Genomic DNA, 57671 nt, shown 5'->3' with positions numbered 1-57671 from the left:
AATCCTGCGCTGCTCGAGCTGCTGGGGCTCGATGCGGTACGTGGCGCAATGGAGTGGTGGGAGCGTATTCATCCCGCCGACAAGCAGGGCACCGAGGACATGTGGCGCCATACTCTGGCGACCGGCAGCGACTTCGTGCGTCAACTGCGCTTCCTCCACCAGGATGGGGTGACGCTCTGGGTCGAAATGCATGCCAGTCAGGTACTGGGCAATGGAGAGTCGCTGGGCTTCGTGGGCATGGTCAAGGACATTACCGAGCGGCGGCAGCAGGAAGCGCTGCAACGCTGGGAGGCCGAGCACGACCCCTTGACCGGGCTGCTCAACCGGCGAGGCTTCGAGCGACGCCTGGAGGAGGCGCTGGCTGAATATGCCAAGACCGGCACTCCCTCGGTGCTGGTCCTGTTCGATCTCGATCATTTCAAACCGATCAACGATGAAGGTGGTCACGCCCTGGGTGACGAGATGCTGCGGCGAGTCGCTCAGGTGGTCGCCTGGGAAGTGCGACGCAGCGATCACGTTGCCCGCCAGGGCGGGGATGAGTTCGCCGTCCTGTTGCCCAGCTGTACGCTCAAGCAGGCAGGTGAGATCGCTGAATCCCTGCGTCGCGCGGTGTCCGAGGTCACTGTGACCAATGAGGGCAGGGTCTACAACATCACGCTCAGCATGGGGGTCACGGCGCTGCAGGAGGGCGACGAATTGGCCGAAACCGTGCTGGCTCGTGCCGATGAGGCAAGCTACAAGGCCAAGGCCAATGGGCGCAATAACGTGGTGATCACCACCTTCGATGACGACCTGATCGACAGCCTGTGGTAGCGGGTAGGCGAGGTTGGGCTTGAGCAGGTTGGAATGGGCTTGAAGCGGGTGAGGTCTGCTGAGGTTACGCAGGGATTATTGTCGCTGTACCGGCCTTTGGACACGCAGCGCGACCGCTGGCTGGCCGCGATAGACTGAATCGTTGGTTGGTCTTGCGAGAGCATGGTGAGGGCTCTCGCGAGAGTTGGAAAAAGGGGATTTTGCGAGAAGTAGTGCGGTATGGCTTGAGGTCGCCAGTAACGTCAGACCGAGGCGTTGATGCGCCCCGATTGAGCGGCAACTCGTCCGCTGGAGCGATAGACGGTCTTCTCCGCGGCCTGGTGAATGAATGTCAGCAGCCGTGTGTTCTGCTCCATGCGCAGTTCAACCAGCTTGCCGTTCAGTGCATTGAGGCGCTGGGCTTCGCGGGTCAGTTCCAAGGTGTGGCTCCAGGCAGGTTCGCAGCCGGCGTCGGCCGCTGCCTGGCGTGCACCATCCGCCCCGCTGGCATAGCCCAGACGTTGCTGTACGCCTTGGCGCAGTGTTTCGCTGGCTTCCAGTTTCGCGAGTAGCGCCTGCTTGCGTGAGGCGAGCTCGCTGAGCCCATTGCCATCGATCTCCGCATCGGCCAGCAGGGTGCGTTCGTGCCGGAGCAGTTCGATGACGCCGTCGAGGCGTTGCTGCTGTTCCTGAAGAAGTTTTGCCAGGCTCATTCCCCGCGGCTCTCCGCTGCCAGCGATTCGATCAGCGCATCGGCAATACGGTCGGCACGGATTTCCAGCCGTCCGTCGCGAATGGCCTCACGAATTTCCTCGACCCGCGCCATGTCGATGTCACGCGAGCTATCGGCAGCCTTCTGGCTGAGGTGGGTGGCCGCTGACGGGCCGGGTTCCTGCCGCCCAGCGGGAGTGGCGCCCTTGACTGGCTGAGTCTCCTCGCGCGGAGTCGTCTGCGTCGGGCGAGTCAGGGGGTTCTGGCTGTTGATCTTCACGATAAAGGCCTCATGACCGGATGCTTTCACCTGCTATCGGCAGCGTGCTGGATAACTTTAGGCCTTTTTTTGCGGCCCAAGTTTCCCAGGTGGACATGCGCGTGTCATTCTCGTGTGCATTCGTCGGCGCGCAGCGGTCAGTGTCAGAAGTCTACGACAAGGACACCCTCTCCGACCACCTCTGCCGTCACGACTTCCCGGCTATCGAAACGAACCCGGATTCGGTCGCCGAGTCCGCCCGGTTCCAGCGCCTGTCCCTCTCGTGAAATGCGAAATGCTGCGCCCCTGGCCTCGACCACGACACGTTGATTTCTCTCCACCAGCGGCAGGCTGCGGAATTGGTGGGCCTGCAAGGGCTGCCCGGGACTGAGCGCGCGCGTCGCCACCTGGCCGACGATCTGGTCGACGTCCAGCAAGGTCCGGTTTGGCAGCTCGGCGAGATTGCCCGAGTGCATGATCAGATGGTCGCGGCGCACAGCCTCTCCCGCGGTGAGCGGAGCGCCGAGTACCGGATACTCACCCATCACACCGACTTCTGCCTGCAGGTAGCGTACCTGTCGTCCATCGCTGCCACAGCGTACACCGACGGAGACACGGCCAAGAGGAGCTTCGCCCGGGCGCGTGAGGAAAGGTTGGGGGGATTCACAGACGGGTAGCCTGGCGGAAGGAGGGCGCAATTCGATGATGAACTCGTCGCCCAGCGCACTGGCTTCTTCGTGCAGGAAGCCGTGTACGGCTTGCAGCAGCTCGATGTCGTCGGCCGAGGCTGCAGGAACCGCCAGCAGGCCGGCCAACGACAGCGGCGACAGCAACAGCGGGGCGAGGTGAGTCAAGCGCATGAGGCAAGGCCGTCCAGCGTGGGGTAATGGCAGGATTCTAGCTGGCCGCACCTGGCTGAAATAGTGGAAATGAACGAGGAAAACCGGCCTGTTCCTGCCATTGAAATGACAGGGGCATCGCTATTCTTCAACCTCAAGAAGTTCCGCATGTCATCCATCTGGTTCGCACGGGGAGTGCCGGCATGATCGACCAGCTCGAGGCCGCCTTTAATTACCACCAGCAGGCGCTGGGCCTGCGCCAGCAGCGCCACCAGGTCCTGGCGAGCAATATTGCCAACGCCGATACGCCGAACTACAAGGCGCGCGACATCGATTTTGCCAGTGAGCTCAAGAAGGCAGTCGAGCACGGGCGTTCCGCCGGTGGCGGGCTGTCGCTTGCCCGTACCTCCGAACGGCACCTGTCGGGCCAGGCCATGGCGACGCCCCGCAACGATCTGCTCTATCGCGTTCCCGACCAGCCGAGTCTGGATGGCAACACCGTGGACATGGATCGCGAGCGTACCCAGTTCGCCGACAACGCCGTGCGCTACCAGGCGGCGCTGACCATCATGAACAGCCGCATCCAGGGGCTGAAGAACGCCATGCAGCCGGAATAACAGACCGGAATAGACGGAGAGAGATCATACCATGTCGATGTTTTCCGTGTTCGATATCGCCGGCTCGGCCATGAGCGCCCAGTCGCAGCGTATGAACGTCACTGCCAGCAACCTGGCCAACGCCGATAGCGTGGCCGGTCCGGATGGCCAACCCTATCGGGCCAAGCAGGTGCTGTTCGAGGCGCGCCTGCAGGGTGGCCACGGCATTGGTGGTGTCGGCGTTCGCGAGGTAGTCGAGGATCCCTCGCCCTTGCGTATGGAGTATCGGCCGGAGCACCCGCTGGCCAATGAGGATGGGTATGTTGCCATGCCCAACGTCGAGCCAGTGCATGAGATGGTCAACATGATCTCGGCATCGCGCTCCTATCAGGCCAACGTCGAGGTCATGAACACCAGCAAACAGATGATGCTCAAGACACTCACGCTGGGCGAGGGTTGATCGCAATGTCCAATACCATCGATACCAACGTCATTTCGCGCATGAACGCGGGCAACTCCCATCGTGATGCCAGCCAGTCCGCCGAGCTGCGCAACAACTTCATGACGCTGTTGATCGCGCAGATGCAGCATCAGGATCCGCTCAATCCCATGGACAACCATGAGATGACCACGCAGCTGGCACAGATCAACACCGTCAGCGGCATCGAGGATCTCAACAAGACCATGAAGGAGATCACCGAGCAGATGAACGCCGGTCAGACCCTGCAGGCGACCGCCCTGATCGGGCAGGGCGTGCTGATACCGGGCGATCGTCTGCTGCTCGAGCACGGTGAGGATGGTGAACTGCATACCACTCCGTTCGGCATCGAGCTGCCCCAGTCGGCCGACAACGTGAGCATCGTGATCACCAACGCCAGCGGTCAGGTGATCAACCGCTACGATATCGGGTCGGTCAAGGCCGGGGTGGAATCCTTCACCTGGGACGGCCGCACCAGCGAGGGTGAAGCCGCCGTCTCGGGCTCCTATCGCGTGCGCATCGAGGCCACCAGCGGTGACAAGACGGTGAATGCCACCACGCTCAACTACGCCGTGGTAGGCGGAGTGACGCCACCCGACAAGAATGGGGGCGTGAGGCTGGACCTGGGCGCCGTCTATGGCCAGGTCACTCTCGACCAGGTCAAGCAGATCCTTTGAATTTCATTCACTGACACTAAAAGAACCGCGCATAGCGGCACATTCAGCCGGTAGGCAGAGGAACGAAAAATGAGTTTTTCACAAGCATTGAGCGGCCTGAACTCCCAGGCGCAGAAGCTGGGGGCGATCGGTAACAACATCGCCAACTCCCAGACCGTGGGCTTCAAGGGCTCCAGCGTCCAATTCTCCGATGTCTTTGCCAACTCGAAAGTGGGCCTGGGCACGCGAGTCTCGTCCGTACTGCAGAACTTCAATGAAGGCAATATCGAATCAACCAACCGCGGCCTGGACTTGGCGGTCGCCGGGAACGGCTTCTTCCGATTCATGGACAGCAGCGGTGAAGTGGTCTATTCGCGCAACGGCCAGTTGACCATGACCTCGGACGGCAACCTGATCAACGCTCAGGGCTTCCGGATCATGGGCTACGGCCTCAATGCCGCCGGCCAGGTGCAGGTGGGTGGCCAGCCGGTACCGCTGAACGTCTCAGCCGAGGAACTGGCTGCCAGTGCTACTACTCGTGTCGGCACCACCATCAACCTGGATGCGCGCAAGGTTTTGGGTGAGGACATGAGCAGCGTCGAAACCAATAACGGCCAGGAAATCGACTACCACTACTCCAATAACTTCACCGTTTACGACTCGCTGGGTAACCCGCGCAATGTCACTGTCTACTACGAAAAAGTCGGTGCCAACCAGTGGACTGCCAAGATGACCCTGGATGGGCAGGCACTGATGGATGGTGCCAACCCTCAAGAGTTCAATCTTGTATTCAATGCCAACGGTCAATTGGTCACGCCTGCGAACGGCACCTTTGGCATCACGTTCGATTCGGCCACTTATCTTGGGGGTGGTACGAACGATCTGGAATTCGACCTCAACCTGGCCGGCTCCACCCAGTTCGGCAATACCTCTACCGTCAGCAGCCTGACCCAGAACGGCTACACCTCCGGTACCCTGGTGGGGATCACCATCAACGAAGACGGCACCATCATGCGCAACTACTCCAACGAGCAGTCGCGCCCCGCCGGTCAGATTGCCCTGGCTACCTTCCGTAATCCCGAGGGTCTGACGCCCGCCGGCGACAACGTCTGGCGTGCTTCCAACGAGTCGGGCCAGGAGCTGATCGGTGCACCGGGTACCGGCCTGCTGGGCGGTATCGTCTCGGGTGCCATCGAAACCTCCAACGTCGACATGGCACGTGAGCTGGTGAGCATGATCGTGGCGCAGCGGGCCTATCAGGCCAACTCGCAGACGATCAAGACCCAGGACGAACTCCTGCAAACCGCCATCAACCTGCGCTAAGCGCCGATACCGAGCGCTTATCCCAAGTGCTAAGGGAGCCGAGTCATGGACCGCATCCTCTATACCGCCATGAGCGGGGCCAAGCAGAGCATGGACCAGCAGTCGGTGGTCAGCCACAACCTGGCCAACGTCTCTACCAGCGGGTTTCGTGCCCAACTGCATGCCATGCGCGCCGTGCCGGTGCAGGGTGACGGGGCGTTGCCGACCCGTGTCTCGGTAGCCGCGACCACTCCGGGCAGCGACTTCAGCCACGGCCCCATTACCCATACCGGCCGTGAACTGGATGTCGCCCTGCAGGGCAATGCCTGGCTCGCCGTGCAGGCCGATGACGGTACCGAGGCCTACACTCGCCGCGGCGACCTCACGGTGGATGGCGATGGCCTGGTGACCGTAATGGGTCGCCCGGTGATCGGTGAAGGCGGCCCCATCATCGTGCCGCTGGGCTCGAGCGTGACCATCGGTGCCGACGGTACCCTCAGTGCCATCGGCGAAGGTGAGGGGCCCGAGGCCCTGGTCGACGTGGGCCGGCTGAAGCTCGTCTCGGCGGATCAGCACCTGCTGCGCGGCGGCGACGGTTTGTTCCGTATGTCGCCAAATGCAGAGGGTGAAGTCGCGGCATTGGAGGCCGACGAGGATGCTCGCGTGTTCAGCGGTGCACTGGAAGGCAGCAACGTGAGCGCGGTGGAGGCCATGGTGGCCATGATCGACGTGGCCCGGCGCTACGAAATGCAGATGAAAGTGATCAGCACTGCCGACGAAAATGCCCAGCGGGCCAACAATCTGCTCTCTCTTCAGGGCTGAGGCCCGTAGGGTCAAGGAAAAAACATCATGATCAAGTCACTGTGGACGGCCAAGACCGGCCTGGAGTCCCAGCAGGTCAAGCTGGACGTCATCTCCAACAACCTGGCCAACGTCAGCACCAACGGCTTCAAGCGCTCGCGGGCCGTGTTCGAAGACCTGCTTTACCAGAACCTGCGCCAGCCCGGTGCCCAGAACGACGTGCAGAACCGCTTGCCGTCGGGCATGCAGGTCGGCTCCGGCGTGCGTCCGGTTGCCACCGAGCGCCTGCACACCCAGGGTAGTCTCGAGCAGACCGAGAACTCTCGTGACCTGGCGATCAACGGCAACGGTTTCTTCCAGGTGCTGATGCCGGATGGCTCCACTGCCTACACTCGCGATGGCAGCTTCCAGCTCAACGAGAACGGCCAGATGGTCACCGCCAATGGCTACCCGCTGGAGCCGGCCATCATCATCCCCGACAACGCCCTGTCGATCTCCATCGGTGAGGACGGCATCGTCTCCGTCACCCAGCCTGGCGTCAACCAGGCGCTGGAAGTGGGCCAGATCACCATTTCCACCTTCGTCAACGCGACGGGCCTCGAGAGCATCGGTGGCAACCTGTATCGGGAAACCACCTCTTCGGGGCCGCGTAACGAGGCCATGCCGGGCATGAACGGTGCCGGGCGCCTGTTCCAGGGCTATGTGGAAACCTCCAACGTCAACGTGGTGGAGGAGATGGTCAGCATGATCCAGACCCAGCGGGCCTATGAGATCAACAGCCGTGCCGTGCAGACCAGCGACGAAATGCTGGCGCGCCTCAGCCAGCTCTGATCGACGAATCAACGAAACATCTTGGCCTGAACGGTTCGGCCGGAAGCGAGTGAGAATGAAAGGTACGGTTTTGTCGGCTGCACGAGTGGCCATGGCGATCTTCGCCATCGCAATGCTGGCCCTGGGCGGTTGCGCCCAGGTGCCACGCGCCTCGGTGGTGGGGGAGCAGGAACAGATCAATATCGCCGAGCCGCCGCCGCGAATGGCCAATGGTTCCATCTACCAGGCACACCGTGGCTCGCAGCCGCTGTTCGAAGATCGCCGTCCGCGCATGGTGGGCGACATTCTCACCATCGTGCTGGACGAGCAGGTCAGTGCCAGCAAGAACGCGCAGTCCAACATGAATCGCAACGGCTCGGCGGGGCTCGATCTTTCCGCACTGCCCGATGTGCTGGAGCGCCTGGCCGCGCAAGGCATCGATCTATCCGGCAGCATGTCCGGGAACAGCGACTTCGCCGGTGGCGGCGGCTCTCAGGCCAGCAACAGCATGACCGGTACCATCACCGTGTCGGTGCTCGAGGTGATGCACAACGGTAATCTCAGGGTGCGTGGCGAGAAGCAGATCGCCATCAACCAGGGGGTGGAGTTCATACGCTTCTCCGGCGTGGTCAATCCGCGCACCATCACCGGTCAGAATACCGTGTCTTCCACGTCCGTGGCCGATGCGCGAATCGAGTACGTGGGCAACGGCTATATCAGCGAAGCGCAGCATATGGGTTGGCTGCAGCGCTTTTTCCTGAACATTTCGCCTTTCTGACAACGAGGCGATCATGACGACTCTCACGATGACCAAGCCAAACCGTTTTCCCGCGATGGCAGCAAGAGTTCTACTCCTGGCATGGTTGTGCCTGCTAGCGCTGCCGGCCCAGGCCGAACGTATTCGCGAGATTGCCAATTTCGCTGGCGTGCGCGACAACGTGCTGGTCGGCTATGGCCTGGTGGTCGGGCTCGATGGAACAGGCGACCAGACCATGCAGGCGCCGTTCACCGGGCAGAGCCTGACCAACATGCTGTCGCAGCTCGGCATTACCGTGCCGCCGGGCACCAACATGCAGCTGCGCAACGTGGCCGCGGTCATGGTCACCGCCGACTTGCCGCCGTTCTCACGTCCCGGGCAACGGCTGGACATCAATGTCTCCTCCATCGGTAATGCCCGTAGCCTGCGCGGTGGCACGCTGCTGATGACTCCACTCAAGGGCGCCGATGGCGATACCTATGCCATTGCCCAAGGCAACCTGCTGGTGGGTGGGGCAGGGGCGGCGGCGGGAGGCGCATCGGTACAGGTCAACCAACTGGCGGGCGGGCGTATTGCCGGCGGGGCCATGGTGGAAAGGGAAGTGCCGCTGGATCTCGGTGCCAATGCGGGTTTGCTCGAGCTGGAGCTCAAACAGGCTGATTTCGGCACGGCGCAGCTCGTGGTCAATGCCATCAACAACGAGTTCGGTCGTCCGGTCGCAGCGGCCCGGGACGGTCGCGTCATCGCACTGGACGGGCCCATGAATCCCAACTCCCGGGTCAACTTCATGGCTCAGGTGGAGAACATCCGTATTACGCCCAGGGAAGCGCCGGCCAAGGTCATCTTCAATGCGCGCACCGGCTCGGTGGTCATGAACAGTGCCGTGACCCTGCGGCGTGCTGCTGTGGCGCACGGCAACCTGTCGATCGTCATCGACACTCGCTTCCTGGTCAGCCAGCCGGCGCCCTTCGGCCAGGGCGAAACCGTGGTCGTGCCCGATACCGAGATCGAAATCCAGGAGCAGGACGCCTACCTGCGCGTGGTCGAAGGCGCCGATCTGGTCGATGTGGTCAATGCGCTCAACGCTCTCGGCGCCACGCCAAGCGATCTCATGTCGATTCTGGAAGCGCTCAAGGCGGCCGGCTCGCTGCGTGCCGACCTGGAGATCATCTGATGAGCATCCAGGACGTGACCAGCCAGTTCGCCCTCGACGTTCAGGGACTCGAGCGGCTCAAGCATACTGCGCGCAACGACGAAGCTGCCGGCCTGCGTGGTGCCGCCCAGCAGTTCGAGGCGCTGTTCCTGCAGATGATGCTGAAGAGCATGCGCGACACCATCCCTTCGGGGGGCTTGCTCGACAGCCAGCAGGGCGAGTTCTACCAGTCGATGCTCGACCAGCAGTGGGCCCAGACCATGGCCGGGCGTGGCATTGGCCTGGCCGATCATCTCGTCGCCCAACTGGAGGGCCAACTGGGTATATCGACCAATCGCTCCGGCGTGGCCGACCGTGAACTGGGTGAGCTGATCGCCGGTATTCCGCGTGGTACGCCCAGGGTGCTCCAGGACGCCCTGCAGCCGGCGAGTGAAGAGGAGGGCGCGCACCTCGACGGGCGTGAAGCGTCAGCGCGTGAGGCAGAAGCGGCAACGATGCCGGCCAGCTTCCTCGAGGAACTCGAGGCGGTGCGTGGTGGCTTCATGGCGGCGCTCGATGCCGAGCTGCCCGGTGCCGTGCCTGCCGCTCAGGCAGCGGCCCCGGCCCCGGGCAACCTGGCGGCTCCTCAGAGGACTCGCACAAATGCAGCGCCAGGCGAGCACGTGCAGCGCTTCATGGAGCGCCTCTCGGCGCCCGCCCAGGCCGCCAGCCGCAAGACCGGCGTGCCGGCCGAGCTGATACTGGCCCAGGCGGCGCTGGAAACCGGCTGGGGGCGCCACGAGATCGCCACCGCCAATGGCAGTAACAGCTACAACCTGTTCGGCATCAAGGCCGGCAGCAGCTGGCAGGGACGTACCACCGACATCGTCACTCATGAGTACATCAACGGCAGGCGTACGCAGGTCGTCGATACTTTCCGCGTCTATGGCTCCTTCGAGGAAGCCTTTACCGACTATGCGCGGTTGATCGGCAATAACCCCCGCTACGCAGCAGTCACCACGGCGGGCAATGCCCAGCAGGCAGCCAGGGCGCTGCAGGCGGGCGGCTATGCCACCGACCCGGCCTATGCCGACAAACTCATAGCGGTGATGAACAGCATGGGGCCGATGCAGCAGCGCGGCGATTCGCTGGTCTTCTTCAGTTACTGATTTAGCTTCTCTGCGCCTAAAGGTTCGGGGTTACAGGCCGATATAAAGGGCATTGGCGAAAGGAAACGACACCATGAGCATCATTTTTTCCGTCGGCCTGAGCGGTTTGAATGCCGCCCAGAACGCGCTGAACACCACCAGCAACAACATCAGCAATGTCTACACGCCCGGCTATAACCGGGAGCTGACCATTCTTGGCCAGAGCCGCGCCGATGCCGGGGTGCAGGTCAATGCCATTCAGCGCCAGTTCAACCAGTATGTCGCCAACCAGCTCAATGCAGCGACCAGCGCCTCCAGTGCGCTCAGGACATACGAGAACCAGATCAGCCAGATCGACAATCTGTTGGCCGATCGGGATGCGGGCCTGGCGCCGCTGATGCAGAAATTCTTCTCTTCTCTTGAGGATCTTGCGGGAGCGCCTTCCGACCCGGCCGCGCGTCAGGGGCTGCTCGGCACTGCCGCTACCCTGACCGCGCAGTTCCGTGCCTTCGATGGCTACCTGCAGGACATGCAGGTTGGCATCAACGGCCAGATCAAGGACGAGGTCAGCCAGATCAACAACATGACCGAGCAACTCGCGACCCTCAACCGCGAGATCGCCCTGGCACGTGCTCGCAGCGGCGAGGCACCCAACAGCCTGCTCAACCAGCGTGATCAGCTGGTAGCCGAGCTCAGCGAACGCATGGACATCCGGTTGGATATCCAGGACGGCAAGAGCTACAACATCAGCTTGCCCAACGGGCAGCCGCTGGTATCCGGCACCAACCATTATCGCCTCGAGGCGATGGATGCCCCCAACGACCCTCAGCGCACCGTGCTGGGCTATCGTGACTCGGGCGGTAACTTGGTGGCGTTGGCGGAGAACACCATCAAGGGCGGCACTCTAGGTGGCCTGATGACCTTCCGTGCCGAAACGCTGGACAAAACCCAGAACCAGATCGGCCAACTGGCCGTATCACTGGCGGTGGGCTTCAACGAACAGCATCGCCTCGGGCAGGACCTCGACGGCAACCAGGGCATCGACTTCTTCGGTATTGGGCAGCCTCAGGCCTACTCCTTCCCGCGCAATACCGGCGGTGCGGAGGTCGTGAGTGCCAGCTTCGATGCAGCGAATATCGACAGGCTGCGCGCCACCGATTACACGGTGCGCTTTGGCGACCCGGGCGATCCTCCTCAGGTGATTCGCAAGGACAATGGCCAGACGGTTCCCGCCGACGAAGTCAACTGGGACGGCAGCGTGCTGAGCTTTGGTGGTATCACGCTGGAGTTCAGCGGTACACCGGCCAACGGCGATCGCTACGAGGTGCAGCCGGTACGCCGTGCCGCGGCAAGTTTCGAGTCGCAGATCAGCGATCTGGACAAGATCGCTGCGGGTAGCTTCGTTGCCACGTCCGGGAACCTCAGCGTTTCCGGTCTGCGAGCCGAAGCGGGTGCTTTCACCAACGCCAACGCCCATACCTTCACCTTGTCCACCACGGCAGGCCTTACAACCGTCTCGGCACCGGCAGATCCCAATGGCTTCACGGTCAACGGTGAAGCGTACGACCCTACCGTTGGAATCGCGGCGGGAGATCGTATCCAGATAGATGGTATCGAATTCGTGGTAGGTGAGGTCCCGGCGGATGGGCAGGAAGCGAGCCTGTCACTCTCGGTCGCCGCTTCCGGCACCGGTGACAACCGCAATGCCCTGGCGCTGCAGAATTTGCAGAGCAAGGCGTTGGTGGGTGGCAGGGCATCGTTCAGCCAGGCCTATGGCGGCATGGTCAGCGACGTAGGCAACCGTACCAACATCGTCAAGGTCAACCTTGATGCGCGCCAGGGGCTTACCGACCAGCTCAAGGCGGTGCAGCAGTCCGAATCCGGCGTCAACCTGGACGAGGAGGCGGCCAACCTGATTCGCTACCAGCAGTTCTACATGGCCAATGCCCGGGTCATCGATACCGCCTCGACGCTGTTCGATACCATCCTCGGCTTGCGTAACTGATCACCAGGGAGTCCAGTACGATGCGTATCAGCACCGTGACCATGTTCGACCAGAGCGTGGCATCCATGAATCGCCAGCAGGGCGACTTCCTCAAGGTGGGGCAGCAGATCGCCAGCGGCCGCCGTGTGGTCAACCCCTCGGACGATCCTCAGGCTGCTTCCCGGGCGGTAGGCGTTTCCCAGGCCAAGGCCGTTACCCAGCAGTACGCCGATGCTCGCGTGTCGGCGCGCAATACCCTGGCCCAGGGGGAAAGCGTGCTCAACAGTGCGGCTGACGCCATCACCCGCGCCAAGACCTTGCTGGTACAGGCGGCAAGCGACACCCTGAGTGACGTCGACCGCCAATCCGTGGCTGCCGAGCTACGCGGCGTCTACGAGACCCTGATCGGCCAGGCCAATGCCACCGATGGCAACGGCCGTTACCTGTTCGGCGGCTATCAGGACAACTCGCCGCCCTTCGCTCGTACCAGTGGCGAGGGCATCTCAGGCGTCAGCTATATTGGCGACGAGAATACCCGTGAACAGCGCATCGACGCCTCGCGGCTGATGCCGGTGGCCGATAACGGCAAGGCGATCTTCCAGAGCGTACCCTCCGGTGCCGGCTACGTGGTGCGGGCGGAAAGGGAGTCGCCGGGCAACACCAGCATCGGTACCCAGCAGGGCTATGTACGCAACGAAGGTTCCGTGGCCTTCACCGGTGGCCCGAACCGCGTCGACGCAGACAATGCGCATTTCGGCAAGCCGTTCGAGCTGGAGTTCTCCACCAATGCGGATGGGGAGCCGGTCTTCTCCGTCAGTGCCATCGAGGCAGATGGCACTCGTACGCCCATTGTCACCGACGAGGCCTACGAATCGGGCAAGACCGTCAGTTTCGGTGGTATCAGTATTACCCTGGAAGGTACGCCTGCAGATGGTGACCAACTGCAACTGCGTCCGGCCAATCACGAGAGTGCCAACCAGGATCTGTTCAAGTCGCTGAAGGATGCCATCGACCTGCTTGAGCTGGATCAGGAAGGTACCGCCGAGAATCGTGCGCACTTTCGCAATACCATCAACACGGTGATGCGCGAACTCGACAACAGTCTCGACAACGTACTCACCGTGCGCGCCTCAATGGGCGCACGTCTCAACGAGCTGGACGTGGTCGATGCCGTGGGCGGCAATCGTATGATGAACTATGAAAAGACGCTCTCCGACTTGGTCGATCTCGATTATGCCAAGGCGATCGCCGAGTACAGCCTGCGCCAAGTGGGCTTGCAGGCGGCCCAGAAGGCCTTCGTCGACGTAAAGAGCCTGTCACTGTTCAATTTCCTGTGAAGTCATCGGCAGGGATGCCGAGGCACGCTGTAATAGTACGCCGCTTCCCTGCAGACCTCACAGGCGTAAGCCCATGGGGTCTCTTTTCACCGCTCCGGTCATGCCGGGGCGGTTTTTTTGCTTCCGTTTTTTGCTCAGGCGAGTGGGGCCAGCGCTTCGATGAGCGAGTAGATGAACTGGATGCCGTTGCTGAACAGGCGCTGCAGGAAGCGCGCCATGTCGGTCATCAATACCATCAGCAGCACGAGGCCAACGGTCAGGGAGGTGGGGAAGCCTATGTTGAAGACCGTCAACTGCGGGGCGGAGCGGTTGAGAATGCCCATGGCCAGGTTGATGATCAGCAGCGAGCCGACCAGCGGCAGGGCCAACGACATTCCGGCTATGAAGATGGTGCCACCGTAGCGCACCAACATCTCGAAGGCGGCGGGGTTGAAGGCGCCGATGCCGATGGGCAGGCCATGAAAACTCGAGACCAATGCCTCCAGCACCATCAGGTGACCGCCCAGGGCGAGGAACAACAGCAGGGTGATCATGAAGAAGATCCGCGAAAGGATCATGGAGTTGGTGCCGCTACCGGCATCGAAGAAGGTGGCGAAGGCCAGGCCCATCTGTAAACCGATGAACTCGCCGGCAGCCTGAACCACGGCGAAGACCACGTGCATGACCAAGCCGATGGCAATGCCGATCAGCATCTGTTCCACCATGATGCCGAATCCCGCCCAGGACATGATCGGCACATCGGGCATGGGCGGCAGCACCGGGGCGACGACCAGTGTGACAAGGAACGCCAGGCCGATCTTGGCCTGATTGGGCACGCTGGAGTGGCCCCACAGCGGGGCGGCGGAGAAGAATGCCAGGATGCGCACGAAGGGCCACAGCAGGATCACCAGCCAGCCATGCAGCTGATCGAAGGTCACCTCGACCATGCGTAGCTCACCTCAAGAGTGTGGCTCACATCAGCATACTGGGTATGCTGGTGAAGAGGTTACGAGTAAAGTCGACGATCAATCCGATCAGCCAGGGGCCGGCAAGCACCAGCACGGTAAACACACCCAGAATCTTGGGAATGAACGAAAGCGTCATCTCGTTGATCTGCGTGGCGGCCTGGAACAGGCTCACGATCAGGCCGGTGAGCAGGGCAGTGATCAGCAGTGGGCCTGCCAGGAACAGCGTAACGCGCATGCCCTGGTAGGCAATGCTCATGACCATTTCCGGTGTCATATCGACTCCTCGCCGAGCATGGCTCGGTCTTGTTACGTCGGCCTAGATATAGAAGCTTTCCGCCAGCGAGCCAATGATCAGCTGCCAGCCATCCACCAGTACGAACAGCATCAGCTTGAACGGCAGCGAGATCGTCGCCGGGGGTACCATCATCATGCCCAGCGACATCAGTGTACTGGCGACCACCAGGTCGATGATCAGAAACGGAATGAAGATGGTGAAGCCGATCTGGAACGCCGTCTTCAGTTCACTGGTAACGAAGGCCGGCACCAGGATGCGCAGCGGTACGTCCTCGGGACCCTGCATGGGGCCAACCTCTGCCAGACGTGCAAAGAGCGCCAGATCGGGCTCGCGTGTCTGGGCCAGCATGAATTCGCGGAAAGGTTCCTGGGCCAGCATCAGGAACTCATCGAAGTTGATCTCGTCCGCGGTCAGCGGTACCCAGGCAGTTTCATAGACCAGGCCGATGACCGGGGACATCACGAAGAAGGTCAGGAACAGCGCCAGACCCAGCAGCACTTGGTTGGGTGGCGTGGCCTGGGTGCCGATGGCAGTACGCAGCAGGCTGAGTACGATGATGATGCGTGTGAAGCTGGTCATCATCAGCAGCGCTGCCGGCAGGAAGGCCAGTGAACTCAGCAGCAGCAGAGTCTGGAGCTGAATCGACCACTGTTGGCCACCGTCGTCCAGCGGCTGGCTGATGATGCCGGGAATCTGCTGGGCATGCGCACCCAGCGGCAACAGGGCGAGAGCCAGTGCGGCAAACAGGACGAGCTGCCTCAACGGGACAGACGGGCGAATCTGGAGAGCGGGGGAAGTCATCAATCTCTCCGCCCGGTACCGCCCAGGCCGGCATTCTGCTTGAGCGCCCGGGCGAAACGAGCGGCGAAGCGCTCACCCTCGGGTACCGAATGAGAGGCATCCCCGGCTGGCCGAGCAGGGGCCGCTAGTTCGTGCAGCTTGTTGACCTGGCCGCCGCCGACGCCGAGCACCAGCCAGGTGCCCTCGACTTCGACGATTACCACCCGCTCGCGGCTGCCGAGGGCGGCACTGCCGATGACCTGCAAATGGCCGCCAGCCGCACGTCTCTGCGGATTCCAGCGGCGCAGCAGGGCCGTACAGACCAGAATGATGGCGATGACCAGCGCCAGGGCGGCGGCTGTCTTGCCGAGGGTGGCCATGCCCATCAGGGCATCGCCACCTACGGCAAGGGACTCGAGCCCTGCGGAAGCTTCGGTAGAAGGGGTATTGCTCATCGGTTCAGTTTCTGCACCCGCTCGGAGGGGGTGATGATCTCGGTGATGCGGATACCGTACTTGTCGTCTACCACGACGACTTCGCCTTGGGCGATCAGGTAGCCATTGATCAGAATGTCCATCGGCTCGCCGGCCAGGCCGTCGAGTTCGACGACGGAGCCCTGGGCCAGTTCCAACAGCTGCTTGATGGTCAATTTGGTACGGCCCAGCTCCACGGTCAGCTTGACCGGGATGTCCATGATCATTTCGAGATCGCGGGCAGTTCCGCCTTCCTTGCCCTTGTCGAGCGGGCGGAATACGCGATCGCCGGCGGACTGAGGAGCGGAGGCCGGCACGCTGGCTGCGGCAGCCATGTTATCGGCCGCGGCTTCGACCGCTTCCTGTTCCGCCAGGGCTTCCGCCCACGGGTCGTCGTCGCTCTTGGCGCTGGTGGTGGACTCGGCCGCTTCCTGCTCGGCCATGGCTTCGGCCCAGGGGTCGTCGTCGGACGCCGGCTCGTTGTCCTGCTGCTCGGACATGGCGGAGGCCCAATCGTCGTCGGAAACGTTCTGATCGGGTTTCTTGGGATCAGTCATGCTTGGATTCCTTGGCTTGAGGCGCTGCGCCCTTGATGAAGGCGTCCTTCGACACCGGGTTCTGTGCACCATGGTCGATGATGCGGATGACACGCAGCGCGCGCTGCTCGTGCTGGCTACCGTAGTCGCACTCCATCACCGGTACGCCGTCGACGCTGGCGGTGACCGTCTCGGGTAGCTCGAGAGGAAGGACGTCCCCCACCTTGAGCGCCATGACATGGGCAATACGAGTGGGTACATCGGCAAAATTGGCGATCAGTTCCACCTCGGAGCGGCGCAACTCTCCTGCCATGCGCTTGCTCCAGGAGCCATCCTGATCGTGATGGCCATCGTTGAGCGGATTGGCCAGCAGGTCGCGCAGGGGCTCGACCATCAGGTACGGGATGCAGATCTGAAAGCTGCTGGAGAGGTTGCCGACCTCGATGTTGAAGTTCGTGTTCACCACGATCTCGTTGGGCGAGTTGGTGATGTTGGCGAACTTCGACTGCATTTCCGAACGCAGGTAGCTGATCTGGAGCGGGTAAACAGACTTCCACGACTCCTCGTAGGCATCTATGGCCAGATTCAGCAGGCGCTGGATGATGCGCTGCTCGGTGTTGGTGAATTCACGGCCTTCCGACTTGGTCAGGAAGCGGCCGTCACCACCGAACAGGTTGTCAACCACCATGAAGACCAGATTGGGCGGAAACACGATCAGTGCAGACCCGCGCAGCGGCTTCATACCAATGATATTGATGTTTGTCGGTACCGGTACGTTACGCGAGAATTCGCTGTAGCTCAGGTAACGCACCGAGTCCACGGTAATGTCGGCGCTGCGGCGCAGCAGGTTGAACAGCCCCATGCGGAAATGCCGCGCGAAGCGTTCGTTGATGATATCCAGCGCCTGCAGGCGCTCGCGGATGACGCGGTGCTGTGTCGCCGGGTCATAAGGACGAACACGAGAGTCGCCGTCGCTACGCGTATCGGGCTCGTCGTCGCCGCTGACGCCCTTGAGCAGGGCGTCGATCTCATCCTGTGACAGCAAATCGTCTTGGGACATGGTGGCCAGGGCACCCGTTTATTGCACGATGAACTCAGTGAACAGCACGTCCTGGATCACCAGGGGCGGCTGCGGCTCGGTCAGTGGTTCCGAGAGCACGGCGACGACTTCGTCGCTCAGGCGGCGCTTGCCGTCCGGTGTGGTCAGCTCGGTTGCCTGCTTGCCGGAGAACAGCATCAGCAGCCGGCTGCGGACTTGTGGCATGTGCTCGGTGAGAATCTCGCGAGTCTCATTGTTTCCCACTTTCAGCGAAATCCCGGTATAAAGCAGGCGCGAGCCGAAATTGTCGTCGGCGAGATTGACCGTGAACGGGTCGATCTTGACGAAGATCGGCGCCTGTCTCTGGATCTGCTGGGTCTGAAGCCTGCCCTCACCGTCGCCGCCGCGATCATTCATGACCATGTAGATGGCTGCTCCGGCAGCTGCCGTGGAGAGCAGTACCAGCAGTATCATCAGCCACAGGAGCTTGGAGGAGCCACCCGTCGATTTCGCCATTACCTTGCCTATTGAGTGTTGACCAGCTGTTGGAGAGCATTATGTCGAAGTCGCGCGGCCCCTGATGACAGGAACAAGCCGCGCGAAAGGGCCTATCTTGGCTTATTGTCTCAGGCGTAGAGATTCACGCGGCCATCCAGCGAGAGCGTGCCGTCGGAGAGGGCGGTGCCAGTGTCACCGGTTCCAGACATGGCCAAGTCGTCTTCGCCCCCCGACTGTGCTCCCTGGCCACGCTGCCCGTCATGGCCCGCGAAGGCTTGGGCGTCCTGCTGCCGCTGCTCTCCCACGGAGGTTTCGCCCAGGCTGATGCCCTGTTCTGCAAGCGCCTCGCGGAGTTGCGGGATGGCCTGCTCGAGTACCTGGCGTACTTGGGCATGGGCAGACAGAAACTGAGCTTGAGCTCCCTGTTCGGTCATCTTCAGGGTCACGGAAAGTGGCCCGAGTTCTGCCGGGTTCAAGCGCATCTCGATCTGCTGTTCACCACCGTGGCGGGCGAACTGCACCAACTGCTGGCCCAACTGGCCGGGCCAGGCCGGGCTCTGAAGCGGAGCGGCAAGGCTGGCCTGGGTGAGCGTAGTGGGCTGAGCCGGCACATTGGCCGGTGCAGCCGCGCTGGCGGGAGACTGTGTCATCGGGGCAGACTCCGGCACGAAGCCACCACGCGACGCGTCGGCTGCCATTGAACGCAACTCCGCAGTGCCGGATTGGGCGGCAGTGACCTTGGCGAAGGCGCTAGTGAAGTCGGCGGGTGTCGCAGTGCCTGAGCTGCTGCGATCGGCTGACGGGGTTGTGGGAGGGCCGACTGTTGCCAGCTGCGCCGCCAGCGGAGTGCCGGTGGTCAGCGAGGCAGTCATTGCCGACTGGTCAGGGCGCGTAGCGCTATCTCCCGAGGGGATGGCATTGAGGCGTGAGGTCTCTACCATGGCAGCCGCCACCAGTGTGGCGGCCTGGGGCTGCTCGGCTAGCTCGGAAACTTTGCCGTCAGCGGCGGCGGAGGATTCCTGGATGGCTAGCGCCGGCAAGTCGGTCTCGCCCGCCAACAGGTGGCTGCCTTCGATCAGGGCGAGCCGTGCCATGATTTCGCTCAGCTGTGCATCGGGCTGGGCAAGAGTCGCCTCGCCATCGGGCAGTTGTGTGGGATGGGTCTCCAGCGCCTGAAGCAGCGCCTGCTGCGCTGCCATGGTCTGCGGGAAGCCTTCGCTCAGTGTGACGTCCAACTGCGCGGGCAGGGCTCCGCTGCCGCCATGGGATGCATTGGCAGCATGGCTGAGGGCCAGGGCGAACTGGCCTTGGTTGGCGCCGGCTTCCGGCTTGCCGGAGAGCTGTGTCGGCAGGGCGGACAGTATCATCTGGATATTCATGGTGGTTCCTCTACCGAATCACGACGTGTATCCGGCGCGCTGGCGCAATAGCCGTCCGGCTGCCATCTCGTCACTGATACGTTGTTCGCGGCGTGTCTCCTGACGCTGCCGTTCGACGTCCCGGCGCGATACCAGGGTATCGAAAGCCGAAAGTTTCTTCTGTTCTTGTTGCCACTGCTGCTGGCTCTGCTGGACCCGCTGTTGCTGAGCATCGAGAGCCTGCCTGGCCCGCTGCAGGGCAGCGTCCAGCGAAGCCAGAAACTGCTGGTAGTTGTGCATGCTGGCCGGGTCGATGCCCTCACGCATGGCCTGCTGTAGGCGCTCGGCATATTCGAGCCGATAGCGATTGAGCGACTCCAGTTGCGAGGCCACCTGACGTTCGCTCTGGCGCTCGCCTGCCAGTAACTGGCTGGCCTGATCGCGCGCATCGCGTGCCAGATCACTCAACATGGCGAGTTGTGACGATGCACTCATTGCCTGACTCCTAGTGTCTCAGCAAGAACCTGTCGGGAAGCCTCGATCGAGGCATTTTCATTGATGCTTTGCTGCAGGAAATACTCCAGCTGCGGGTAGCGCTGTACGGCTTCGTCCAGTTGAGGATCGTGACCCGGGCTGTAAGCGCCGACGCTGATCAGGTCGCGGTTGCGCTGGTAGCGCGAGAAGAGCCGCTTGAATGCCTGGGTCATGGTCAACTGCTGGTCGTCGATGATGTGGGTCATCACGCGACTGATCGATGCCTCGATGTCGATGGCCGGATAATGTCCGGCCTCGGCCAGGGTGCGTGACAGTACGATATGGCCGTCGAGAATGGCACGTGCCGAGTCGGCGATCGGATCCTGCTGGTCATCGCCTTCGGTGAGTACGGTATAGAAAGCGGTGATCGAGCCCCGGCCGCGTTCGGCATTGCCGGCGCGTTCCACCAGGCTGGGGAGTTTGGCGAATACCGAGGGTGGATAGCCCTTGGTCGCCGGGGGTTCGCCGATGGCCAGGGCGATCTCGCGCTGAGCCATGGCGTAGCGGGTCAGCGAGTCCATGATCAGCAGCACATTCTTGCCCTGGTCGCGGAAGCCCTCCGCCAGGCGAGTGGCATAGGCGGCGCCCTGCAGGCGCTGCAGCGGTGAGGTATCGGCCGGTGCTGCCACCACGACGGCGCGGCGACGCCCTTCCAACCCCAGGATATTGTCGATGAAGTCCTGGACTTCGCGACCACGTTCGCCGATCAGGCCCACCACGATGACGTCGGCTCCGGTATAGCGGGCCATCATGCCGAGCAGCACCGACTTGCCCACGCCTGAGCCGGCGAACAGCCCCATGCGTTGCCCGCGACCAACGCTGAGCAGAGCATTGATGGCGCGAATACCGACGTCTATCTGTTCGTCGATCGGGGCACGCTTCAACGGGTTGAGCGGTGGCGTGGCGAGCGGAGCGCGCGGTGCGTCATCCAGCGGACCCAGGCCATCGAGTGGTTCGCCGTTGCCATCCACCACGCGCCCCAGCAACGATTCGCCGAGCGGGAAGCGGCGCGCGGCATGATCCGGGCCGTCGCCCAGTGGGTAGACCCTGGCGCCAGGCATCAGGCCGGAAATTTCCGTCAGCGGCATCAGCAGAAGACGTTCGCCGTTGAAGCCGACCACTTCGGCATCGGCGAATTGTGGCGAGTCGTTGCTACCGGGGGAGAGCAGTTCGATGCGGCAGGCATTGCCCAAGGCCACACGCAGGCCGACGGCCTCGATCACCATGCCGGTCGCACGCAGCACACGGCCGCTGGTGCGATAGCCGGGTACCGTCTCCACGCGCTCACGGACATGCCGCAGCGACTGCTGCCAGCGCGCCTGGTGCACATTGGATGTCGATACCGCCGCTTCAGTCATGTCTGCGTCTCGCTGTCAATCGTCTTGGCCATCGGCGGAACTCGCCGAGTGTCGCCTTCTGACCTGTGACTTCACTGCCTGCCAGCGGGTCTCCCAGGTGGCATCCAGTTCGCCGTTTGCACTCGTCACGCGGCAGCCTCCGCGGGTCAGTTGGGCATCGGGTTGCAGTTTCCAGCCAGCGGCGGCCAGCTCGAGACCCAGGTGTTCCTCGACCAGCTTGTGGTCCTGGGGGTTCAGCCACAGGCGCTGCTGACCGACCAGCGGTGGTTCGGTGTGCAGCAACGCTTTGACCAGTTCCAGCACCTGCTTGGGGCGCGCCTTGAGCGCTTCACCTGCCAACTGATGACCTGCTGCCAGGGCCAGCTCTACCAAGTCCGTGGCAACCTCGCCGTCAAGCAGTTCGAGTGCATTGGTGAACTGCTCGGCCAGCGGCTTCAGGGGGGCCACGGTGTCGCGCAGCTGCTGCTTCAACTCGAGCTGGGCTTCCTCACGGCCCTCCTTCAGGCCTTGGGCATGGCCTTCGCTGCGCCCGGCCTCGAAGCCGGCTCGATATCCCTCTTCGCGAGCCTCCTCCATCACCTTGTCGCGCAGCGCCTTCAGCTCCGCCTGGCGCTGAAAGGCAGCGCGACGCTTCGCCTGCTCGGCAGGGTCCAGCTCCTGGGCGAGGCTCCGTTCGTCCGAATTCTCGGCATGCAGCTCGCCCATCTGCCAGCGCTGCCAGGGCGCATGGCGCTCGGAAGAGGAGGGCCTCCGCTCAGACATAGGTGTCGTCCCCGCCGCTCAGCACGATTTCGCCGGAATCCGCCAGGCGGCGCACCACCTGGAGGACGGCCTTCTGCTCGGCTTCCACCTGGGAGACGCGAATCGGCCCGCGGGCTTCCATGTCCTCGCGCATGAGGTCGGCGGCACGCCGCGACATGTTGCGCAGGAACTTTTCCATGAGCCCTTCGGGCGCGCCCTTGAGTGCCACCACCAGCGAGTTGGTGTCGATCTCCTTGAGCACCAGCTGGATGCTGCGGTCGTCCAGGTCCATGAGGTTCTCGAACAGGAACATCTCGTCGATGATCTTCTGGGCCAGGTCCTCGCTGTGGGCGCGCACCGTTTCGATGGCGGTCTCTTCCAGGGAAGAGTTCATCAGGTTGAGGATCTCGGCTGCGGTTCTCACGCCGCCCATCTTGCTGCGCTTGAGGTTCTGGCCGTCGAGCATGCCGGAGAGCACTTCGGTCAGCTCCTGCAGCGCGGCCGGCTGGACGCCGCTGAAGGTGGCAATGCGCAGTACCACGTCGTTGCGCAGCTTGTCGTCGAACAGCTCCAGCACGTCGGCAGCCTGGTGACGCTCCAGGTGGACCAGGATGGTGGCGATGATCTGCGGATGTTCGTCGCGGATCAGTTCGGACACCATGGAGGCTTCCATCAGGTTCAGCGAATCGATACCGCTGCTGGTGCCGGTGGACTCCAGGATGTCCTCGATCAGGCTGGTGGCCCGTTCGCTGCCCAGTGCCTTGGTCAGCACCGAGCGGATATGCTCGCTGGAGTTGAGGTTCAGTGCGATGAACTCCTCGGTCTCACGGTGGAACTCCAGCATCACCTGCTGCATGTCCTCGTGGGAGACCTGATCCATCTCCGCCATCTCCATGCTGAGCTGCTGGATCTCCTTGGGCGCGAGGTACTTGAACACCTCTGCCGCACTGTCCTCGTCGAGGGCCAGCATCAGAATCGCGCTGCGGCGTACGCCGCTCATGGGCTTGGCACTGCTCATTCTCTATTCATCCAGCTGCGTACGATCATGGCGATCATGCGTGGATCCTCCTGGGCGAGTTCGCGCAGTTCGGCCAGGTGGTCCTCATAGGCCGAGGAGCGACGCTTGCGCTTCGGCTTCTGGTACGGGCGCAGGTCGTCGTCTTCGTCACCCGCCGCTTGCAGTTCTCCTTCGCTGGCTTCCGAATCGTCACCTACGCGAACCTGCAGGCCGGTGCCGGGTGCCGTGGCCAGCATGGGCCGCTCGGTATGACGCTTGATCAGCGGACGCAGGACCAACAGGTAACCCAGCAGGATACCCAGTGCCACCAGCAGGTAGCGGCCGATGGTCAATGCCAGCGCATGAACCTCGGGCGACTGCCACCACTCGAGCTCTTCGAATTCTTCAACATCGCGGGTGAACGGGCTGTTGACCACTTCGATCTCATCACCGCGGGCCGGGGAGAAACCGATGGCCTGCCGCACCAGGCGTTCGATCTGGGCGATCTCGGCTTCGCTGAGCGCCACGCGGCGCCATTCGCCCTCTTCGTCACGCTCTTCGCGATAGTCGACGACCACGGCGGCAGTGAGGCGTGTCACTTGGCCCTGGCGATGCTGGATATGCGAGATGCTGCGATCGACTTCGAAGTTGACGACGTCGTCCTGGCGCAGGTTGTTCAGTGCCTGCAGGCCTTGCTGGGCCTCCTCGGTCAGCTCACCATCCTCGTCGGTGGCAAGTTCAATGGGGGAGGGAGCCACGCCCGGCGGCGTATTGCTCAGTGCGCCGGGTATGCCCAGCGCCACGCCATCGCCGCCGTTATAGGAGAGGCTCGACTGGCGGCTGCGTACCGCGGCTTCGTTGGGTGGCTGGTTGGGGCCGAAGCGCTCGTTGGTTTCCTCGCGGCGCGAGAAGTCGATCTGGGCGGCAACCTGAGCACTGATGCGATCACGGCCAAGAATCGGCGCAAGAATGTTTTCGATTCGCTGTTGGAAGGAGCGCTCGACCTCGGCAATGTAGTCGAGCTGGGTCGCGTCGAGCCCACGGCCCTGGCTGTTGGGCATCGACAGCATGCGGCCGTTCTGATCGACCACGGTGACGTTCTCGGCGGCGAGGTCCGGTACGCTGCTCGATACCATGTGGATGATGGCGCTGACCTGACCCTCGCCGATGACCCGGCCTGATTCCAGCGTCACGATGACAGAGGCCTTGGCAGGCTCACGGTCGCGCACGAACACGGAAGAGCGGGCCATGGCAAGATGAACGCGCGCTCGGGAAACCGGTCCGAGGGATTCGATGGAGCGTGAAAGCTCGCCTTCGAGCCCACGCTGGAAGTTGACCTGCTCGGCGAACTGGCTGACGCCGAAGGCTTGATTGTCCATCAGTTCGAAGCCGACGTTGCCGCCGCGTGGCAGGCCTTGCTCGGCTAACTGCAAGCGCAGGCCATGCACGGCATCGCCCGGTACCAACAGTGCGGCACCGCCTTCGCTGAAGCGATAGGGTACGCCGCGACTCTCCAGCTCGCTGATGATGCGACCGCCGTCGGCTTCGGTGAGGTTGCTGTAGAGAACGCGGTATTCTGGCTCACGAGCCCACATCAGCAGGGCGACCACGATCGCGATCATGGCGGCGCCACCGATCAGAACGGCGATCAGCGGGTTGCCGCGAAGCTGCTGCTGAAGACGCTCCAACAGCGCAGCAGAAGACACGCTGCCCTGGGAGTCCTGACGCTCTTGCGTCGTGGCGCCGTTGCTCATGCGCCCTCCCATGGGAGAGCGCCGCCGGCTGCTTGAAAGGTATTGCTGGAAGATGGCATCGACTGCATCCGTTCACCGCGTTCTGGCTACCCCGCAAGGGGGCGCAACTGTGATGGAAGCTATTATGCGAGTCGCCTTCCAGTCCAAAGGCGGGAAAAGCCCCTTTTTTACCTGCCATTTGGTCGTTTGGTGAATTTACGTAACCTGCTAGCCTTGCTCTACATTCGGCGGGGAGCGGAAACAGTGGTTCCGACAGGCCGAAAAGAATCGAATAACGAACGAGTTGATAAGGGGCGCGAATCATGAGTTCACCTGCCATCCAGTCGGCGCTGGCGCAGATGCAGACCCTGGCAACCCAGGCCGGTGGCCAGGTCGCCAAGGGGCAGCAGGTTTCCACCCAAGTGGGGCAGGGCGGCTTCGCTGGCGAACTGCAAGCCTCGATCCAGCGCATCAACCGCTTGCAACAGACATCCAACGCCAAGGCCATGGCGTTCCAGGCAGGCGACCCCAACGTCGAACTCAATGACGTCATGGTCGACATGCAGAAGGCCAGCGTGGCCTTCCAGATGGGGCTGCAGGTGAGGAACCGCCTGGTATCCGCCTATCGCGACGTCATGAACATGCAGGTCTGAAGCTGGGCTTGCAAATTCTGCCGGGTGGCAACGCAAAAATCGGCAAAAAGGCACGTTTGCGTATTGCAAACGAACTCCTTGAGCCGATTTTCAATCATCAATTTCCAGTGACCGATGGGCTGCTTGGCCCTGCGCGGTGTACTTCTATACCTTCAGGCTGATCAGGTTTCCCTGTAGTTCCTCCAGTCGCTCGGCTATGGCCAGCACTTCCTCTCCGGGAATCTGACGCAGTACATCGCCCGATTCACGGTCAACGATTCGAGTAATGATTCGCGACGTGTCGTTGAGCTCGAACTCCACGCCGTACTGGCGCAGTACTTCATTGATGCGCTGAATCGGCTCTACCAGGTCGGCGCTGCTGGGCGCCTGTCCGTGGCTCTTGGCCTGGGCCAGCACCGTGCCGGCGGAAGGTAGCGTAGCGAGAACGGTTTCCTTGCGCTGACGCGGTGTCAGGTCATGCAGTGCCGAGATACTCAAGGCGTTGGTAGCATCGGTCAGTGGCGAAGACATGTGGTGTTTTCCTTATATATGCCCTTGCTGAAACTGTTCAGCATCCTCCCCAAGGCCGCCTGAAGGACAGCCTCTCCCGCAGGTACTATCGGCCGGATTGACGGTAACTTTAGTGTGCTCAAACCATTTTTTTTGTGGGCAAAAAGTCGCACCGTTTGTCTTTTTTCTCTTTCGTTGATGCAAACTGAAGCCAAATGGATAAAATGCAGTTACGAATTGGCTACATTTCGGATGTGCCGATCTCGAGCAGGCAGAGATTCAGGACAGGCAGGGAAGCATGCAGGTTGCCCTGGAGTTCGTTGCAAACGTGAGCGCAACAGTGTCCAGCCAGTGAGGCGCCATGAGCCAAGAGCTATCTATCGAACGCATCATGCAAACGGGGCTTCTGACCTGCGAGCCCGAAACGCCGCTGTGGATGGCGGCCGAACGCATGGCGGCGCGTCAGTGCAGTTCGATCATCGTGGTCAAGGTGGGGCAGCCATTGGGCATCTGGACCGAGCACGATGCGCTTGCAGTCAATTTCGCCGACCCCGATGCGGTTCGCATACCGATCTCGCAGGCCATGAATCAGCCGGTCGCGAGCCTGCACTTGGAGACGCCGATCAGCGAAGCGGCGTTGCGCTTCAATGCCGAGCGGCGGCGGCACTTTCTCGTGGTGGATGATGGCGGGGCTCCGGTGGGGATCCTGTCGCAGACTGACGTAGCCCTGAACCAGGGGCTCGAGCCTTATCTGCGACTGCGTGAAGTCCAGGCGGCCATGCGTCAGCGAGTGCTGGTGCTGGAAGGTGAGCAGCGCCTGGCCCAGGCTGCGCGATCCATGCGGCTTTCAGAATGCGATGCAGTGGTGGTCAAGTGTGCGGATGGCGAGCTGGGTATTCTCACCGAGCGCGACCTGGTGCGCTTCGTGGCCCGCCATCCCGGCAATACGCCCATCGAGGGGCTTGCCAGCCGCCCCTTGCTCACGGTGCATCAGGACGACACCCTGATTGCCGCGCGGGATCTGCTGATGAATCATCGCGTACGCCACCTGGCGGTGCTGGACGATGCCGACGAGGTGGTGGGGCTGCTGGGCTTTCGCGACATGCTGGCCGGCGCGGAACACCTCTACATGCAGGACCTGCGCAACGCGCTGGAGCAGCGTGACCGCGCGCTCGCCCAATCGCGGGAAAACCGGCAGTTGGCCGAACGGGTGATCGACTCCTCGCTGGAAGGCATCATCATCACCGACCCCGGCAATCGCATCGAATTCGTCAACCGCGCCTTTACCCACATGACCGGCTACACCGCTGAGGAGGCGGTGGGCAAGACTCCGGCGATCCTCGCTTCCGGGCGCCACGATACCGCTTTCTACCGTCAGATGTGGGATGCCCTGAAGCGCAGCGGTCATTGGCGTGGCGAGATCTGGAATCGGCGCAAGAGCGGCGAGCTCTACCTGGAAATGCTGACGATCACGGCGATCACCGACGATAACGGCGAGGCGACGCACTATGCCGCGCTGTTCAGCGACATCACCCATCTGCGCGACAATGAAGAGCGCATCCGCAAGCTGGCCTACTACGATGCCCTTACCGGGCTGCCCAATCGTCGCCTGCTGGAAGACCGCCTGGAGCTGGCGATACGTCACGCCCATCGTAACCAGAGCCGGCTGGCGGTGATCTTCGTCGACCTGGACCACTTCAAGGAGGTCAATGATGCGCTGGGCCATGCCTTCGGCGACGAGCTGCTGGTGATGATGGCCGAAAGGCTGCAGTTGAGACTGCGTGAAGACGACACCCTTGCTCGCCTTGGAGGCGATGAGTTCCTGGTGCTGCTTCCTGATCTGGAAGAGGTGGAGGAAGTCACCCGTGTTGCCCGCCGTCTGGTGGAGGCCGTCAGTGAACCTTGCGTGATCGAGGGCCAGGAGTTTCGCCTCGGCTGCAGCCTGGGCATCAGCCTTTACCCCGACGATGCTTCGACCGCCGAGTCGCTGGTGCACAGTGCCGATGTGGCGATGTATCGGGCCAAGCAGGAAGGACGCAATGGCTACCGGCTCTACCGCAACGAGATGAACCTGCAGGACGACCGCCAGCGTGCGCTGGAAATCGCCCTGCGCGAGGCCTGCACGACCGGCGAAGGCCTGCAGGTGCACTACCAACCGGTTTTCGAGTGTGACGGTGGCAGGTTGTATGGCGCCGAGGCGTTGTTGCGCTGGCACCATCCGCTGCTGGGCAGCGTGCCGCCGGTCAGTGTCGTCACCTTGGCCGAGCGCGCGGGGATATTGCCACAGCTGGATGAGTACATTCTCGAGCAAATCTGCACGCAGCTGGCTGCCTGGAGCGCTATCGGGGCCGGGCCGATCCCCATCAGCATCAATTTGTCGGCGCGCCAGTTCTGGCAGCACGATCTGCCCGTGAGGGTCGCTACCAAACTCAAGGAGCACAAGCTGCAGCCGGGCTTGCTGGGCTTCGAGATCGCCGAACGCACCCTGCTGGAGAAGCCCCACCAGGCGGCCGTCGTGCTCAAGCGCCTGCGGCGCCTCGGTGGTGAGGTCGCGATCAATGACTTCGGCACCGGCTATGCCTCGTTCGGCTACCTGCAGGAACTGCCGATCAGCATGCTCAAGATCGATCAGCGTTTCGTGCAACGCCTGGACAGTGGCCAGCGGGGCAGTGCAGCGATCGTGGCCGCCGTGGTCGGGCTGGCCCGTGAAATGGGGTTGCGCCTTGCCGCTGTCGGGGTCGAAACCGTGGCTCAGCGTGAAACCCTGGCCCGGCATGGCGTCGAGCTGATCCAGGGCTACCTTACCGGCCAGCCGGTACCGGCCGATCTCTTCGCCAGCCGCTATCTGGCCTCCCGAAGCGGGGTGACGCCACAAGACGCTTGAAGCCAGCGGCCTGGCAGCGAGGAGCCGCCTTCCGCGTGCGCTTTTCGTGGTTTCGCCAGCGGCCGCGACCCGGTAGTCTAGGCATCTCTCTTCATCCGTCTTTTTCTGCTCCGGATCAGCTGCCGTTTCGATGAGTTCCCTGCACGCCAGTAGTGGCGATCATCGTGGCCCCATGCGCCACGAGTCGCTGATGCCGACCCATCACGATCATGACCAGGACAGCACCTGGATGATCGGCTACCTGGATATCATGACCCTGCTGGTGGCGCTGATGGTACTCATCTTCACGCTTTCCAGCTTTGGCCGCCCCGACGACAAGGCCGTACCGCTCGCCACGCTCATCCCCTTTGCAATACCGCTGCCCAGTGAAATGGCCAATGCGCTGCCAGTACCGGCAGAGCCACGATCGGCTCCTGGCCGGTTGAGTCAGGTGGCTGTTTCCGCCGCTCTGGGCGTGGCAGAGGCATCGCGGCGCATCATGTCCATGCCTGCACCGAGAGAACAGATCGCCTTTACGGCGCCGCCCACGCCCCTGGCATTGCTCGAACGGCGCATACATCCCCCGCTGGCGTTGCCGCAGCCGCTCGTTCAGGCGAATGGTGAGGCGCCGTTGCCGCTTGCGGATTTCATGCTGGTGCTGACGGACCGGCCACCCTCAGGGGCTCGCGAGCTCGACCTGGATGCCATTGAGGGCTCGCTGGCGTTGCAGCAGGCGCTGGACGAGCGGCTCGAGGATGCTCCCTATCTGGCCGATCTCGAAGGCGTGGAAGTCTCTCGAGTTGCCGAAGGCATCAAGCTGCGAGTGGAGGATCAATGGCTGTTCCCCACCGCCGCGGCCGAGCTTACCGAAGATGGAGAAGCACTCGTGCAGCGCTTGGTGGAGGTGATTCAGCGCCACGCGGGGGAAGTCGCCGTGGAGGGACACACCGACAGCCGGCCGATCCAGACCAATGAGTTTCCCTCCAACTGGGTACTCTCCAGTGCCAGGGCGATTGCCATCGTTCATGCGTTGGAGCGGTCAGGTGTCGACTCGCATCGTCTGCGAGCGGTGGGCCTGGCCGACTCCCGCCCTTTGGCGAGCAATGACACTGGCGAGGGGCGAGCCCAGAATCGGCGCGTCGAGGTCATCATTCACGCGCGTTGACGGAACGCCTGCGCAGGTACGGCTGCACTTTTGGTCCTGCCGTCACCCATATCTTTTTTTCCCCTCAAGCCTAAAGTTTTGTTCACCACCGCCGAGGTAATAGGAAGCAGGAGGCAAATACACCGACACAAGGCAGTTTCTCATGGCCAGTATTTCATCTCTCGGCATCGGTTCCGGGCTCGACCTCAACGGCTTGCTCGACCAGCTCAACGAGGCGGAGCGCGGCAAGCTTCAGCCCATCGAACAGCAAATCAAGACCCAGCAGGTAAAGATTTCCGCCTACGGCGAATTGAAAGGAGCGCTCTCGGCTTTTCAGACTGCCGCCAATGCGCTCAACGACGCTTCGCTCTACCGGAGTCTATCCACTTCGGTTACGGGGAATTCCGTGCAAGCGGCGGCGGGTCGCGACGCCGCGATGGGGCAGTACTCCATCGAGGTCGAGCGGCTGGCCACAGCCGGTAGCCTGGCCTCTGCGCGCCTGGAAGTGGAGCTCGACCAGGTGCTGACCGACAGCGACCAGACGCTGACCCTGCACTTCGCCAATGCTACCGGTGAGGCGCCCCAGGCGATCGAGATCGACATCGCCGCGGGTAGCACCCTCGAAGAGATTCGCAATGCCATCAATGCCCATCCCGAAGCCGGGGTTACCGCTTCCATCGTCAATGATGGCTCGGGCTACCGGCTGGCACTGATGAGCAGCGAGACCGGCGAAGCGGCTTCCATTACAGATATGTCCTTCAGCGACGGCTTCTTTGCCGATGGCATCGCCTTCAGCGAAGCCGAAGGAGCCGGTGCCATTGCCCAGGCAGGGGAGAACGCCCTGCTCAACGTCAATGGCATTCCCATCGTCAGTGCTTCCAACCAGGTGGAGGGCGCCATTCAGGGTGTCACCCTGAGCCTGACGGAAGAGGGCAGCAGCACTGTCAAGGTCGAGCAGAATACCCGGGCAGTACGCGAGGCCATCACCGGCTTCGTCGAGGCCTTCAACGCGCTCAAGGAGACCATCGGTGAGCTGACCGCTTTCAGTGGCGATAGCGGCACAGCCGGTGACCTGCTGGGTGACAGCACGGTGCGTTCCATCGAGGGGCGGCTGCGCAGCGTGCTGACAGGTGGCGTGGCGGCTGAAGAGGGCGGCTTTGCCATGCTCGGTGACATCGGCATCTCGCTTAAGCTCGACGGTACGCTGGAGATCGACGAGCAGCGATTGGATGAGGTCATCCTCAACGAGCAGGATGCCTTGAGCGCCTTCTTCGCCGGCGACAGTGCTACGGGCGGTCTGGCCGGCCAACTGAGTGAAACCATTACCCAGTTGAGTGGCAACAGTGGAGCACTGGGGGGAGCCATCAGCGGCGCCGAGAGCCGTATCGTGAGTCTCAACGAGCGCCACGTGCGCATGGAGCAGAGCATCGATGCTACCATCGCCCGCTACCGCACCCAGTTTGGCCAGCTCGATAGCATGATTGCCCAGATGAACCAGACCAGCGATTACTTGTTCCAGCAGTTCGAAATCATGAACGCCCAGCTTGGGCGCAAGTGAATGTGAGCTACCGGCATCTCAACCGCCCCAGAGTGGGCGGTTTTATTTTTGAATAGTGTCTAGCCAAATCAGCGCGGCTGATGAAACGTCAACGAACTGGCGCCACCGACCTAAAGCTTTTCCCAGCCAAGCCGACAATCATTCCACCGGTGCCCTTCGTGCCCGGGTGAGGGCGTTTGTGTGATAGGCATCAACACCAACATTCTTTCGATGATCGTGCAGGCCAACCTGCGTGGCAGCCAGCAGGCCATGCAAAGCGCCATGCAGCGGCTCTCGTCCGGCCTGCGCATCAACAGCGCCAAGGACGACCCGGCGGGGCAGGCCATTGCCAACCGCATGACGGCGCAGATCCGCGGGCTCAACCAGGCGGCACGCAATACCAACGATGGCATCTCGCTGGTGCAGACAGCCGAAGGGGCGCTAGGCCAGGTCAACGGCAACCTGCAGCGCATTCGTGAACTCACCGTGCAGGCCGGCAACGGCACCCTCAGTCCCACCGATCTCGCCGCGATTCAGGCCGAGATCGACCAGCGGCTGGACGAGATCGATCGCATCGGGCTGCAGACCGGCTTCAACGGCGTTTCCGTGCTGGGCGAAAACCGCAGCCTGCGTATCCAGGTGGGGGCCAATGATGGCGAGACCATCGCCATCGAACTCCAGGCCATCAATCGGCACTCGCTGGGGTTGGAAGGGTTTCGGGTCGTGGCAGGTGAAGAGGGCGATGCTACCGAATCACCGCTGCGTGCCATCGACGAAGCGCTCATCCGCACTGACCGTCAGCGCAGCCAGCTAGGTGCGCTGAACAATCGCTTCGAAGCGGTGATCGACAACATCCAGAGTACCGTGGTCAACCTCAGCGCGGCGCGCTCGCGCATCATGGATGCCGACTACGCCCAGGAAGTCTCCAACCTGGTACGCGCGCAGATTCTGCAGCAGGCCGGTATCGCCATCCTGGCCCAGGCGAACCGCCTGCCAGAGCTGGTCCTTGAGCTGCTGCGCCAGCGCTGATTTCGGCCCTTGCCGCCAGGGTCGGCACAAAATCCAAAATTTTTTTCTCATCTTCCTAAAGTCCCGGCCTCAGGTGCCGTTATTCAGGGTAACGGCCAACGGCGCCGTTGAGGTAGGCCCTAGATGCTGGGCCAAGAAACTAAAGGTTCAGTGGGCCCGCCAATGGAGCCCTCAACGTAAAAAAGGAAATGACCCATGTCAGTCATCAATACCAACATCACTTCCATGATTGGCCAGGCTAACCTGCAGAAGAGCCAGAACGCCCTGCAGACCTCCATGGAGCGTCTCTCCTCCGGCCTGCGTATCAACAGCGCCAAAGACGATGCCGCCGGTCAGGCCATCGCCAACCGTATGACCGCTCAGATCACCGGTCTGAACCAGGCGCAGCGTAACGCCAACGACGGTATCTCCATCGCCCAGACCGCCGAAGGCTCGCTGAACCAGGTCAACGACAACCTGCAGCGCATTCGTGAGCTGAGCGTTCAGGCCGCTAACGGCACTAACTCAGCCGACGACCTGCAGTCCATCCAGGACGAAATCAGCCAGCGTCTTTCTGAAATCAACCGTATCTCAGAAGAAACCAACTTCAACGGTGTGAAAGTGCTGGCCGGCGACCAGGGCCTGAAGATCCAGGTTGGTGCCAACGATGGTGAAACCATCACGGTCAACTTGAAGCAAATCAACTCCCAGACCCTGGGCCTGGCTAACCTGGATCTTCGTAACCAAGTGGCCTCTGCTTCCCTGTCAGCTGTTGAAGGCAACGTCCTTCGTCCGGCACAGGAAGCGACCACCGTTGCACTGACGTTCAGTGGCGCTGAGCCTGAGCAGGCTGCTCTGGTTGTTGGTGATGATGGTGCGCTGTATGCCCAGGTGGGTACCGACCTCTTTGCCGCTACCTTCGATTCAGCAACCAACACCGTCTCTTATGACACAAGTGGCACGGCCGCTGCTGGTGTTGCTGCAACTGCCGCAGAGAGCTTTGTTGATGCTGATGGCAACCTGGTTGAGCTGAGCACGCTTGACAGCGCCATTCGTGATGATGCCGCAGGCGGTGCGGAATTCTCTGTGCATCAAGCAGACGCAACTGGTGCCCTGGTAATTTCTGACGGTACCAATACCTGGACTGTTGGGACTGGCGGCACGACTCTGGACTTCGAGACTGGTGAGGTTGTTCTCGGAACGGCTGATGGTACTGCTGTTGATGTGACTACAGGCTATGCCGAGGTTACCACCGGCAACATCCTGACCCTGGCCGCTCAGGAAGAAATCTCCGCCGATCTGAGCAGTGTCAACGATGCGCTGGAAGGCACCAACACCCTGATGCAAGGCGAGAACGGCTCGTACTTCATCCGCAACGGTGAAGGTGAAAACGCAACTTACTACACCGCTACCGTTGACCAGGCAACTGGTGAAGTGACTCTGGGCGCTCTGGCTCCTGTGGATCCCCTGAAGTCGATCGATGCCGCCCTGAACATGGTCGACAGCCTGCGCTCCGAGCTGGGTGCCGTGCAGAACCGCTTCGAGGACGCCATCACCAACCTGAACACCAACGCCACCAACCTGTCAGCCGCTCGTTCGCGCATCGAAGATGCCGACTACGCGGTGGAAGTCGCCAACATGACCCGCGCGCAGATCCTGCAGCAGGCCGGCACTTCCGTACTGGCCCAGGCCAACCAGATCCCGCAGAACGTGCTGTCTCTGCTGGGCTAAGGTTAGCTCCGGTCAAGTTCCCGGGAAGGGGTTCCTTCCCGCGAGCAACCTCGAACCGGCCCCTCGGGGCCGGTTCTTTTATGATGCTCTTTAGCTTCTTATGAACCAGCGCGAGGTGCGTCATGAACGAAGCCGAGTACCAACGGGTCATCGACGAACTCGACCGCGTGATTCGCGATACCCGCGACACCATGGCTTGCTTCGAGGCCGCCGGCATGGACGAGCAGATGCCGGAAGATTACGCCAAGCTCCACGAGATCTATGCCAAGGCGGTCAGCGAGCAGCGCGCCTGTACGCTTTCAATGCTTAATTCCTAATGCAGTAGCTTCGTACTTTCAAACTTCTTTAGTTCATTTCTCAACCTCATCCTGCTTCGGCCGATAAAGGTTGTATGCAGGCGCCGCCTGCTTGCGCCGTAAACAAATCATAACGACAGCCTGATCCCGCTGCTGGGTTCGCTCGAGGGGCTGCGAGGAGTGCAAGGGATGAATTCCATCACGCTGGGCCGTTTTCCCGATGATGCCGGTGCTGAGCCACCTGCAGAGCAATTCTATGATTCATCGCCGCAGCGTCGGCCGCGGCTGGGCTTCAGTAGTCGACTGACACTGATGATCGTTTCGCTGGTACTGGTGGCGGTGATGCTGGTGGCGGGGCTGGTCTACGTGCAGTACCGCAACTCGTTCACCCAAGCCACCACTCAGCAGCTGCAGGGCACGGGCGAGATGATGGCGGAGTCGTTCACTCAATGGCTGGGTGCCCGTCAGGACGAGATCCGCTACGTCGCCGGGCTCGACCCGGTCAGGCAGGTCGAGATCGAGCCGATTCAGCACCTGCTGGCACGCATCGCCGAGCAGAGCGGTTACTACGATACGCTTTTCTTCGTCGGCCCGGATGGGATCGGCGTGGCCGGGGTGAGCTTCGATGGCAACGCTGCGGTTCTCAGCGAGCAGGACGCGCGCGATTTCAACGTCGCCGACCGCGCCTGGTTCCGTGAGGCGATCCAGGGGCAGCCGGTTTTCTCCCAACCGCTGGTCTCACGCGCTACCGGCAACCAGGTGAGCAATGTGGTGGCGCCGGTTTTTGGCGAGAATGGCGATGTGGTGGGCGTGGTGAGAGCGGCGGTACGCCTCGATGTGCTGTTCGAGCGTATGGCCGAGATGTCGCTGGGCGGTAGTTCCGATACCTACCTGTTGGGGGGCGACGGCACGCCGGTCACACCGATTGCAGCGTTGGCGGGGGAGAGCCGTGAAGTAACCACACAGGCGGCCGTGGCGATAGGCGCGGGCGAGAGCGGGGTGGGACGCTATGCGGATGTCGCCGGTACCGCGGTGATCGGCAGCTACACCTACCTGCCGCTGCTCGATTGGGGGCTGGTGCTGGAAATACCGGAGCGAGAAGCGCTGGCCGAGGTGTCGCGGCTGTTCTGGATACTGGTGGGCATCACCACGGTGATCGTGGCGGTCGCCGTGCTGGTCAGTCTTGGCGTGGTGCGCTCGGTAGTGAAGACGCTGGGTGGTGACCCTCAGCGTGCGGCGGATGTGGTGCGTCGTGTCGTTCAGGGCGACCTGACCATGCGGGTGCCGGTGAAGCCTGGGGATACCACCAGTCTGCTGGCCCACATGCATGAAATGCAGCAGAACCTGCAGGCCATGATGGGCGATATCAAGCGCACGGCCGAGTCGGTAAGCACAGCCAGCAGTGAGATCGCTCAGGGCAACGAGGATCTCTCCAGCCGCACCGAGGAGCAGTCCTCATCACTGGTGGAAACCGCCTCCAGCCTCGAGCAGATGACCGCTACGGTGAAGCAGACCGCGGAATCCGCAACCCACGCCCGCGAGCTGACGAATGAGCTGGATGCCCAGGCGCGCGATGCCAGTGGCGTAGGGCAGCAGGCGGCTCAATCCATGGGCACCATCAAGCAGGCCAATCAGCGGGTGGAGAGCATCGTCGCCGCCATCGACAGTATTGCCTTCCAGACCAACCTGCTGGCGCTGAATGCCTCGGTGGAGGCGGCGCGGGCCGGTGAGCACGGCCGTGGCTTTGCCGTGGTGGCTTCCGAAGTGCGCCAGTTGGCCGGCCGCTGTGCTGAAGAGTCCAACAAGATTCGCGCGCTGGTGGATTCCAGCGTGGCGAGCGTGGGCGAGGGCGAGAAGCTGGTCGGCCAGGCGAGTCAGCAGCTGGTCGCCATCGCCGAAGGGGTCCGGCAGGTGTCGAGTTTCATCAACGAGATAGCCACGGCAGCTACCGAGCAGTCTTCCGGTATCGAGCAGATCAACATGGCGATCAGCCAACTCGATGAGGTCACCCAGCAGAACGCCGCACTGGTTGAGGAAGCCAGCGCCGCCAGCCACTCACTCAGCGACCAGGCCCGTGAGCTGGCGAAGCTGGTACAGCGCTTCAAGATCGAGGAAACGGCAGGCCATCGGCTGGTTCCGGCATAGGTTCGGTTATAGGAGGCGGGGTGTTGCGGTGGGCGTGCCCAAGGCGCCCCACCGCAGGCAGGCAAAGCCCCTCAGCGGGCTGGATTCAACTCGGTGATCTTGAGCGTGGCCGGCTGCATCTGATTGCTTCCGTGTACGCCTACCCAGACGTTGTACATGCCGCTGACCGGATTCTGAAACATTATCAGTGGATTCAGTCCGATGAAATCGTCATTGCAGTACCAGCGGCCATCCGGAGCATTGACGATCAAGGTGGTGTCGGCGTTGGACTCGACGGTGATATAGAGCGGCATGCTGCCGGCGTTATAGTGCAGGTCGATGTCCGGTGCACTGGCCATGATGTAGCCGGTACAGTTCGGTCCCAGCTTGCCGTTGACTTCCGTGGAACCGCCCGCCTGCAGGCTCTGTACCCAAGGGTCGGGCGTGAAACCGGCGGCAAGGTGATGGCTGCCGTAGCTGGGCTCGGCGGTCCAGTCCGGCTCCTGGGCCTTGGCCGTATCGAGTGCGAGAGCCATGCCGAGTACCAAGGTGGCTCCGCCCACCATGCTGGCGCGGTAGCGTGAGTGTGTCTTCAAGGTCATGTTCCTGCGTGGTTGAGCGCTGGGCTCTTATCGTTGGTGTTGGGTCAGTCGTAGAATAATGCCGAGAGTGGTCGATGAGAAGCTGCTGATTCACCCCTCCCCAGGACGGAAATTGCCGGACCGAGAAGAGTGACCTGGAATTACAGAACTGAAACCACAGGGCTAGAAGCACAGGAATTGGTCGAAACGCATGCCGAGTATCGATGTCGTGCTGGAGCTTTCCAGCGAGGCTTGCCTTGCCCATTACGAGGGCAGGATAGGGCAGGTGATGGCGCGTAGCCTGGATGGCCGCCGCGTGGTGTTTCCGGCAGAGGCGCTGCGTCGAGTGGTGGGTCGTGATGGCGTGCATGGCACTTTTCGCCTCTCTTTTACGTCAGAGGGACGCTTCCAGTCGATCACACGCCTGGAGTGAGATGGAAGAAATAGCGGTGGAATTGCTCGATGTTTGTCGAATGTCAAACCCTGGACTCTCGTTACGTTGAGCTTGCTCTGATATAACGACGATCCTGCACGGTCAGCCTTCGTTCAGGCAGCAGCGTTTCCGTTACCGGCCATCTTGAAGTGCGGCCACTCTACAAGGCCATGTCATGCTCGTCAGCAAGTCGCGCGAACCCCGTGAATACCAGAACCGTCGCCTGGATGCTCTGGCCGAGCCGCCTGAGGTTGGGCATGATCTATTCGTCGGTTTGAGCGCCCTGCACGATACCTTGAGCAGCAATCACCATTCGCGAGACTTTGCATTCGCGCATGCCCGCTATCTACGCAGCCGGGTGCTGGCCCTGGGGCTCATCTTTGCGATGTTGTCGCCGCTGTGGATCGTGGTGGATTCGCTGGTACTGCCGAGCGAACTGCTGTGGTACACCCTGGCGGGACGGGTGGGACTGCTGCTGGGACTGGTGGGCGTGCTGGCGGTGGCCTACCTGAGCCGCGATCGGATACGCCGCATTCGCTTCAGTGCCGGTATGCTGCTGGCATTGCCTGCGGGCTTTTATCTGTTCGTGCTGATCATCCTGCCCGCAGATCAGGTGCGGAGCCTGGCGGGCTATGGCTTCATACCCTTCCTGCTGGTGGCGGCATTGAGCGTCTTTCCTTTCACTCTGCTGGAGTCGTTCGTTGCCGGCCTCGCCATGCTTGGGTTGTTGGCGTTTTCGCAGGTGATCGAAGGCAGTTGGCTTACCGGTCGCGGGCTGGAGAGTCTCTGGCTGCTTGCAAGTCTGCTGATCGTCTCATTGGCAGCCAACCACTTTCAGCTCAGCCTGCTGCTGCGGCTTTATCGTCAGGCGACGCACGACGCTCTGACCGGGCTCTTCAATCGCGGTGCGTTGGAGGTGCACCTGGAAAAGGTCCAGGCTTGGCAGCGTGACACCGAGGGGCAGGACAGTCTTGGTAGCGTCCCCTGTTCACTGCTGATGGTCGATCTCGATCATTTCAAGCGCATCAACGATAGCTACGGTCACTCGGTAGGCGACAGCGTGCTGTGCCAGTTCGCCGAACTGCTGGTGCGACAGACACGTCGGCATGACTGTGTCGCACGCTATGGCGGCGAGGAGTTCGTCATCATCCTGGTTGGCAGTGGTCAGGCCCGGGCGATAGAAGTCGCCGAACGCATTCGAGACGCCGTAGAAAAGGCTCATTTCACCGGCCGCGACGACCAGTCGATCCCGGTCACGGCCAGTATCGGCGTGACCCGCCTGCAACAGGACGAGCCACCCCAGGAAGCACTCAAGCGTGCCGACGAAGCGCTGTACCAGGCCAAGCGGGAGGGGCGCAACCAAGTGGTAGCGGCGCTGGCATCCATGGACGCCTGAACCCGCTAGCAATCCTCAAGTCCCGCGGCTCGCTGCCGATATCTTGTTCAGGCAATTTAGCGAGCGGGGGCCGAATGCCCAATAATCTACAGCAGGTAGCGCTGCATACCTGGCTGGTGCTGGTGCCTGTGCTGCTGCTTGTCATGGGGGGCATCAACGGGCTGGCAGCCTGGCAACTGCCTGGCGACTGGAAGCCAGCCGGAATCAGCCTGCCCATCATGTTGCTGGTGGGTAGCGGGTTGCTGGCGATGCTGCTGAAACGGAGGCCAGCGGCCCAGTTCTGTGGCGCACTGCTGTTGCCTATAGGGCTGTTTTCGCCAGTGCTGGCGTGGTGGCCGCTCATGGTCCCCGAAGCGTTCATTGCGAATCAAAAGCTCCTTACGCCGGCCACCAGTATCGCCGTATTGATTGCCTCGGTGTGCCTGATGGCGGGTAATGGTTCGGCGCGTGCATGCCTGTTCTGGTGGCTCGGTGGTGTCGTGCTCTTCATGGTCGGCGGGGTGAGCGTTGCGGCGGGGTTATGGCCGGATCTGCTGGCCACCAGCCCGTGGGGTACCGCCTTCGCCACGCCCTTCACTGCCTTGCCTGCGCTGCTGTGTGGCACGACCATGGTGATGATGGCGCGACACTCGACCGTTACTCCGGTCCTGAGCCAATCGATCATCCTGGCTGTTATCGGCGGGGTACTCGCAAGCGGCTTGGCCTGGTATGCCCTTACCTGGCAGCAGCACGATGCCAAGCTACGCCATGCCGCAGAATTGATGTACACCTTCAAAATCAATGCCGAGCGTGTCGTGGACGACCAGCAGCGCGAGATACAGCGCATGGCCGCGCGTTGGGAGCAGTTCGGCGGCTTGCCGCCGCTGAGCTACCGAGAAGCGGAGGTCGATGATCTCTTTCGCGACATGCCGAGCCTGGTCTCGCTGCACTGGCAGTCCGGTGGCAGCGAGCAGTTTCGATGGGGGCGTGAAAGGACCGCTGATTTCCGTTTGTCAGAGTGGGTCGACGGGCACGACTGGTTGCTGGACTGGCTGGCGGTGGGAGGCCCTTATCCGCGCTGGGTGCTGCCGGACGAACAGCACCACGAACTTGCCCTGGTGTCCGTTCCGTTGCTGCTGCCTGCGCATGGCAGGCTGGTCGCAGTTCTCGATCTGACGCTACTGTTTCGCGAGGAAATGAGCTCGCTGATCACTCCGTTACGGCTTTCCTTGCAGCGTAATGCAAGTCTGATGGTGGCCAACCATCGACAGGATGCGTTAAGGGGAGTGGAGCTTCGGCGTGGCTGGGTGGTATTGCCCGGTGGGGCCGCCGTGGAGATGCGAGTCCACGGCGATGGACCGCTGTCGCTCAGCCTGGCGGGCCTGTTGCCGCTGGGGGTGGCCGCCGGCGGTTTGCTGATGAGCTATCTCCTCGCCTTCAGCTTGGGAATGGCTGGCTTGAGCCGTCGCCGCTCGCTGGCGCTGGCACGTACGCAGCGTCACTTGCGTGCCCAGCAGCGTGTGCAGGCATTGATCGCGCGTGACCAACCCCTGGAAGAGACCCTCAAGGCGATCTGCCGGATTATCGAGGCTCAGGTGCCGGGCGGCATTGCCTCCATCATGCTGAGCGATGAGGCCCAGTTGCACTTGGAGCGGATATACAGCGTCAACCTGCCGTCATCCTATTGCGATGCCATCAAAGGCGTGGCGATTGGCCCCGAGAATGGGTCCTGTGGAAGTGCGGCTTACCTTCGCGATTTCGTGATATGCGTCGATATTGCACGCGACCCGCGCTGGAGCGGATACCACGAGCTTGCGGCTCAGCATGGTCTCGCGGCTTGTTGGTCCTATCCAGTGATGAGCAGCGATGCGCGTGTGCTGGGAACCTTTGCCATCTATTATCCCCAGCCGGGCGAGCCTACGCGAAGCGACCGCCGGCGCGTGATCGAGGCGGCCGAGCTGGTTTCGCTGGCAGTGGAGCGCGAACGTAACCGCCAGGCATTGAAGGAGAACGAGCAACGTTATCGTTCCCTGTTCACCTACCACCCGGATGCGGTTTTCTCCCTCGATCTGGAGGGGCACTTCACCTCGGCCAATGCGGCGTGCAGCAAGATCACCGGATACACACTCGAGCAACTCATCGGCTCGCATTTCTCGGCGCTGACGCAACCGCGTGACCTGGAGCGTATCGAGTCGCTCTATCGCAATCTCGACAAGGCCGAAGCGTTCCGCTACTCGGTGACTATCCTCGACCGGGAGGAACGCAGCGTCTATCTCGACGTGACCAACCTGCCCATCGTCGTCAATGACCGTATCATCGGCTTCTATGGCATCGCCAAGGATATGACCGAGCGGCACCGCCGCGAGACGGAGCTGCGTATACTGCAGCGCAGCGTCGAGGCCAGCATCAATGGAATAGTCATTGCCGATGCACGGCAGGCCGGGCACCCTATCATCTATGTCAACGAAGCGTTCGAGCGTATTACCGGCTACCACCGGGACGAAATGCTTGGGCTCAATTGCAGTATCCTGCAGGGCAGCGAAACCGATGCTGAATCCGTGGAGCAGTTGAGGAGGGCCATCGAGGAACAGCGTGAGATCAATGTCACCCTGTGCAACTACCGCAAGGATGGTACGCCATTCTGGAACAACCTCTACTTGGCTCCGGTAAAGGATGGTAAAGGTGTCGTTACCCATTTCGTTGGTATCCAGCACGACATTTCCGAGCGCAAGTCCTACGAGGCCAAGCTGTCGTTCCATGCCAGCCACGATGCGCTGACGGGGCTCGCCAACCGTTCACTGTTCGAGGACCACCTGCTGCACGATGTGCAGTTGGCACAGCGTCACGGCCGCCACCTGGCGGTCCTGTTTCTCGACCTGGATGATTTCAAGCCGATCAACGATAGCCTGGGTCATGAGGTCGGCGACCAAGTATTGATTCAGGTTTCCCAGCGCCTGGCAGATGAGCTGGATCCCGGGGATACGCTGGCGCGGTTCGGCGGCGATGAGTTCGTCATCCTGCTTCCGGCGCTCGATCGTGAGGGCGAGGCCATCCGGTTGACCGAGCGGTTGCTGTCTCGCATTGGCCGCCCCTATCGGGTCGACGACCACGAACTCTACATCGGTGCCAGTGTTGGCATCGCCTTCCTGAAGGAAGGACTGGAAAACCCGGTCGAACTGATCCAGCAGGCCGACATGGCGATGTACCGCGCCAAGCAGAAGGGACGCAACGCCTGGGAGTGTTTCACCAGTGACATCAATGATGAAGTGAGTACGCGCATGGCGCTGCGCAACGATCTGCAGGAGGCGATAGAGGCACAGAACTTCGAATTGCACTACCAGCCTCTGATTGACGCGCGGAGCGGCCGGGTAGCCGGCTTCGAGGCGCTGGTGCGTTGGAAGCATCCTCTCAAGGGGTATCTTTCACCGGGGCTATTCATTCCGCTGGCGGAGGAGACCGGCCAGATCGGGCCGATCAGCGATTGGGTTCTGCGTCAGGCGTGCCGCGATATGTGCCTCTTGGCCGTAGAGGGATATGGCCGGTACCGCGTCTCGGTCAATCTTTCTCCGCTGCAGTTCCGCCGCGCCAATTTCCTGAGTAATCTGCAGCAGGCATTACTGGAGACGGGGCTGTCACCCGATTATCTCGAACTGGAGCTCACCGAGGGCATACTGATGACCGATACCGCATCGGCCATCGAGACCCTGCACTGCCTGCGCGACATGGGCGTGGAGGTTTCCATCGATGATTTCGGTACCGGTTTCTCCAGCCTGAGCTATTTGAAGCAACTGCCGATCGGCAAGATAAAGATCGATCGCAGCTTCGTGCGCGATGTCACCACCAATCGTCATGACAGCGCTATCGTCCAGGGCATCATCTCCATGGCCCACCATCTTGGCTTGATGGTGGTGGCGGAAGGTATCGAGCAGGCGGAGCAGCGCGATTTCCTGGCAGCACATGGCTGCGACGTGTTCCAGGGATTCCTCTTCGCTCGGCCGATGCCTCTCAAGAACTTACGAGCCTACTTGAAGGAACGGGCCGCTGTGCCCAGTCCGATGCAACAAGTGCCGTCTCCGGACAATGACGAGGCGTTCGAGGACGCTCGGTCGTGGCCAAACGATAACCACCAATAACGAACCATTAACAGCTGTGGGGGCAGGATAGCGAGGATGGCGCAGGTACAGGATGAGTTTCTTCGCGTGGGGAGTCCGAGCGAGATCGTGGCGTTGCTGGAGCGGTTGATCCAGCCCGGCGGGGCTTCGATGCTGCTCGACAAGCCCGATAGTACGCCCATGCCGGTAGTGGTCATGGAACAGACGCCGCCGCAATCGCTGCTGCTCGATATCAGCGCCGTACGTGAAATCGCCGGCGAACTCAAGCGTGGTATAGGCTTTAGCTTGCTCGGCCAGGTGCATGGCAAGATGATTCGTACCCCGGTGCTGAAGTCGCTGCAGATCGATGCGGTGGGCGGACGGGTACATTGTCTGTGCGAATACCCTCACTACCTCGAGGAGTTGCAGCGTCGCGAGGCCTTTCGTGCGCGTTTACGCCTGGGTATGGAGGTAGGCGCCATTATCCGCGGCGTCGAGGGCGGTAGTGAGAGTGACATTGCGGTGCAGGGCGACCTCAAGGATCTTTCCCAGCAGGGCTGCCAGCTGGAACTGCCATCCTCGTCAGCAACCCTGCTGGCCGAGGCCGTGCTGGTGGAGATCGAGTTCTGTTTTCCCAACGGTACGCGTTTTTCGGTTCAGGCGGCGCCGCGCCACAAGGTGGCGGATAGTGACCGTCAGGCTCTGCGGGTGGGATTCCACTTCGAGAATTGCACCGCCGAGCAGGAGCGCAAGCTGTGGTTCTTCGTCCGCGAGATTGAGCGTGAGTCGTCACGCTATGGTGATGAACCCGATGTCGGTCGCCTGCCTTCGATGCTCTTCCAGAGCCAGTCCTCCGGGACGTCAACGCCGGTCGGTCGGCGCAACCTGCTGACTTATCCCACTCCCATGGCGCGTCGGCTGGCACGGGTGGCGGGCTATCTTGATGCGCAGCTGCTCGAGCTGCAGCAGGGTGACGATATCGACTCCGTGCAGCTCTCGCGACACGCCGACATGCTGCTGCAACTGGCCGAGGAAGATATCGAGGCGCTGCTCTTTGCTACTCGCTGCCTGGTGCAGGAGCCTTTGCTGGTGCGTCATGGCCTGGGTGTCGCCGTGCACGCGCTGGCGCTGGCCAACAGCGGCTCGGTGCCGCGGGACGTACGCAAGGCACTGGCCGCCAGTGCCATGGTGCACGACCTGGGTAAAGGGCTTTTGCCACCGACATTGTTGGGGAGCAAGTCGCTGGAGTCCGAAGCCCGTGCCCATCTCACGACACATGTCGAGTTGCTGCAGCAGCGAATGAATGGCTGCCAGTGGCTGTCCCCGAGCATCATGGATGCAGTGGTCACCGGCACCAACGAGCGGCTCGACGGTAGCGGTTATCCGTCAGGAGTAGCAAGCGATAACCTGGCCGAATTGGCACGCATGAGTGCGGTAGTGGATGTAGTCGATGCCATGCGTCGAGACCGCCCCGACCGCCCCGCCTGGCGCATCGATGCCGTATATCGCCATCTCCTCCAGTCACCACAGCTATTTGATCCACGTTGGGTAAGGCGTTATGTACAGCGCTTCGGGCTTCGCCCGGTAGGGTCGCTGGTGCGTTTCTCCGGTGGAGCTCTGGCCTGGATTCAGCGACTCGATCAGCAGGGCAGGCCCTTCCAGGTGCAGCTCAGCGAGGAGATCTCCCCGCCCGGCGAGGCGCTGGGAGAGGTGCTGCGTGGCGATGTCACCTCGCGCCTGGGAGAGATGGTCGAGGAGGTTCCCGTCTCGACATGAACGGTGCGAGCCACGGCTGAAGGGCAATGCCCGGGGGCCGAGATAATGGGTTAGTGCACCTAAAGTTGGCGCGCTGTGAGCCGATAATACGAAATAACCCCTAGGTCGCGGGCTTTTCACCGGAATCGTTGGCGCAAAGCCTGCCAGAATGGCTGCATGAAAAAGGAAGCGTCATGGCTACGATAAGCTCGCTGGGCATTGGTTCCGGGCTCGACCTCAATGGTCTGCTCGATCAGCTCAACGCGGCCGAGCGCAAGAAGCTCGAACCCATCAAGATTCAGCAGAAGAGTCATCAGGCCAAGATATCGGCCTATGGCAAGCTGCAGAGTGCGCTGACCAAGCTGCAGGAAGCGGCTGCGAAACTCAACGACTCGAAATTCTTCCAGAACGTCTCGAGCAATGTGACGGGGAGCGGTGTCAAGGCCGCAGCCAAGTCCGATGCCCCTCCGGGACGCTATTCGGTGAACGTTACCCAACTCGCGACAGCGCAGAGCATTGCCGCAGGTGGCGTGGAGAGCAGAACCTCACAGCTGGGCGGTGGCACCGTCAGCTTGACGCTCGGCAGCGGCGCGCCGATCGATATCGCTATCGCGCCCGGCAAGAGTTCCCTGGAAGATGTCCGCAAGGCAATCAATGACAGCAAGTCGGGTGTGACGGCAACCATCGTCAACGATGGTTCCGGTAGCCCCCATCGCCTGGTCATTACCTCCAACAAGACCGGCACCGAAGCGGCGGTCACGGCCACGTTTTCGGGGGGGCTGGAGGAGCATCTGGGCACGACGCTGGAGACCGTGGTCGAGGCGAAGAATGCATCGCTCAGCGTGAACGGCATCGCCATCACCAGCCAGACCAACCGAGTAGAGGGCGCCATACAGGGGGTGACGCTCGATCTCGAAGAAGTCACTGCCGAAGGCAGCAGCAATACCGTGGTGGTAGAGCGCAACACGCTGGCCATTCGCGAAGCGGTGAGCGGTTTCGTCAAGGCCTACAACGAGCTTCGCAGCACCACTAGTGAGCTGACCCGGTTCAATGCCGATACCGGTGCGGCCGGTGAGCTGCTGGGCGACAGCGCCCTGCGTACCGTCGAGTCGCGCTTGCGTGGCGTTCTCAGTGGCGGGGTCGGCGAGGGCCAATTCCGCATGTTGTCGGACATCGGCATTACCCTGCAGCGTGATGGAACGCTCAAGCTCGATGAAGAGAAGATGAGTGAGATCGTCGCCAACGATCCCCAGGCGCTGTCGGCATTCTTTGCCGGTGAGAACAAGGCGGGTGGGCTGGCCGGCAAGTTGAATGAGACGCTGGACCAGGTATTGCGCGACCGTGGTCTGCTGGACAACGCCAAGCGTGGGCTGGAGTCGAGGATCACCGGCCTGAAGGATCGCCATGAGCGCATGGAGCGCAGCATCGAGCAGACCATACAGCGCTACCGTGTCCAGTTCGGACAGCTCGATGCCATGGTTGCAAGCATGAACCAGGTGAGCGATTACCTGTTCCAGCAGTTCGACATCATGAATGCCCAGCTTGGGCGCAAGAGGTAAGGGGCTGACGCGCGCGGCCTGGCCGATCGCGTGTTGCCGCAGTTGCAAGGTCATGCCACTACAGGAGAATTATCGCCATGACTGTCATGCGAGGAGCAGCCGCTTACGGCCGTGGCGCCGGGGCTTATGCACGGGTCGGAGTGGAAAGCGGTGTGATGGCAGCCAGTCCACATCAGTTGATCGTGATGCTGTTCGACGGTGCCCAGGGCGCCATCCGTGCGGCACGCATCCATATGCAAGCGGGCAACATTGCAGAGAAGGGCAAGTCCATCTCCAAGGCGCTCGATATCGTCAACAATGGGCTGCTGGCAGCGCTGGATACCGAAAAAGGCGGTGAGATTGCCGAGCGGCTCGGTTCGTTGTACGACTATATCAGCCGGCTGCTGCTGGCGGCCAACCTGCACAATGACCAGGAGAGCCTGGATCAGGCCGAGAAACTGCTGGACGATATCGCCTCGGCGTGGCGAGAGATTGGTGGCGCGGGGGGGCAGGGTTGATATGGCCATGTCGACCGCCGGTGCGCTGCTCGATGGCTATGCTCGGCTCAGGCAGCAAGTTGCGATCATGCTAGAGCTGGCTCGGGCCGGCGAGTGGGATGCGCTGATCGAGCGCCAGTCAGGTTATCTGCAGCTTGCCGACCGAATCAGACAGCTCGACCAGGAAACCACGCTTGATCACGAGGGCGTGCAGCGCAAGGCCGATCTGCTGGAAGCGATTCTTGCCGATGACCTGACCATTCGTGAGCAGTTGATGGCGCGTCGCAATGAGCTCGGCCATCTCATGGATACCAGCCGGCGCCAGCGCGACCTGCATCGCAGCTATGGCAAGCAGGCTTCGTCCGTGGTCGAGGCCTCTGACAAGTTTGGCCCGGGGACATCGTGAGTGGCATCACGCCACTGCTCGATACGCTGCTCCACCAGGTGTTGGGCAAGCGTGTCGATACCGCGCCACCGCGTGATTTGACCGAGCCGGTTCGGCCGGTCGACCCGGGCGAGGGCCCCAGGGCGCTGCATAGCGACTCGCGCCTGGATGGTCGTCGTCCGGCCACGGTGCCTCTGCATGGTACGAGCACGCCGGCGCAGCGCGGCGATGCCTTGGTGCCACGCAGCGACACTGCTCAGCCTCCCGCTTCCTCCCAGATCCATTTCAGTCCTTCGGCGCGTACGATCGCCGATCTGCTGGTACGCTTTCCTGCCCCACCCTCGGTGCTGAGCGCAGGCTCACCGCTGATGGCAGCGGGTGAGTCGCCGAGCGCCGCTACCCTGGCCGACCGACTGCAATCTGGCGTGCGCGATAGCGGGCTGTTCTACGAGTCGCACCTATCGCGCTGGTATCGCGGCGAAATGAGCCGACAGCAGCTGGAGGGCGAGCCACAGATGCTGCGTACGCTGCGCTTTGCGCCGGCGCCGGCAGGGTCGGGAAGTACGCCTGCGCAGGCGCTAAACGTGGCCAATGCGCCAACGAATGGTGCGCTGACGTTGGCGCAAGCCGGACAGGCACAGCCCGCTCCAACAACTCCTGGGCAGGTGATGCCGGGGCAGGCAGCTTCGGCAACGAGCTCATACATTGCCACCGAATCGCTCTATCCCGCGGCGGCACGTGGCGAGCGGGCTGGGGGCGAGCTGCCTGCCCCGGCTCTTGGCCAGCTGCGCGATTCGGGACAGCCGGGTGTGGCGCGTAGCGAAGGGATGGAAGCGGCAGGGCGCGAGGCGGCCGAGCAGTTGGCCCGAGTGCGCTCTGCGGCGGGAGAGCCGGTACATGAAAGTCTTCAAGGGCTGGTCAGGCATCAGCTCGAGATGCTGGTCACGCCGGTTCTGCGCTGGGAGGGGGATGTCTGGTCCGGCATCTTCATGGCGCTGATGATCCAACTGCCGGCTGGAGCTCGACATGAACATGAAGAGACCGGACCGGGGGAGGACGAGGCGCAGCAGGAGGCCTGGCATTCAGAACTCCAGCTCTCTGTGCCCAGTCTGGGCGAGATTCGCGTGGCGATGTGGCTGCAGGAGAAGCACGTTCGCCTGCAACTGCTGGCAAAGGATGACGCAACCCTGCAGACCTTGGAAAAAGGGCTGCCGCAATTGGAGCAGCGGCTTCGAAATGCGGGCTTGTCAACGGTACTGGTCGATGCGCGCCCCTGGGAAAGGGATTGGGAGAGGGGGCAGGGATGAAGAAACCGAAGCCTGAGCGCCGCCGCCAGGCGGTAGCGTTAGCCTATCGCGATGGCGATGATGCCCCGCGGGTGTTGGCCAAAGGGTATGGCGACATGGCCGAAAGAATCCTGGCCGAGGCCAAGCGGCAGGGGATCTACGTTCACGATGCACCCGAGCTGGTATCGCTGCTGATGGGGCTGGATCTTGATGAGCGGATCCCCCCGATGCTCTATCAGGTGATCGCAGAACTGCTGGTTTGGGTGTATGAGCTTGGCGAAGCGCAAGAGCTTCGTTGAACCAGTGTTGATTTTTTTGTAAAAAAATGTAACCAGATACACTGCTGCAAAGTTTTGTCAACCCTCCTGTGTGTATTTTTTTATGTTCGTGTACATAGCGTTAACAAAATAGTTCTTGAGGCTTAGCAAGCTCATCTTTTTGGCTGAGCTTGGCTTGCGTTGAAAGAGGTTGGCAGGTAACAAAACAGTGGTCACAATGCTTCTTGTGTGAGATATGTCCTTATCGGGAGCTGCCTGGCTGCTTCGTTGCGTAACACGACGTATCTCTAGGCCGTAGTCCTGAATAAGTACGTTACAAGAAAACAAAGGACACGCGAATCAACAGCGTGCAGGGAAACTGAATGATGAACACGAATCACCTGGATGAGATCCAGGAGCTGAATCTTGCCTATCTGTTGCTGGCACAGCGCCTGCTGAACGACGACCGCGCGGCGGCCATGTTCCGTCTCAAGATCGATGACGAAACCGCCGATCTGCTCGTGTCGCTCGGCGCCGCCCAACTGACCCGCCTGGCCCGCACCAACCAGTTGCTCTGCCATTTCGGCTTCGATGGTGCCGAGCAGCTGCGTCAAGTGGTCCACAACCCCCGTGACAATGGATTGTCGCAGTTTCACGCCTCGCTGCTGATGGCAGGTCGTGAAGCCGTATCCATGTCACGGGGGGTGTGAGCGATGCCGCAGAAAAGCCTCGTCGAGGAGATGCAGCAGGTTCAGCTTGCCATCGAGCTGATCGAACTTGGTGCCCGGCTTCAAGTGCTGGAAACCGAGACCGATTTGAGTCGAGCCCGGCTGATTCGCCTGTTCAAGGAAGTGCGTGGCATGTCGCCGCCCAAGGGCATGCTGCCTTTCTCTACGGACTGGTTCATCACCTGGCTGCCGAACGTGCATGCCTCGCTGTTCTATAACATCTATCGTCGTCTGCTCAGTGAGCAGAAGTGCGAGCGGATGCAGGCCTTCGTCACCGCTTATCGGCTCTACAATGAGCAGGTGAGTATTGACCAGGCCGACCCGGTGCTGGGGCTGACCCGGGCCTGGACCCTGGTCAGGTTCTTCGAGAGCGACCTGCTGCAGCTCTCCACCTGCACCCATTGCAGTGGCCACTTCGTTGCCCATGCCCATACCCCGGACCATGACTACGTCTGTGGAATCTGCATGCCGCCCTCCCGTGCCGGCAAGACCCGCAAGCGCCGTGAGCGTGAGGCGGAGGAAGCCGTTGGCCTCGAGGTCGCACTCAAGCGGGTCGGTTGATCCCGAGTTTGCCAGCTGTGAGCCCCTCAAGACGCCGCCCTCGGGCGGCGTCTTGCTGTCTGCCTGTATGAAACGAACCGACGATCGAGTTGGCACGCTCTTTTTGGCCATCAGGCCTCAAGTGTGGCCACGCTTGGCCGATATGCAGTGATAACGACGGCTTACATCCAATAAAGGGTATCGGTTGTGCTGATTCTACTGGGTTACCTCGTAGTCATGTTGTGTGTCTTCGGCGGCTTCGTGCTTGCCGGGGGCTTTCTTGGGCCGCTCTATCAGCCGACCGAGCTGCTGATGATCGGTGGGGCTGGGGTCGGTGCCTTCATCGCTGCCAACAATGGCAAGGCGATCAAGGCCACCTTCAAGATCATTCCCAAGCTGCGGCGTACCAAGAAGTACAACAAGGAAATGTACATGGAACTGTTGGCAGTGCAGTTCAAGCTGCTGACCAAGGTCCGACGCGAGGGCATGCTCGGCATCGAGCGCGATATCGACACACCCGAGGAGAGTGCACTGTTCCAGGAGCACCCCAGGGTGCTGGCCGATCCGATGATCATGAACTTCCTGACCGACTACCTGCGCCTGATGGTCGCTGGTGGCATGGATCCCATGGAAATCGACGAACTGATGCTCCATGAGATCGAGACCTTCGAGCAGGAGGCCCACATTCCGGCGGATGCCATCGCCAAGGTGGGCGATGCAATGCCCGCGTTCGGCATCGTTGCGGCTGTCATGGGGGTGGTGAAGGCGCTGACCTATGCCGATGCCGGGCCCGAGCAAATGGGTGAAATGATCGCCCACGCCCTGGTGGGTACCTTCCTCGGCATCCTGATGGGCTATGGCTTCATCAATCCGGTGGCCAGCAGCATCGAGCGCCAGATCAAGGAAGCAGAAAAGATGCTCCAGTGCATTCGCATCACGCTGCTGGCCAGTTTGCACGGCTACGCGCCACAGCTGGCGGTGGAGTTCGGTCGCAAGGCACTGCACACCGCCGAACGGCCAGGGTTCACCGAGCTTGAAACCTATGTACGTAACGCCAAGTCGGGTGCGGCAGCAGAATGAGCGCAGGCGGCGACAAGCGTCCGATTGTCATTCGGCGCAAGAAAGTAGTCCACGCCCACCATGGTGGAAGCTGGAAGATCGCACTGGCCGACTTCATGACGGCTCTGATGGCGCTGTTCCTGGTGATGTGGATTCTCTCTGTGGCTAGCGACGAGCAGCGCCAAGGAGTAGCAGACTACTTCAGCACACCCCTGACTGGTGCCATCTCTGGTGGGGATCGTTCTGGCAGCACCCAGGTCATCCCGGGAGGAGGGCCGGATCCGGCTCACAGCGATGGCGAGCGCAGCCGCATCGACACCCGGGAGTTCTCGCGTCCGAGTGAGCAGCAGCGGCGCTTCTTCATGGACTTGCAACGTCGTATCGAGGCGGTGATCGAGGCCGACCCCGAGCTGCGTGAGCTGCGCCAGCAGATGCGTTTTGACCTCACGCCCGAGGGACTGCGTATCCAGTTGCTCGATACCGAGCAGCGACCGATGTTCGATGTCGGCAGCGACCGGGTGGCCCCCTACATGCGCAACCTGCTGCGTACCATCGCGCCGCTGCTCAATGATCTGCCGAACTACCTGAGCATTGGTGGGCATACCGATAGTCGACCCTACGCCGGAGGTTACCGCGGCTACAGCAACTGGGAGTTGTCCAATGACCGAGCCAATGCCTCTCGCCGTGAGCTCGTTGCCGGTGGGTTCGATTCGGACAAGCTGCTGCGGGTATCAGGTTTCGCCGATCGTGTGCTGTTACCCGATACCGACCCGTTCGATGCGGACAACCGCCGGATCGAGCTGCTGGTGCTGTTGCCAGAGGTGGCGGAGTACATCCGTCGGCCGAGCATCCTGAACGGTCCAGGCGTGCCGAGCCCGATGAGTACGCGTCTTGAAAGCGAAGTCGATCTGGCACCCGTACAACAATTTACTGAAGGCCTGCGCCGTACTCTCAATCCCGAGTAGGGAACACGAGTAAGGCGCCAGACAAACCAATTTTGACACCAGGTGGTGAGGCGCATGGATATCACAGATTTCTATGACACTTTCTTCGAGGAAGCCGAAGAGCTGCTGGCCGACATGGAGCGCTACCTCCTGGAGCTAGATGTGGACGAGCCGGATACCGAGCAGCTCAACGCGATCTTTCGCGCGGCCCATTCGATCAAGGGCGGTGCCGGTACGTTCGGTTTCGATGTGCTCCAAAGGACCACGCATCTGTTCGAGAACCTGCTCGACCATACCCGCAAGGGCGAGCTCACGCTGCGCCGGGATATCGTCGATACCTTTCTGGAAACCAAGGACATGCTCAGTGATCAGCTAGATGCCTATCGTAACGGCAACGAGCCCGATCAGGAGGCCTTCGAGCGCATCTGCCAGACGCTGCAGCGCTTGGCGCTGGAGGAGATTGGACAGGACCTGGAGGAGGGTGCATCCGCTGCGCCGACGCCCAAGCCTGAGACGGAGTCTGTGCCGGAACCCGTTGCCACCAGCGAACAAGCGGAAGCGAACGGGTCGAATCACTGTATCGTGACGCTGCTCAACGTGGCTGAGAAGGATCGCCAACTGCTCGTCGAGGAGTTGGGGCAACTGGGAGAGGTCGTGGCCCATGGTGGCGATGAAGCATGCTATGAGGTGACGCTCGCTTCCTCGGTCAGCAGCGACGACATCGAGGCGGTGATGTGCTTCATCGTCGATGCCGACCAGGTCAATGTGCGTGCCGCCGAGGTCGCGCTTTCACCCCAGGGTGAGCCGACGGCAGACGCGACGGCACAACCGGAGTTTGCCCAGATGGTGGCGGCACCGCCTGCCGAGCCCGTAGCAGAGCAGCCGAAGGCTGCGGCTCCTGCCAAACCCGTTGACGATGCCAAGCCGGTCAAGGCGAAGAACAAGGCCAAGGGTGGTGGGGAGTCGACCTCGATCCGGGTCTCGGTCGACAAGGTCGACCAGATCATCAACCTGGTGGGTGAGCTGATCATCACCCAATCGATGCTCGACCAGACCGTCAGCGAAATGGAGGGTGTCGCCGACAGCGCGCTGCTCAACGGCATGAGCCTGCTGCAGCGCAATGCTCGGGATCTGCAGGAATCGGTCATGTCGATCCGCATGATTCCGATGGATTTCGTCTTCAGCCGCTTCCCTCGGGTGGTACGCGAGACGGCCAGTAAGCTGGGCAAGGAGATCGAGCTCACCACCGAAGGCGAGTCCACCGAACTCGACAAGAGCCTGACCGAGCGCATCATCGACCCGCTGACGCACCTTGTGCGCAACAGCCTCGATCACGGCATCGAGCCGCCCGACGTCCGTGAGGCGGCCGGCAAGCCCCGCACAGGCAAGCTGGTGCTTTCGGCCAAGCACCAGGGTGGCAACATCATCATCGAGGTGATCGACGATGGTGCCGGCCTCAACCGCGACAGGCTGCTGGCCAAGGCGCGTGAGAACGGCCTGCCCGTTTCCGACACCATGAGCGATGACGAGGTATGGCAACTCATCTTCGCCCCGGGCTTCTCCACGGCCAAGGAAGTGACCGACGTCTCCGGGCGAGGGGTCGGCATGGACGTGGTCAAGCGTAACATCCAGGGCATGGGTGGCCACGTGCAGATCATGTCCAGGTTTGGCGAAGGGACCACCATCCGCATCGTGCTGCCGCTGACATTGGCAATTCTCGACGGCATGTCGATCAAGGTCGGCAACGAGATGTTTATCCTGCCTCTGTCCGCCGTGCTCGAATCCCTGCAGCCGGCCAAGGAAGACCTGTACGCCATGGCTGGTGACGATGTGGTGCTCAAGGTGCGCGACGAGTACCTGCCGGTCGTGGCGGTGCATGAGGCACTGGACGTGCCGAAGGCCAAGACCAAGCTCACCGAGACTATCGCTGTCATCGTGCAGGGCGAAGGACGTCGTTATGCCCTGTTGGTGGACGACCTGGTCGGCCAGCAGCAGGTGGTGGTCAAGAACCTGGAAACCAACTACCGCAAGGTGCCGGGGGTATCGGCCGCGACCATCCTCGGCGATGGCAGTGTGGCGCTCATCCTTGACATCACCGGCCTGCATCGCCTTAGCCGGGCCAAGAAGGAGAAACGCCGGCCCGAGCGGGGATTGCAATCACTTGAAGTCCTCACCGACAAAGCGCTGGAGATCTGATCATGAACCAGACGAACGTTGCAACACTGGCTGCAGCCGAAGCTCATAACCGTGAATTCCTGGTGTTCTCACTGGGCGATGAAGAATACGCCGTCGATATCCTCAAGGTGCAGGAGATTCGTGGCTACGAGAACGTCACGCGAATCGCCAACGCGCCGGACTTCATCAAGGGCGTGACCAACCTGCGCGGGGTGATCGTGCCCATCGTCGACCTGCGCATCAAGTTCCACCTCGACAAGGTGGAGTACGGCGGCCAGACCGTCGTTATCGTGGTCAACGTCGAGGACCGGGTCGTCGGTATCGTCGTCGATGGCGTATCCGACGTCATGACCCTTTCGCCCGACCAGATCAAGCCAGCCCCTGAATTCGGCGTGACCTTGTCGTCGGACTTCCTCAGCGGGCTGGGCAGCCTGGAGGATCGCATGCTGGTCATCGTCGATATCGACAAGCTGCTGACCAGTGACGAGATGGAGCTGGTCGAACGCGTGGCTGAGTGAAGCGAGGCCGAACTCAAGTTTGCCTTGCCCTGGCCGATGTTCGTATTGAAGAAGACGATTTTCGCCCGCCGCTCATGAGGAGATGACGTGAAGTATCTCGACAACCTGACAGTTCGGGCCAGTTGGTTTCTGGTGTTGCTGTTTTTCGGTGCGATGCTCGTCGTGCTGAGTGCCCTGGGCCTTTATGCACTGCAGCAAGGCAGTACCGCCGTCGCTGCCATGGCGCCGCATGCGGGGGAGTCGGGCACCGCCTACCAGACTGCATTTACCGCCACTGCCGACCTCATGCGCATGGCGATCGTCATCGTGCTGGCGGGGTCGGCAGTGGTGATGGGCATCGTGGTTTGGGGTATCAGCGTCAATGTGCTGCGGCCGCTCGCCCGCCTGGTCGGGTATTTCGAGGGCTTGGCTCAGGGTGACCTCTCCCAGCCGGTGGAGAATCGTGGCAACAACGAGATTGGGCGTCTCTTCATCTCGCTGAAGCGCATGCAGGACGGGCTTTCCAAAACCGTCGGGACGGTACGCAGCAGCAGCGAAGGTATCTATGTCGGGGCTCAGGGTATCGCCGAAGGCAATGGTGAGCTGTCGTCTCGTACCGAGCAGCAGGCAGCCTCGCTGGCAGAAACCGCTTCCAGCATGGAAGAACTGGCCTCCACCGTGGAGCAGAACGCCGACAATGCGCGTCAGGCCAGCCAGTTGGCCGCCGAGGCATCGCGCACTGCCGCTCAGGGTGGCGAGGTGGTCGGTGAGGTCGTCTCGACCATGCACGACATCAGCGAAAGCTCGCACAAGATGTCTGACATCATCGGTGTCATCGACACCATCGCCTTCCAGACCAACATTCTGGCGCTGAATGCCTCGGTGGAGGCGGCACGTGCCGGCGAGCACGGCCGTGGCTTCGCCGTGGTGGCCCAGGAAGTGCGCAGCCTGGCCGGGCGCAGCGCATCGGCGGCGGGTGAGATCCGTGCCCTGATCAAGGCCTCTCTGGAGACAGTGGATGCCGGTACCGCACGGGTGGACCAGGCCGGACAGACCATGGGCGAGATCGTCGCGGCTGTGCAGCGCGTCAGCGACATCATGGACGAGATCGCCTCGGCCTCGCTGGAGCAGAGCAATGGCATCGGCCAGGTCAACCAGGCCGTGACCCAGATGGACCAGGTGATCCAACAGAATGCGACCTTGGTGCAGCAGGCGGCCACGGCGGCGACCCAGCTCGAGGCCGAGGCCGCTCGCCTGCGCGAGGCCGTGCTGCGTTTCCGCCTGGTCGGGCAGGCGGGCGAGACACAGTCCAGGGCGGGAGGGCAAGCCGGTGCGGCCCGCCTGGTAGCGCCGCAGCAGGATCCGTTACCGGCCAAGCGCCAACAGGACATGAAGCATCGTCAGGACGAAAAATCTCAAGAAGAAGAGTGGGCCTCGTTTTAGGGCCATAGCACCATTACGACGCAGGGACGGGGTCATGCCAGTCGCCGTTCCGCCTCTGAGCGAGCCGAATCGGCAAGGAAACCACAATGCGCAACAATCAGCCGGTGACACAGCGGGAGTACAAGTTGGACGATCGGCAACTGCTGATCACCCGCACCAACCTCAAGGGACAAATCACCTTCGCCAATGACGCTTTTGTCGAGGTGAGTGGCTACAGCCGTGAGGAGTTGATCGGTTCGCCGCACAACCTGATCCGTCACCCCGACATGCCACCGGAGGCTTTCGCCGATCTGTGGCAGACGATCAAGCTCGGCGATACCTGGCAAGGGGTGGTCAAGAACCGTTGCAAGAACGGCGACCACTACTGGGTACGGGCCACGGTCACACCGATCATCGAGGATGGGCAATGCCTGGGATACACCTCGGTGCGCACGATGGTCGAGCCGGCTGCCGTCGAGGTGGCGGAGCATGTCTATGCGCAGTTGCGCAAGGGCCGCTCAGGCTTCGCCATTCGCCAGGGGCAGGTGGTGCGCCGTGGTCCGTTGGGCTGGCTTGGGCGTATCAACCTGCACTCCATCCGTGCTCGGCTCTCGATGCTCACCGTCTCGGCATTGCTGCTGCTCGCCATCAGTGGCGGCGTCGGCCTCTATGGGTTGCAGGCATCGGGCGAGCGCTTGGCGGAGCTGAACCGAGACGGCCTGCAGGACGTGATTCGGCTGCAACAGCTCGGTCAACTGGTCAACGAGGGGCCGCAGCGCCTTACCGCCGAGCAGCGCATGGAAATCCTTAGCCAGCGGCACCAGCATGCCGATGAGCTTTCCAGCATCGCCGAGCAGCTTTCAGGGCTATGGAGAGAATACCTGGACCGCGAGGTCAACCGCACGCCGGTGGCGATGGAGTTCGATGGCTCGCTGACGAGCTTTCTGAACGAAGGCTTGACTGCCATGGCCGACTCGCTGGCTGGTGAAGAAGCCTTCGATGCCATGATGGCGCTCAACAACAATACGGCTGGTCTGAGGGAACAAGCGGAAACGCTGACGCTGCTGGTGAACCAACTGATCGATCAGCAGCGTGTCGCCGCGCTGGGTATGGCGGAAGAGGCCGAGCGCGGGCAGCAGCAGATACTTGCCGGCCAGTTGGGCTTCATGGCGCTTGGCTTCGTGCTGTTGCTTGTCATCAGCATCTGGATCATGCGGGCGATTACCCGGCCGGTGCGCCGCGCTGCCGACTTCACCCTGCAGATCGCCTCGGGCAACCTGGCGGTAGCGACGCCGAAGCAGAGCCGTGACGAGATTGGCGCTCTGCTGGGCTCGCTGGACACCATGCGCAAGAGTCTCTACAGCACCACCCA

The 57671-nt window shown here is 61.8% G+C and carries 55 protein-coding genes (1 of these 55 running past the window's edge); 37 read left to right on the top strand and 18 right to left on the bottom strand.

The genetic code is table 11. From position 1 onward, the window contains the following. A protein-coding gene (locus tag SPH52_RS10635; RefSeq protein WP_411795002.1) for a diguanylate cyclase crosses the window boundary here: on the top strand, positions 1–813 show its 3' portion. It extends 1185 nt beyond the left edge of the window; only the last 813 of its 1998 coding nucleotides appear in the window; its start codon lies beyond the left edge, outside the window; it ends in the stop codon at positions 811–813. Positions 814–1055: 242 nt separating this feature from the next. Here the strand turns inward: SPH52_RS10635 and SPH52_RS10630 are convergent, their stop codons facing one another. From SPH52_RS10630 to flgA, 3 genes are all read right to left on the bottom strand, one after another. Continuing rightward, positions 1056–1505, bottom strand: coding sequence for a flagella synthesis protein FlgN (locus SPH52_RS10630; protein ID WP_411795001.1), 450 nt, complete (start codon positions 1503–1505; stop codon positions 1056–1058). Then, positions 1502–1783 (bottom strand): flagellar biosynthesis anti-sigma factor FlgM, encoded by a 282-nt coding sequence (flgM, locus tag SPH52_RS10625; RefSeq protein WP_411795000.1) that lies wholly within the window; start codon positions 1781–1783, stop codon positions 1502–1504. The genes SPH52_RS10630 and flgM overlap by 4 nt, the downstream gene beginning before the upstream one ends. A 143-nt stretch (positions 1784–1926) precedes the next feature. After that, entirely contained in the window at positions 1927–2622 is a 696-nt protein-coding gene (gene flgA, locus SPH52_RS10620; protein ID WP_411794999.1) for a flagellar basal body P-ring formation chaperone FlgA, read from the bottom strand. A gap of 182 nt (positions 2623–2804) precedes the next feature. Here flgA and flgB point away from each other — a divergent pair, with 182 nt between their 5' ends. From flgB to flgL, 11 genes are all read left to right on the top strand, one after another. After that, the gene (flgB, locus tag SPH52_RS10615) at positions 2805–3218 is read left to right on the top strand and encodes a flagellar basal body rod protein FlgB (RefSeq protein ID WP_411794998.1); all 414 of its coding nucleotides are present in this window, start codon (positions 2805–2807) and stop codon (positions 3216–3218) included. Between the two features lie 31 nt (positions 3219–3249). After that, entirely contained in the window at positions 3250–3657 is a 408-nt protein-coding gene (gene flgC, locus SPH52_RS10610; RefSeq protein ID WP_411794997.1) for a flagellar basal body rod protein FlgC, read from the top strand. 5 nt (positions 3658–3662) lie between these two features. Beyond that, positions 3663–4352, top strand: a complete 690-nt coding sequence (gene flgD / locus SPH52_RS10605; RefSeq protein WP_411794996.1) for a flagellar hook assembly protein FlgD — start codon at positions 3663–3665, stop codon at positions 4350–4352. A 69-nt stretch (positions 4353–4421) separates the two neighbouring features. Further along, positions 4422–5654, top strand: a complete 1233-nt coding sequence (flgE, locus tag SPH52_RS10600) for a flagellar hook protein FlgE (protein ID WP_411794995.1) — start codon at positions 4422–4424, stop codon at positions 5652–5654. A gap of 45 nt (positions 5655–5699) precedes the next feature. Beyond that, entirely contained in the window at positions 5700–6455 is a 756-nt protein-coding gene (locus SPH52_RS10595) for a flagellar basal body rod protein FlgF (protein WP_411794994.1), read from the top strand. Positions 6456–6482: 27 nt separating this feature from the next. Then, positions 6483–7265 (top strand): flagellar basal-body rod protein FlgG, encoded by a 783-nt coding sequence (gene flgG / locus SPH52_RS10590; protein ID WP_411794993.1) that lies wholly within the window; start codon positions 6483–6485, stop codon positions 7263–7265. Positions 7266–7356: 91 nt separating this feature from the next. Beyond that, positions 7357–8022 (top strand): flagellar basal body L-ring protein FlgH, encoded by a 666-nt coding sequence (locus SPH52_RS10585; RefSeq protein ID WP_411795334.1) that lies wholly within the window; start codon positions 7357–7359, stop codon positions 8020–8022. Between the two features lie 55 nt (positions 8023–8077). Next, complete coding sequence (locus tag SPH52_RS10580) at positions 8078–9175, top strand: flagellar basal body P-ring protein FlgI (protein WP_411795333.1); 1098 nt, start codon at positions 8078–8080, stop codon at positions 9173–9175. Then, entirely contained in the window at positions 9175–10302 is a 1128-nt protein-coding gene (gene flgJ / locus SPH52_RS10575; protein WP_411794992.1) for a flagellar assembly peptidoglycan hydrolase FlgJ, read from the top strand. The genes SPH52_RS10580 and flgJ overlap by 1 nt, the downstream gene beginning before the upstream one ends. Before the next feature lie 73 nt (positions 10303–10375). After that, positions 10376–12286 (top strand): flagellar hook-associated protein FlgK, encoded by a 1911-nt coding sequence (flgK, locus tag SPH52_RS10570; RefSeq protein ID WP_411794991.1) that lies wholly within the window; start codon positions 10376–10378, stop codon positions 12284–12286. Positions 12287–12306: 20 nt separating this feature from the next. Continuing rightward, positions 12307–13602, top strand: coding sequence for a flagellar hook-associated protein FlgL (gene flgL, locus SPH52_RS10565; RefSeq protein ID WP_411794990.1), 1296 nt, complete (start codon positions 12307–12309; stop codon positions 13600–13602). Positions 13603–13736: 134 nt separating this feature from the next. On the opposite strand, the gene fliR is transcribed toward flgL, so the two are convergent. The 13 genes from fliR to fliF all read right to left on the bottom strand — a co-directional run bounded on the left by fliR (position 13737) and on the right by fliF (position 24912). Continuing rightward, entirely contained in the window at positions 13737–14528 is a 792-nt protein-coding gene (gene fliR, locus SPH52_RS10560; RefSeq protein WP_411794989.1) for a flagellar biosynthetic protein FliR, read from the bottom strand. A 25-nt stretch (positions 14529–14553) separates the two neighbouring features. Continuing rightward, on the bottom strand, positions 14554–14823 hold the full coding sequence (gene fliQ, locus SPH52_RS10555) for a flagellar biosynthesis protein FliQ (RefSeq protein ID WP_111414111.1): 270 nt from the start codon (positions 14821–14823) through the stop codon (positions 14554–14556). 42 nt (positions 14824–14865) lie between these two features. Continuing rightward, entirely contained in the window at positions 14866–15645 is a 780-nt protein-coding gene (gene fliP / locus SPH52_RS10550; protein ID WP_411794988.1) for a flagellar type III secretion system pore protein FliP, read from the bottom strand. Next, entirely contained in the window at positions 15645–16079 is a 435-nt protein-coding gene (fliO, locus tag SPH52_RS10545) for a flagellar biosynthetic protein FliO (RefSeq protein WP_411794987.1), read from the bottom strand. Before fliO ends, fliP begins: the two co-directional genes overlap by 1 nt. Further along, entirely contained in the window at positions 16076–16654 is a 579-nt protein-coding gene (gene fliN / locus SPH52_RS10540) for a flagellar motor switch protein FliN (protein ID WP_411794986.1), read from the bottom strand. The genes fliO and fliN overlap by 4 nt, the downstream gene beginning before the upstream one ends. Continuing rightward, the gene (gene fliM / locus SPH52_RS10535; protein WP_411794985.1) at positions 16647–17693 is read right to left on the bottom strand and encodes a flagellar motor switch protein FliM; all 1047 of its coding nucleotides are present in this window, start codon (positions 17691–17693) and stop codon (positions 16647–16649) included. Before fliM ends, fliN begins: the two co-directional genes overlap by 8 nt. 18 nt (positions 17694–17711) lie before the next feature. Further along, positions 17712–18188, bottom strand: a complete 477-nt coding sequence (fliL, locus tag SPH52_RS10530; protein WP_411794984.1) for a flagellar basal body-associated protein FliL — start codon at positions 18186–18188, stop codon at positions 17712–17714. A gap of 110 nt (positions 18189–18298) precedes the next feature. Beyond that, a complete protein-coding gene (locus tag SPH52_RS10525) occupies positions 18299–19549 on the bottom strand; it encodes a flagellar hook-length control protein FliK (RefSeq protein ID WP_411794983.1) in 1251 nt (416 codons plus the stop codon). An 18-nt stretch (positions 19550–19567) separates the two neighbouring features. Then, positions 19568–20023 (bottom strand): flagellar export protein FliJ, encoded by a 456-nt coding sequence (gene fliJ, locus SPH52_RS10520; protein WP_411794982.1) that lies wholly within the window; start codon positions 20021–20023, stop codon positions 19568–19570. Then, entirely contained in the window at positions 20020–21420 is a 1401-nt protein-coding gene (gene fliI / locus SPH52_RS10515; RefSeq protein ID WP_411794981.1) for a flagellar protein export ATPase FliI, read from the bottom strand. Before fliI ends, fliJ begins: the two co-directional genes overlap by 4 nt. A gap of 15 nt (positions 21421–21435) precedes the next feature. Further along, a complete protein-coding gene (locus SPH52_RS10510; protein WP_411794980.1) occupies positions 21436–22182 on the bottom strand; it encodes a flagellar assembly protein FliH in 747 nt (248 codons plus the stop codon). Further along, a complete protein-coding gene (gene fliG, locus SPH52_RS10505; protein WP_411794979.1) occupies positions 22175–23179 on the bottom strand; it encodes a flagellar motor switch protein FliG in 1005 nt (334 codons plus the stop codon). Before fliG ends, SPH52_RS10510 begins: the two co-directional genes overlap by 8 nt. Further along, positions 23176–24912 carry a flagellar basal-body MS-ring/collar protein FliF gene (fliF, locus tag SPH52_RS10500; RefSeq protein WP_411794978.1) on the bottom strand — a complete coding sequence of 579 codons (1737 nt, stop codon included), beginning with the start codon at positions 24910–24912 and terminating at the stop codon, positions 23176–23178. The genes fliG and fliF overlap by 4 nt, the downstream gene beginning before the upstream one ends. A 302-nt stretch (positions 24913–25214) precedes the next feature. On the opposite strand from fliF, the gene fliE reads away from it, so the two are divergent. Then, on the top strand, positions 25215–25544 hold the full coding sequence (fliE, locus tag SPH52_RS10495) for a flagellar hook-basal body complex protein FliE (RefSeq protein ID WP_411794977.1): 330 nt from the start codon (positions 25215–25217) through the stop codon (positions 25542–25544). A 144-nt stretch (positions 25545–25688) separates the two neighbouring features. Here fliE and SPH52_RS10490 read toward each other — a convergent pair whose 3' ends face one another. Next, positions 25689–26054, bottom strand: a complete 366-nt coding sequence (locus tag SPH52_RS10490; protein WP_411794976.1) for a flagellar protein FlaG — start codon at positions 26052–26054, stop codon at positions 25689–25691. 340 nt (positions 26055–26394) lie between these two features. On the opposite strand from SPH52_RS10490, the gene SPH52_RS10485 reads away from it, so the two are divergent. From SPH52_RS10485 to SPH52_RS10455, 7 genes are all read left to right on the top strand, one after another. Beyond that, the gene (locus SPH52_RS10485) at positions 26395–28917 is read left to right on the top strand and encodes an EAL domain-containing protein (protein WP_411794975.1); all 2523 of its coding nucleotides are present in this window, start codon (positions 26395–26397) and stop codon (positions 28915–28917) included. A gap of 130 nt (positions 28918–29047) precedes the next feature. Next, a complete protein-coding gene (locus tag SPH52_RS10480; protein WP_411794974.1) occupies positions 29048–30061 on the top strand; it encodes an OmpA family protein in 1014 nt (337 codons plus the stop codon). Positions 30062–30203: 142 nt separating this feature from the next. Beyond that, complete coding sequence (gene fliD / locus SPH52_RS10475) at positions 30204–31598, top strand: flagellar filament capping protein FliD (protein ID WP_411794973.1); 1395 nt, start codon at positions 30204–30206, stop codon at positions 31596–31598. Between the two features lie 180 nt (positions 31599–31778). Next, positions 31779–32606 (top strand): flagellin, encoded by an 828-nt coding sequence (locus SPH52_RS10470; protein ID WP_411794972.1) that lies wholly within the window; start codon positions 31779–31781, stop codon positions 32604–32606. Between the two features lie 195 nt (positions 32607–32801). Beyond that, the gene (locus SPH52_RS10465; RefSeq protein ID WP_411794971.1) at positions 32802–34316 is read left to right on the top strand and encodes a flagellin; all 1515 of its coding nucleotides are present in this window, start codon (positions 32802–32804) and stop codon (positions 34314–34316) included. Between the two features lie 122 nt (positions 34317–34438). After that, complete coding sequence (locus SPH52_RS10460) at positions 34439–34633, top strand: hypothetical protein (RefSeq protein WP_411794970.1); 195 nt, start codon at positions 34439–34441, stop codon at positions 34631–34633. A 168-nt stretch (positions 34634–34801) separates the two neighbouring features. Further along, the gene (locus SPH52_RS10455) at positions 34802–36757 is read left to right on the top strand and encodes a methyl-accepting chemotaxis protein (RefSeq protein WP_411794969.1); all 1956 of its coding nucleotides are present in this window, start codon (positions 34802–34804) and stop codon (positions 36755–36757) included. A gap of 71 nt (positions 36758–36828) precedes the next feature. Here SPH52_RS10455 and SPH52_RS10450 read toward each other — a convergent pair whose 3' ends face one another. Beyond that, positions 36829–37332 (bottom strand): hypothetical protein, encoded by a 504-nt coding sequence (locus SPH52_RS10450; RefSeq protein ID WP_411794968.1) that lies wholly within the window; start codon positions 37330–37332, stop codon positions 36829–36831. A 196-nt stretch (positions 37333–37528) separates the two neighbouring features. Here SPH52_RS10450 and SPH52_RS10445 point away from each other — a divergent pair, with 196 nt between their 5' ends. From SPH52_RS10445 to SPH52_RS10365, 17 genes are all read left to right on the top strand, one after another. Beyond that, complete coding sequence (locus tag SPH52_RS10445; protein WP_411794967.1) at positions 37529–37750, top strand: DUF2835 domain-containing protein; 222 nt, start codon at positions 37529–37531, stop codon at positions 37748–37750. 175 nt (positions 37751–37925) lie between these two features. Next, entirely contained in the window at positions 37926–39146 is a 1221-nt protein-coding gene (locus tag SPH52_RS10440) for a diguanylate cyclase (RefSeq protein ID WP_411794966.1), read from the top strand. A 74-nt stretch (positions 39147–39220) separates the two neighbouring features. Beyond that, positions 39221–43258 carry an EAL domain-containing protein gene (locus tag SPH52_RS10435; RefSeq protein ID WP_411794965.1) on the top strand — a complete coding sequence of 1346 codons (4038 nt, stop codon included), beginning with the start codon at positions 39221–39223 and terminating at the stop codon, positions 43256–43258. Positions 43259–43294: 36 nt separating this feature from the next. After that, positions 43295–44992 carry an HD domain-containing phosphohydrolase gene (locus SPH52_RS10430; protein WP_411794964.1) on the top strand — a complete coding sequence of 566 codons (1698 nt, stop codon included), beginning with the start codon at positions 43295–43297 and terminating at the stop codon, positions 44990–44992. A gap of 173 nt (positions 44993–45165) precedes the next feature. Then, on the top strand, positions 45166–46530 hold the full coding sequence (gene fliD, locus SPH52_RS10425; RefSeq protein WP_411794963.1) for a flagellar filament capping protein FliD: 1365 nt from the start codon (positions 45166–45168) through the stop codon (positions 46528–46530). A gap of 77 nt (positions 46531–46607) precedes the next feature. Further along, positions 46608–47027, top strand: a complete 420-nt coding sequence (fliS, locus tag SPH52_RS10420) for a flagellar export chaperone FliS (protein WP_411794962.1) — start codon at positions 46608–46610, stop codon at positions 47025–47027. A gap of 7 nt (positions 47028–47034) precedes the next feature. Then, complete coding sequence (locus tag SPH52_RS10415) at positions 47035–47412, top strand: flagellar protein FliT (protein ID WP_411794961.1); 378 nt, start codon at positions 47035–47037, stop codon at positions 47410–47412. After that, positions 47409–48698: a flagellar hook-length control protein FliK gene (locus tag SPH52_RS10410; RefSeq protein WP_411794960.1), complete on the top strand. Its 1290-nt coding sequence runs from the start codon at positions 47409–47411 to the stop codon at positions 48696–48698. Before SPH52_RS10415 ends, SPH52_RS10410 begins: the two co-directional genes overlap by 4 nt. After that, the gene (locus tag SPH52_RS10405; RefSeq protein WP_411794959.1) at positions 48695–48976 is read left to right on the top strand and encodes an EscU/YscU/HrcU family type III secretion system export apparatus switch protein; all 282 of its coding nucleotides are present in this window, start codon (positions 48695–48697) and stop codon (positions 48974–48976) included. The genes SPH52_RS10410 and SPH52_RS10405 overlap by 4 nt, the downstream gene beginning before the upstream one ends. A 341-nt stretch (positions 48977–49317) precedes the next feature. Further along, positions 49318–49644, top strand: coding sequence for a flagellar transcriptional regulator FlhD (gene flhD / locus SPH52_RS10400; RefSeq protein WP_411794958.1), 327 nt, complete (start codon positions 49318–49320; stop codon positions 49642–49644). A 3-nt stretch (positions 49645–49647) separates the two neighbouring features. After that, entirely contained in the window at positions 49648–50223 is a 576-nt protein-coding gene (gene flhC / locus SPH52_RS10395; RefSeq protein WP_411794957.1) for a flagellar transcriptional regulator FlhC, read from the top strand. A gap of 186 nt (positions 50224–50409) precedes the next feature. Next, positions 50410–51282: a flagellar motor stator protein MotA gene (gene motA / locus SPH52_RS10390; protein ID WP_411794956.1), complete on the top strand. Its 873-nt coding sequence runs from the start codon at positions 50410–50412 to the stop codon at positions 51280–51282. Then, entirely contained in the window at positions 51279–52226 is a 948-nt protein-coding gene (motB, locus tag SPH52_RS10385) for a flagellar motor protein MotB (RefSeq protein ID WP_411794955.1), read from the top strand. The genes motA and motB overlap by 4 nt, the downstream gene beginning before the upstream one ends. Before the next feature lie 54 nt (positions 52227–52280). Further along, complete coding sequence (cheA, locus tag SPH52_RS10380; RefSeq protein WP_411794954.1) at positions 52281–54401, top strand: chemotaxis protein CheA; 2121 nt, start codon at positions 52281–52283, stop codon at positions 54399–54401. A 2-nt stretch (positions 54402–54403) separates the two neighbouring features. Beyond that, entirely contained in the window at positions 54404–54898 is a 495-nt protein-coding gene (locus tag SPH52_RS10375; protein ID WP_411794953.1) for a chemotaxis protein CheW, read from the top strand. A gap of 87 nt (positions 54899–54985) precedes the next feature. Next, positions 54986–56320: a methyl-accepting chemotaxis protein gene (locus tag SPH52_RS10370; RefSeq protein ID WP_411794952.1), complete on the top strand. Its 1335-nt coding sequence runs from the start codon at positions 54986–54988 to the stop codon at positions 56318–56320. 86 nt (positions 56321–56406) lie between these two features. Beyond that, a partial coding sequence (locus tag SPH52_RS10365; protein WP_411794951.1) for a PAS domain-containing protein occupies positions 56407–57671 on the top strand: 1265 nt, incomplete at its 3' end.

The organism is Halomonas sp. A29 (assembly GCF_046723295.1).
Lineage (GTDB): Bacteria > Pseudomonadota > Gammaproteobacteria > Pseudomonadales > Halomonadaceae > Halomonas.
Note: the sequence above shows the minus strand (reverse complement) of the source record. Positions and strands in the feature narration are given on the sequence as shown.

What these genes read in the sequence shown, in the direction of transcription:
- fliS (WP_411794962.1), top strand. Translation starts at nt 46,608, where the DNA reads ATGACTGTCATGCGAGGAGCAGCCGCTTACGGCCGTGGCGCCGGGGCT.
- fliJ (WP_411794982.1), bottom strand. Translation starts at nt 20,023, where the DNA reads ATGAGTGCATCGTCACAACTCGCCATGTTGAGTGATCTGGCACGCGAT.
- fliR (WP_411794989.1), bottom strand. Translation starts at nt 14,528, where the DNA reads ATGGTCGAGGTGACCTTCGATCAGCTGCATGGCTGGCTGGTGATCCTG.
- fliD (WP_411794963.1), top strand. Translation starts at nt 45,166, where the DNA reads ATGGCTACGATAAGCTCGCTGGGCATTGGTTCCGGGCTCGACCTCAAT.
- flhD (WP_411794958.1), top strand. Translation starts at nt 49,318, where the DNA reads ATGATGAACACGAATCACCTGGATGAGATCCAGGAGCTGAATCTTGCC.
- SPH52_RS10445 (WP_411794967.1), top strand. Translation starts at nt 37,529, where the DNA reads ATGCCGAGTATCGATGTCGTGCTGGAGCTTTCCAGCGAGGCTTGCCTT.
- SPH52_RS10585 (WP_411795334.1), top strand. Translation starts at nt 7,357, where the DNA reads ATGGCGATCTTCGCCATCGCAATGCTGGCCCTGGGCGGTTGCGCCCAG.
- flgB (WP_411794998.1), top strand. Translation starts at nt 2,805, where the DNA reads ATGATCGACCAGCTCGAGGCCGCCTTTAATTACCACCAGCAGGCGCTG.
- SPH52_RS10375 (WP_411794953.1), top strand. Translation starts at nt 54,404, where the DNA reads ATGAACCAGACGAACGTTGCAACACTGGCTGCAGCCGAAGCTCATAAC.
- fliP (WP_411794988.1), bottom strand. Translation starts at nt 15,645, where the DNA reads ATGACTTCCCCCGCTCTCCAGATTCGCCCGTCTGTCCCGTTGAGGCAG.
- SPH52_RS10460 (WP_411794970.1), top strand. Translation starts at nt 34,439, where the DNA reads ATGAACGAAGCCGAGTACCAACGGGTCATCGACGAACTCGACCGCGTG.
- flgC (WP_411794997.1), top strand. Translation starts at nt 3,250, where the DNA reads ATGTCGATGTTTTCCGTGTTCGATATCGCCGGCTCGGCCATGAGCGCC.
- fliF (WP_411794978.1), bottom strand. Translation starts at nt 24,912, where the DNA reads ATGAGCAACGGCGCCACGACGCAAGAGCGTCAGGACTCCCAGGGCAGC.
- fliN (WP_411794986.1), bottom strand. Translation starts at nt 16,654, where the DNA reads ATGACTGATCCCAAGAAACCCGATCAGAACGTTTCCGACGACGATTGG.
- fliE (WP_411794977.1), top strand. Translation starts at nt 25,215, where the DNA reads ATGAGTTCACCTGCCATCCAGTCGGCGCTGGCGCAGATGCAGACCCTG.
- fliO (WP_411794987.1), bottom strand. Translation starts at nt 16,079, where the DNA reads ATGAGCAATACCCCTTCTACCGAAGCTTCCGCAGGGCTCGAGTCCCTT.
- SPH52_RS10490 (WP_411794976.1), bottom strand. Translation starts at nt 26,054, where the DNA reads ATGTCTTCGCCACTGACCGATGCTACCAACGCCTTGAGTATCTCGGCA.
- SPH52_RS10630 (WP_411795001.1), bottom strand. Translation starts at nt 1,505, where the DNA reads ATGAGCCTGGCAAAACTTCTTCAGGAACAGCAGCAACGCCTCGACGGC.
- flgA (WP_411794999.1), bottom strand. Translation starts at nt 2,622, where the DNA reads ATGCGCTTGACTCACCTCGCCCCGCTGTTGCTGTCGCCGCTGTCGTTG.
- SPH52_RS10480 (WP_411794974.1), top strand. Translation starts at nt 29,048, where the DNA reads ATGAGTTCCCTGCACGCCAGTAGTGGCGATCATCGTGGCCCCATGCGC.
- SPH52_RS10595 (WP_411794994.1), top strand. Translation starts at nt 5,700, where the DNA reads ATGGACCGCATCCTCTATACCGCCATGAGCGGGGCCAAGCAGAGCATG.
- fliI (WP_411794981.1), bottom strand. Translation starts at nt 21,420, where the DNA reads ATGACTGAAGCGGCGGTATCGACATCCAATGTGCACCAGGCGCGCTGG.
- fliM (WP_411794985.1), bottom strand. Translation starts at nt 17,693, where the DNA reads ATGTCCCAAGACGATTTGCTGTCACAGGATGAGATCGACGCCCTGCTC.
- fliQ (WP_111414111.1), bottom strand. Translation starts at nt 14,823, where the DNA reads ATGACACCGGAAATGGTCATGAGCATTGCCTACCAGGGCATGCGCGTT.
- SPH52_RS10435 (WP_411794965.1), top strand. Translation starts at nt 39,221, where the DNA reads ATGCCCAATAATCTACAGCAGGTAGCGCTGCATACCTGGCTGGTGCTG.
- SPH52_RS10580 (WP_411795333.1), top strand. Translation starts at nt 8,078, where the DNA reads ATGGCAGCAAGAGTTCTACTCCTGGCATGGTTGTGCCTGCTAGCGCTG.
- fliD (WP_411794973.1), top strand. Translation starts at nt 30,204, where the DNA reads ATGGCCAGTATTTCATCTCTCGGCATCGGTTCCGGGCTCGACCTCAAC.
- SPH52_RS10455 (WP_411794969.1), top strand. Translation starts at nt 34,802, where the DNA reads ATGAATTCCATCACGCTGGGCCGTTTTCCCGATGATGCCGGTGCTGAG.
- flgG (WP_411794993.1), top strand. Translation starts at nt 6,483, where the DNA reads ATGATCAAGTCACTGTGGACGGCCAAGACCGGCCTGGAGTCCCAGCAG.
- flgK (WP_411794991.1), top strand. Translation starts at nt 10,376, where the DNA reads ATGAGCATCATTTTTTCCGTCGGCCTGAGCGGTTTGAATGCCGCCCAG.
- SPH52_RS10405 (WP_411794959.1), top strand. Translation starts at nt 48,695, where the DNA reads ATGAAGAAACCGAAGCCTGAGCGCCGCCGCCAGGCGGTAGCGTTAGCC.
- cheA (WP_411794954.1), top strand. Translation starts at nt 52,281, where the DNA reads ATGGATATCACAGATTTCTATGACACTTTCTTCGAGGAAGCCGAAGAG.
- flgL (WP_411794990.1), top strand. Translation starts at nt 12,307, where the DNA reads ATGCGTATCAGCACCGTGACCATGTTCGACCAGAGCGTGGCATCCATG.
- flhC (WP_411794957.1), top strand. Translation starts at nt 49,648, where the DNA reads ATGCCGCAGAAAAGCCTCGTCGAGGAGATGCAGCAGGTTCAGCTTGCC.
- fliL (WP_411794984.1), bottom strand. Translation starts at nt 18,188, where the DNA reads ATGGCGAAATCGACGGGTGGCTCCTCCAAGCTCCTGTGGCTGATGATA.
- SPH52_RS10465 (WP_411794971.1), top strand. Translation starts at nt 32,802, where the DNA reads ATGTCAGTCATCAATACCAACATCACTTCCATGATTGGCCAGGCTAAC.
- SPH52_RS10525 (WP_411794983.1), bottom strand. Translation starts at nt 19,549, where the DNA reads ATGAATATCCAGATGATACTGTCCGCCCTGCCGACACAGCTCTCCGGC.
- fliG (WP_411794979.1), bottom strand. Translation starts at nt 23,179, where the DNA reads ATGAGCAGTGCCAAGCCCATGAGCGGCGTACGCCGCAGCGCGATTCTG.
- SPH52_RS10510 (WP_411794980.1), bottom strand. Translation starts at nt 22,182, where the DNA reads ATGTCTGAGCGGAGGCCCTCCTCTTCCGAGCGCCATGCGCCCTGGCAG.
- SPH52_RS10485 (WP_411794975.1), top strand. Translation starts at nt 26,395, where the DNA reads ATGAGCCAAGAGCTATCTATCGAACGCATCATGCAAACGGGGCTTCTG.
- SPH52_RS10415 (WP_411794961.1), top strand. Translation starts at nt 47,035, where the DNA reads ATGTCGACCGCCGGTGCGCTGCTCGATGGCTATGCTCGGCTCAGGCAG.
- flgD (WP_411794996.1), top strand. Translation starts at nt 3,663, where the DNA reads ATGTCCAATACCATCGATACCAACGTCATTTCGCGCATGAACGCGGGC.
- motB (WP_411794955.1), top strand. Translation starts at nt 51,279, where the DNA reads ATGAGCGCAGGCGGCGACAAGCGTCCGATTGTCATTCGGCGCAAGAAA.
- SPH52_RS10440 (WP_411794966.1), top strand. Translation starts at nt 37,926, where the DNA reads ATGCTCGTCAGCAAGTCGCGCGAACCCCGTGAATACCAGAACCGTCGC.
- flgJ (WP_411794992.1), top strand. Translation starts at nt 9,175, where the DNA reads ATGAGCATCCAGGACGTGACCAGCCAGTTCGCCCTCGACGTTCAGGGA.
- SPH52_RS10430 (WP_411794964.1), top strand. Translation starts at nt 43,295, where the DNA reads ATGGCGCAGGTACAGGATGAGTTTCTTCGCGTGGGGAGTCCGAGCGAG.
- flgE (WP_411794995.1), top strand. Translation starts at nt 4,422, where the DNA reads ATGAGTTTTTCACAAGCATTGAGCGGCCTGAACTCCCAGGCGCAGAAG.